55 protein-coding genes, 1 tRNA gene and 1 pseudogene (2 of these 57 running past the window's edge) are annotated in these 55814 nt (G+C 65.1%); 29 read left to right on the top strand and 28 right to left on the bottom strand.

The window, feature by feature from the left end; genetic code table 11:
* The 3 genes from PCJ21_RS13820 to purH form a co-directional block, all read left to right on the top strand.
* On the top strand, positions 1-1285 hold the 3' portion of the coding sequence (locus tag PCJ21_RS13820) for an RsmB/NOP family class I SAM-dependent RNA methyltransferase (protein WP_442866013.1). 155 nt of this gene lie to the left of the window's left edge; only the last 1285 of its 1440 coding nucleotides appear in the window; its start codon lies beyond the left edge, outside the window; it ends in the stop codon at positions 1283-1285.
* 106 nt (positions 1286-1391) lie between these two features.
* Positions 1392-3122 carry a heparinase II/III family protein gene (locus PCJ21_RS13815; protein WP_269931988.1) on the top strand — a complete coding sequence of 577 codons (1731 nt, stop codon included), beginning with the start codon at positions 1392-1394 and terminating at the stop codon, positions 3120-3122.
* Positions 3123-3354: 232 nt separating this feature from the next.
* Positions 3355-4971 (top strand): bifunctional phosphoribosylaminoimidazolecarboxamide formyltransferase/IMP cyclohydrolase, encoded by a 1617-nt coding sequence (purH, locus tag PCJ21_RS13810; RefSeq protein ID WP_269931987.1) that lies wholly within the window; start codon positions 3355-3357, stop codon positions 4969-4971.
* Positions 4972-5007: 36 nt separating this feature from the next.
* On the opposite strand, the gene PCJ21_RS13805 is transcribed toward purH, so the two are convergent.
* The 6 genes and pseudogenes from PCJ21_RS13805 to PCJ21_RS13780 form a co-directional block, all read right to left on the bottom strand.
* A complete protein-coding gene (locus PCJ21_RS13805; RefSeq protein ID WP_269931986.1) occupies positions 5008-6384 on the bottom strand; it encodes an MFS transporter in 1377 nt (458 codons plus the stop codon).
* Positions 6385-6595: 211 nt separating this feature from the next.
* On the bottom strand, positions 6596-11389 hold the full coding sequence (locus tag PCJ21_RS13800; RefSeq protein WP_269931985.1) for an NAD-glutamate dehydrogenase: 4794 nt from the start codon (positions 11387-11389) through the stop codon (positions 6596-6598).
* 184 nt (positions 11390-11573) lie between these two features.
* Positions 11574-11690, bottom strand: a pseudogene (locus tag PCJ21_RS13795) (LysE family translocator); the annotation flags it as partial.
* Positions 11691-11772: 82 nt separating this feature from the next.
* Positions 11773-13593 (bottom strand): translational GTPase TypA, encoded by a 1821-nt coding sequence (gene typA, locus PCJ21_RS13790; protein WP_269931984.1) that lies wholly within the window; start codon positions 13591-13593, stop codon positions 11773-11775.
* Positions 13594-13724: 131 nt separating this feature from the next.
* The gene (locus PCJ21_RS13785) at positions 13725-14681 is read right to left on the bottom strand and encodes a small ribosomal subunit Rsm22 family protein (protein ID WP_269931983.1); all 957 of its coding nucleotides are present in this window, start codon (positions 14679-14681) and stop codon (positions 13725-13727) included.
* Positions 14682-14771: 90 nt separating this feature from the next.
* Positions 14772-16826, bottom strand: coding sequence for a M3 family metallopeptidase (locus tag PCJ21_RS13780; protein WP_269931982.1), 2055 nt, complete (start codon positions 16824-16826; stop codon positions 14772-14774).
* Positions 16827-16957: 131 nt separating this feature from the next.
* On the opposite strand from PCJ21_RS13780, the gene PCJ21_RS13775 reads away from it, so the two are divergent.
* The gene (locus PCJ21_RS13775) at positions 16958-17431 is read left to right on the top strand and encodes a MarR family winged helix-turn-helix transcriptional regulator (protein WP_269931981.1); all 474 of its coding nucleotides are present in this window, start codon (positions 16958-16960) and stop codon (positions 17429-17431) included.
* Entirely contained in the window at positions 17428-18690 is a 1263-nt protein-coding gene (locus PCJ21_RS13770) for a multidrug effflux MFS transporter (RefSeq protein WP_269931980.1), read from the top strand. The genes PCJ21_RS13775 and PCJ21_RS13770 overlap by 4 nt, the downstream gene beginning before the upstream one ends.
* A 5-nt stretch (positions 18691-18695) precedes the next feature.
* Here the strand turns inward: PCJ21_RS13770 and PCJ21_RS13765 are convergent, their stop codons facing one another.
* The 4 genes from PCJ21_RS13765 to PCJ21_RS13750 are packed head-to-tail and all read right to left on the bottom strand — an operon-like array spanning position 18696 to position 21038.
* Complete coding sequence (locus tag PCJ21_RS13765) at positions 18696-19103, bottom strand: nuclear transport factor 2 family protein (RefSeq protein ID WP_269931979.1); 408 nt, start codon at positions 19101-19103, stop codon at positions 18696-18698.
* Between the two features lie 31 nt (positions 19104-19134).
* Positions 19135-19893: a DUF429 domain-containing protein gene (locus tag PCJ21_RS13760; RefSeq protein ID WP_269931978.1), complete on the bottom strand. Its 759-nt coding sequence runs from the start codon at positions 19891-19893 to the stop codon at positions 19135-19137.
* Positions 19890-20777 carry a pyridoxal kinase PdxY gene (gene pdxY / locus PCJ21_RS13755; RefSeq protein WP_269931977.1) on the bottom strand — a complete coding sequence of 296 codons (888 nt, stop codon included), beginning with the start codon at positions 20775-20777 and terminating at the stop codon, positions 19890-19892. Before pdxY ends, PCJ21_RS13760 begins: the two co-directional genes overlap by 4 nt.
* A gap of 6 nt (positions 20778-20783) precedes the next feature.
* Entirely contained in the window at positions 20784-21038 is a 255-nt protein-coding gene (locus tag PCJ21_RS13750; RefSeq protein ID WP_269931976.1) for a hypothetical protein, read from the bottom strand.
* Between the two features lie 103 nt (positions 21039-21141).
* Here PCJ21_RS13750 and PCJ21_RS13745 point away from each other — a divergent pair, with 103 nt between their 5' ends.
* The 5 genes from PCJ21_RS13745 to ppa all read left to right on the top strand — a co-directional run bounded on the left by PCJ21_RS13745 (position 21142) and on the right by ppa (position 24774).
* Complete coding sequence (locus PCJ21_RS13745; protein ID WP_269931975.1) at positions 21142-21777, top strand: LemA family protein; 636 nt, start codon at positions 21142-21144, stop codon at positions 21775-21777.
* A 24-nt stretch (positions 21778-21801) separates the two neighbouring features.
* On the top strand, positions 21802-22785 hold the full coding sequence (locus PCJ21_RS13740; RefSeq protein ID WP_269931974.1) for a TPM domain-containing protein: 984 nt from the start codon (positions 21802-21804) through the stop codon (positions 22783-22785).
* Positions 22786-23424, top strand: a complete 639-nt coding sequence (locus PCJ21_RS13735) for a TPM domain-containing protein (protein WP_269931973.1) — start codon at positions 22786-22788, stop codon at positions 23422-23424.
* Positions 23425-23625: 201 nt separating this feature from the next.
* Positions 23626-24132: a GNAT family N-acetyltransferase gene (locus PCJ21_RS13730; protein WP_269931972.1), complete on the top strand. Its 507-nt coding sequence runs from the start codon at positions 23626-23628 to the stop codon at positions 24130-24132.
* 105 nt (positions 24133-24237) lie between these two features.
* Positions 24238-24774 (top strand): inorganic diphosphatase, encoded by a 537-nt coding sequence (ppa, locus tag PCJ21_RS13725; protein ID WP_067956472.1) that lies wholly within the window; start codon positions 24238-24240, stop codon positions 24772-24774.
* Positions 24775-24833: 59 nt separating this feature from the next.
* Here the strand turns inward: ppa and PCJ21_RS13720 are convergent, their stop codons facing one another.
* The 3 genes from PCJ21_RS13720 to PCJ21_RS13710 all read right to left on the bottom strand — a co-directional run bounded on the left by PCJ21_RS13720 (position 24834) and on the right by PCJ21_RS13710 (position 26156).
* A complete protein-coding gene (locus PCJ21_RS13720; RefSeq protein ID WP_269931971.1) occupies positions 24834-25442 on the bottom strand; it encodes a hypothetical protein in 609 nt (202 codons plus the stop codon).
* Between the two features lie 101 nt (positions 25443-25543).
* Positions 25544-25858 (bottom strand): DUF167 family protein, encoded by a 315-nt coding sequence (locus PCJ21_RS13715; protein ID WP_269931970.1) that lies wholly within the window; start codon positions 25856-25858, stop codon positions 25544-25546.
* 7 nt (positions 25859-25865) lie between these two features.
* Positions 25866-26156, bottom strand: a complete 291-nt coding sequence (locus PCJ21_RS13710; RefSeq protein ID WP_269931969.1) for a YggT family protein — start codon at positions 26154-26156, stop codon at positions 25866-25868.
* A 303-nt stretch (positions 26157-26459) separates the two neighbouring features.
* On the opposite strand from PCJ21_RS13710, the gene PCJ21_RS13705 reads away from it, so the two are divergent.
* Both PCJ21_RS13705 and PCJ21_RS13700 read left to right on the top strand, forming a co-directional pair.
* Positions 26460-26535 (top strand) — tRNA-Ala (locus tag PCJ21_RS13705).
* 520 nt (positions 26536-27055) lie between these two features.
* A complete protein-coding gene (locus PCJ21_RS13700; RefSeq protein ID WP_442866012.1) occupies positions 27056-27337 on the top strand; it encodes an SCO4225 family membrane protein in 282 nt (93 codons plus the stop codon).
* A gap of 393 nt (positions 27338-27730) precedes the next feature.
* On the opposite strand, the gene PCJ21_RS13695 is transcribed toward PCJ21_RS13700, so the two are convergent.
* The 4 genes from PCJ21_RS13695 to PCJ21_RS13680 all read right to left on the bottom strand — a co-directional run bounded on the left by PCJ21_RS13695 (position 27731) and on the right by PCJ21_RS13680 (position 29576).
* Positions 27731-28066 carry a hypothetical protein gene (locus tag PCJ21_RS13695; protein ID WP_269931967.1) on the bottom strand — a complete coding sequence of 112 codons (336 nt, stop codon included), beginning with the start codon at positions 28064-28066 and terminating at the stop codon, positions 27731-27733.
* Positions 28067-28111: 45 nt separating this feature from the next.
* Positions 28112-28537, bottom strand: a complete 426-nt coding sequence (locus PCJ21_RS13690) for a hypothetical protein (RefSeq protein ID WP_269931966.1) — start codon at positions 28535-28537, stop codon at positions 28112-28114.
* Positions 28538-28551: 14 nt separating this feature from the next.
* On the bottom strand, positions 28552-29178 hold the full coding sequence (locus PCJ21_RS13685) for a hypothetical protein (protein WP_269931965.1): 627 nt from the start codon (positions 29176-29178) through the stop codon (positions 28552-28554).
* A gap of 89 nt (positions 29179-29267) precedes the next feature.
* Positions 29268-29576, bottom strand: coding sequence for a hypothetical protein (locus tag PCJ21_RS13680; protein ID WP_269931964.1), 309 nt, complete (start codon positions 29574-29576; stop codon positions 29268-29270).
* 387 nt (positions 29577-29963) lie between these two features.
* Between PCJ21_RS13680 and PCJ21_RS13675 the strand changes: the two genes are divergently transcribed.
* From PCJ21_RS13675 to PCJ21_RS13640, 8 genes are all read left to right on the top strand, one after another.
* A complete protein-coding gene (locus tag PCJ21_RS13675) occupies positions 29964-30983 on the top strand; it encodes an ABC transporter substrate-binding protein (RefSeq protein ID WP_269931963.1) in 1020 nt (339 codons plus the stop codon).
* Positions 30983-31786 (top strand): ABC transporter ATP-binding protein, encoded by an 804-nt coding sequence (locus tag PCJ21_RS13670; protein WP_269931962.1) that lies wholly within the window; start codon positions 30983-30985, stop codon positions 31784-31786. The genes PCJ21_RS13675 and PCJ21_RS13670 overlap by 1 nt, the downstream gene beginning before the upstream one ends.
* A gap of 1 nt (position 31787) precedes the next feature.
* Positions 31788-32603, top strand: coding sequence for an ABC transporter permease (locus tag PCJ21_RS13665; RefSeq protein ID WP_269931961.1), 816 nt, complete (start codon positions 31788-31790; stop codon positions 32601-32603).
* 22 nt (positions 32604-32625) lie between these two features.
* Positions 32626-33339 (top strand): GntR family transcriptional regulator, encoded by a 714-nt coding sequence (locus PCJ21_RS13660; protein ID WP_269931960.1) that lies wholly within the window; start codon positions 32626-32628, stop codon positions 33337-33339.
* Positions 33336-34250, top strand: a complete 915-nt coding sequence (locus PCJ21_RS13655; protein ID WP_269931959.1) for an Ldh family oxidoreductase — start codon at positions 33336-33338, stop codon at positions 34248-34250. Before PCJ21_RS13660 ends, PCJ21_RS13655 begins: the two co-directional genes overlap by 4 nt.
* Positions 34251-34287: 37 nt before the next feature.
* A complete protein-coding gene (locus PCJ21_RS13650; protein ID WP_269931958.1) occupies positions 34288-35628 on the top strand; it encodes an acyl-CoA thioesterase/BAAT N-terminal domain-containing protein in 1341 nt (446 codons plus the stop codon).
* Between the two features lie 22 nt (positions 35629-35650).
* The gene (locus tag PCJ21_RS13645; RefSeq protein WP_269931957.1) at positions 35651-36541 is read left to right on the top strand and encodes a DUF1684 domain-containing protein; all 891 of its coding nucleotides are present in this window, start codon (positions 35651-35653) and stop codon (positions 36539-36541) included.
* A 433-nt stretch (positions 36542-36974) separates the two neighbouring features.
* Positions 36975-37706 (top strand): DUF1194 domain-containing protein, encoded by a 732-nt coding sequence (locus tag PCJ21_RS13640; RefSeq protein WP_269931956.1) that lies wholly within the window; start codon positions 36975-36977, stop codon positions 37704-37706.
* A gap of 94 nt (positions 37707-37800) precedes the next feature.
* Here the strand turns inward: PCJ21_RS13640 and PCJ21_RS13635 are convergent, their stop codons facing one another.
* Entirely contained in the window at positions 37801-38892 is a 1092-nt protein-coding gene (locus PCJ21_RS13635; RefSeq protein ID WP_269931955.1) for a fatty acid desaturase, read from the bottom strand.
* Positions 38893-39048: 156 nt separating this feature from the next.
* Positions 39049-40221: an acyltransferase family protein gene (locus PCJ21_RS13630; RefSeq protein ID WP_269931954.1), complete on the bottom strand. Its 1173-nt coding sequence runs from the start codon at positions 40219-40221 to the stop codon at positions 39049-39051.
* Positions 40222-40537: 316 nt separating this feature from the next.
* On the opposite strand from PCJ21_RS13630, the gene PCJ21_RS13625 reads away from it, so the two are divergent.
* Entirely contained in the window at positions 40538-41803 is a 1266-nt protein-coding gene (locus PCJ21_RS13625) for an AGE family epimerase/isomerase (protein ID WP_269931953.1), read from the top strand.
* A gap of 94 nt (positions 41804-41897) precedes the next feature.
* Here the strand turns inward: PCJ21_RS13625 and PCJ21_RS13620 are convergent, their stop codons facing one another.
* The 6 genes from PCJ21_RS13620 to hemC all read right to left on the bottom strand — a co-directional run bounded on the left by PCJ21_RS13620 (position 41898) and on the right by hemC (position 47935).
* Positions 41898-42617 carry a glutamine amidotransferase gene (locus PCJ21_RS13620; protein ID WP_269931952.1) on the bottom strand — a complete coding sequence of 240 codons (720 nt, stop codon included), beginning with the start codon at positions 42615-42617 and terminating at the stop codon, positions 41898-41900.
* Between the two features lie 7 nt (positions 42618-42624).
* Positions 42625-43098, bottom strand: coding sequence for a tellurite resistance TerB family protein (locus PCJ21_RS13615; protein WP_269931951.1), 474 nt, complete (start codon positions 43096-43098; stop codon positions 42625-42627).
* Positions 43099-43144: 46 nt separating this feature from the next.
* Positions 43145-44731, bottom strand: a complete 1587-nt coding sequence (locus PCJ21_RS13610; RefSeq protein WP_269931950.1) for a heme biosynthesis protein HemY — start codon at positions 44729-44731, stop codon at positions 43145-43147.
* Positions 44732-44747: 16 nt separating this feature from the next.
* On the bottom strand, positions 44748-46115 hold the full coding sequence (locus tag PCJ21_RS13605; protein WP_269931949.1) for a phage tail protein: 1368 nt from the start codon (positions 46113-46115) through the stop codon (positions 44748-44750).
* A 174-nt stretch (positions 46116-46289) separates the two neighbouring features.
* Positions 46290-47003, bottom strand: a complete 714-nt coding sequence (locus PCJ21_RS13600) for a uroporphyrinogen-III synthase (RefSeq protein WP_269931948.1) — start codon at positions 47001-47003, stop codon at positions 46290-46292.
* Positions 47004-47005: 2 nt separating this feature from the next.
* Positions 47006-47935, bottom strand: a complete 930-nt coding sequence (gene hemC / locus PCJ21_RS13595) for a hydroxymethylbilane synthase (RefSeq protein ID WP_269931947.1) — start codon at positions 47933-47935, stop codon at positions 47006-47008.
* Positions 47936-48033: 98 nt separating this feature from the next.
* On the opposite strand from hemC, the gene tsaD reads away from it, so the two are divergent.
* From tsaD to PCJ21_RS13570, 5 genes are all read left to right on the top strand, one after another.
* On the top strand, positions 48034-49119 hold the full coding sequence (tsaD, locus tag PCJ21_RS13590) for a tRNA (adenosine(37)-N6)-threonylcarbamoyltransferase complex transferase subunit TsaD (protein WP_269932052.1): 1086 nt from the start codon (positions 48034-48036) through the stop codon (positions 49117-49119).
* The gene (locus PCJ21_RS13585; protein ID WP_269931946.1) at positions 49116-50099 is read left to right on the top strand and encodes an NAD(P)H-dependent glycerol-3-phosphate dehydrogenase; all 984 of its coding nucleotides are present in this window, start codon (positions 49116-49118) and stop codon (positions 50097-50099) included. The genes tsaD and PCJ21_RS13585 overlap by 4 nt, the downstream gene beginning before the upstream one ends.
* A 19-nt stretch (positions 50100-50118) precedes the next feature.
* Positions 50119-50415, top strand: a complete 297-nt coding sequence (locus PCJ21_RS13580; protein WP_269931945.1) for a YciI-like protein — start codon at positions 50119-50121, stop codon at positions 50413-50415.
* Between the two features lie 21 nt (positions 50416-50436).
* Positions 50437-50871, top strand: a complete 435-nt coding sequence (locus PCJ21_RS13575; protein WP_269931944.1) for an EVE domain-containing protein — start codon at positions 50437-50439, stop codon at positions 50869-50871.
* Between the two features lie 64 nt (positions 50872-50935).
* The gene (locus PCJ21_RS13570) at positions 50936-51535 is read left to right on the top strand and encodes a class I SAM-dependent methyltransferase (protein ID WP_269932051.1); all 600 of its coding nucleotides are present in this window, start codon (positions 50936-50938) and stop codon (positions 51533-51535) included.
* A gap of 4 nt (positions 51536-51539) precedes the next feature.
* Here PCJ21_RS13570 and gcvA read toward each other — a convergent pair whose 3' ends face one another.
* Positions 51540-52457, bottom strand: a complete 918-nt coding sequence (gene gcvA, locus PCJ21_RS13565) for a transcriptional regulator GcvA (RefSeq protein WP_269931943.1) — start codon at positions 52455-52457, stop codon at positions 51540-51542.
* A 133-nt stretch (positions 52458-52590) separates the two neighbouring features.
* Here gcvA and PCJ21_RS13560 point away from each other — a divergent pair, with 133 nt between their 5' ends.
* A complete protein-coding gene (locus tag PCJ21_RS13560; protein WP_269931942.1) occupies positions 52591-52839 on the top strand; it encodes a hypothetical protein in 249 nt (82 codons plus the stop codon).
* A 75-nt stretch (positions 52840-52914) separates the two neighbouring features.
* Here PCJ21_RS13560 and PCJ21_RS13555 read toward each other — a convergent pair whose 3' ends face one another.
* Positions 52915-53424 (bottom strand): L,D-transpeptidase family protein, encoded by a 510-nt coding sequence (locus PCJ21_RS13555; protein ID WP_269932050.1) that lies wholly within the window; start codon positions 53422-53424, stop codon positions 52915-52917.
* A 168-nt stretch (positions 53425-53592) separates the two neighbouring features.
* Between PCJ21_RS13555 and PCJ21_RS13550 the strand changes: the two genes are divergently transcribed.
* Both PCJ21_RS13550 and PCJ21_RS13545 read left to right on the top strand, forming a co-directional pair.
* Complete coding sequence (locus PCJ21_RS13550; protein ID WP_269931941.1) at positions 53593-54276, top strand: response regulator transcription factor; 684 nt, start codon at positions 53593-53595, stop codon at positions 54274-54276.
* A 174-nt stretch (positions 54277-54450) separates the two neighbouring features.
* Positions 54451-54906, top strand: a complete 456-nt coding sequence (locus PCJ21_RS13545; RefSeq protein WP_269931940.1) for a cyclic nucleotide-binding domain-containing protein — start codon at positions 54451-54453, stop codon at positions 54904-54906.
* 137 nt (positions 54907-55043) lie between these two features.
* Here the strand turns inward: PCJ21_RS13545 and PCJ21_RS13540 are convergent, their stop codons facing one another.
* Positions 55044-55814, bottom strand: partial view of an exodeoxyribonuclease III gene (locus PCJ21_RS13540; protein ID WP_269931939.1) — the 3' portion only. Its footprint extends 36 nt past the window's final position; 771 of the gene's 807 nt are visible here — the last part of the coding sequence; its start codon lies off the right edge, out of view; its stop codon occupies positions 55044-55046.

Raw genomic sequence — 55814 nt, 5'->3', positions numbered from 1 at the left:
CCTGCTTGCCGCCACCATCGACGCGCGCACCCCGCTCGACGGCCTGACCGACCATGAGCACGGCCACCCGCAATTCCGTGCGCTCGACATGCGCGACCGCGGCCTCGTCCGCGCCATTCTTGCAACCGCGCTTCGCCACCGTGTCACCATCGGCAAGCTGCTCTCGCGTCGCCTGGAAAAACCGCTGCCGGCCAACGCCACGGCCCTTTCCCACATCCTGAACGTCGCCGCCGCGCAGATCCTGTTCCTCGACGTCCCAGACAGCGCCGCCGTCGACCTCGCCGTGACACACGCCAAATCCGACCCGCGCACGGTGCGCTTCTCCGGCCTGGTCAACGGCGTGCTGCGCACCCTTGTCCGCGCCAAGGACGCCGAGCTGCCAGCGATGCTTGCCGAAACCGCCGACGCACCCGAATGGTTCGTCGAAAGGCTGACCACAGCCTACGGAGCGGAGCAGGCAGGCAACATCCTCGCCGCGCATCGCCTGGAATCCCCTGTCGACTTCACCGTCAAGTCCGATCCCGAAAAGTGGGCAGGGGAACTGGACGGCATCGTTTTGCCCACCGGCGCCGTGCGCATTGAAAAGCTGTCCGGGCCGGTTGCCGAACTGCCCGGCTACGCCGACGGCGCATGGTGGGTGCAGGACGCAGCCGCCGCATTGCCGGCCAGGCTGTTCGGCGACATCGAGGGCAAGCGCGTCGCCGACCTGTGTGCCGCGCCCGGCGGCAAGACAGCCCAGCTGGTTCTGGCCGGCGCGAATGTCGTTGCAGTGGAAGCGTCGAAGAACCGCCTGGCGCGCCTGTCGGTCAATCTCGAGCGTCTCGGCCTCCAGGCCGAAACGGTCAATGCCGACCTTTTGACCTACGAGCCGGCGGAGCTTTTCGACGCCGTGCTGCTCGATGCGCCGTGCTCGTCGACCGGAACTGTGCGCCGCCATCCGGACGTGCTGTGGACCAAGCAGCCAGCCGACATCTCCAAGCTCGCAGGCGTCCAGCGCAAGCTCCTCGACGGAGCGGTGAAACTGGTCAAGCCGGGCGGCCGGATCGTCTTTTCCAATTGCTCGCTCGACCCGGAGGAAGGCGAAGCGCTCGTCGCAGCCTTCCTGGCCGACCACAAGGGCAAGGTCGAGCTCGATCCTGTTCGCCCTGGCGAGGTCGCAGGGATCGACGAGTTCGTCACGGCCGATGGCTTCCTGCGCACCACGCCGGCCGGCCTCGACCTGGGCAACCCCGCCATCTCCGGCCTCGACGGTTTCTTCGCTGCACGGTTGTGCCGCGTGGCTTGAAAGCCCAGCCTAATTCATCCAGCGGTTGTTAACCCAAAATTCACTCTCGCGCCGGCGTCTGAAACCACTTAGTTTGGCCCCGGGCATGGGTGGTTCAGGAGGAAAATTGTCTCTCGCGGCGGACAGCACGACGCGCCTTTGGGCGCTCGTCGCCAAGGAGTTTTGGCGCAAGACGCGCCGGCGCCTGCGCGCCGGGCCGATCTATCGTTGGCGCTACTCCGGCCGCACGCCCGAACGCGTGCTGATCGCCCCGCCGGATCTGCGCCTCGCCGACCCGCAGATCGCGCTCGAAATCTACTACGGCCGCTTCCCGCTGTCGGGACATCTGGTAGAGACCGGCGGACAATCGCCATTCCTCGTCGACGTGCCCAACCGCGGCTGGCAGCGCAGCCTGCACGGCTTCCGCTGGCTGCGCCATATGCGCGCCGCGGGCACCGAGCTCGCCTCGGCCAATGCCCGCGCGCTGGTGTCCGACTGGATCGCGATGCACGGCAACCGTATCTCGGGTATCGCGTGGGAGCCGGCAACCACTGCCAAGCGCATCATTGCATGGCTGCAGCACTCGTCTGTCGTGCTGCAGGGTGCGGAATTTTCCTTCTACCGCGCCTTCCTGCGCTCGCTGGCGATGCAGATCCGCTACCTCCGCTCGGTCGCCAAGGAGATGCCCGACGGTAAGGACCGTCTGCGCGCGCGCATAGCCTTGTCCTTTGCAGCGTTGTCCTTGCCCGTTCCCGCGACAGCGCTGCGCTCGGCCACGCGCAATCTCGCCGACGAACTCGACCGCCAGATCCTGCCTGACGGCGGCCACATCTCGCGCAACCCGTTGTCGGTTCTGGAAATCCTCGCCGACCTTTTGCCGCTGCGCCACACCTATGCCAACCAGGCCGAGCAGCCGCCTTTGGCGTTGATCAATGCCGTCGAGCGCATGCTGCCGGCGCTGCGCTTCTTCCGCCATCAGGACGGCAGCCTGGCCCGCTTCAACGGCATGGGCGCGACCATCCACGACCGCATCGCCGCCATCCTGCGCCACGACGACACCGGCGGCGCGCCGCCATTGCATGCCACCCATTCCGGCTACGAACGGCTGTCGATGGGCGGCACCACTGTCATCGCCGACACCGGCACGGCGCCGCCCCTCGACGTCTCCTCGAACGCGCATGCCGGCTGCCTGTCGTTCGAGATGTCGTCGGGCCGCCAGCACTACATCGTCAACTCGGGCGTCGACACCTACGGCATCGCTGAACTGCGGCCGCTTGCACGCGCCACCGCCGCGCACTCGACCGTCACCATCAACGACACCTCATCGGCCAGCTTCGCCCATTCGCAGCGCCTGAGAGGCCTGGTCGGCAGTCCGCTCGTCGGCGGCCCGAAAGCGGTGCCGTGCCAGCGCATCGACAAGACGGGTATCCAGGGCTTCGTCGCCCGCCACGACGGCTACGCCCATCGCTTCGGCCTGCACCACGAACGCGAAGTTACGCTCTCGGCGGGCGGCAACATCCTGTCGGGCTTTGACCGCATCCTGAGTGGCTCCAACGGCGCCATCAAGAATGACGGGCGCGACTTCGTCACCGTGCGCTTCCACGTCCACCCCGACGTCCAGCTGTTCCGCGACCAGAAGGACCGGCTGGTGCTGACCGGCCCTGACCTCGACACCTGGGTCTTCGTCTCGCCGGACGTTGCGGCCGAGGTCGAGGAATCGATCTATTTCGCCGGGCTGGGCGGGCCGCGCCGCTCGCACCAGATCGTCCTGTCGTTCAAGGCCTCGGACATATCCGAAGTACATTGGCAGTTCTCGCGCACCCGCATCATCAACCGCCTTGAGGCCGAACGCGGCTGATCGGCGCGACAAGTCCTGCATTTCCAGCGGAAACCTGCGCTTGCTGCGCTCCACAGCTTGATTTCCAAGCCTCATATGCTAGTCCGCGCCCTTGCGTACGGTCGAAGATCGGCAGCGTTTTGCACATCGGGCTCGTGCGCAGACTGAAAGTACGCAGCGTCCCTTGCGCGTCCTGGCAATGGGCAGCGCTGTGGCAGCGTCTCTTATCCAAGCCGTGAAAGGCCCCCTCGCCATGGCCGTCGTGTCCAAGAAGATCCCCGCTCCCGACCTGGTGCCGATCCGGCGCGCATTGCTGTCGGTCTCCGACAAGACCGGCCTGATCGGCTTTGCCCAGAACCTGGCCAATGTCGGTATCGAGCTGGTCTCCACCGGCGGCACCGCGAAGTCCATCGCCGCCGAGGGCATCGCCGTCCGCGACGTGTCCGAGTTGACCGGCTTTCCCGAGATCATGGACGGCCGCGTCAAGACGCTGCACCCTTCGGTCCATGGCGCGCTTTTGGGCGTGCGCGACGATCCCGAGCATGTCGCCGCCATGGCCGAACACGGCATCGCGCCGATCGATCTGGTGGTGGTGAACCTCTACCCCTTCGAGGAGGTCCGCAATTCCGGCGCCCACTACGCCTCGATCGTCGAGAACATCGACATCGGCGGCCCGGCCATGGTCCGCGCCTCGGCCAAGAACCACGCCTATGTCGCCATCGTCACCGACCCTGCCGACTACAAGAACGTGCTCGACTCGATCGTCGCCAACAATGGCTGCCTGACCTACGAATTCCGCAAGAAGCTCGCGGCCAAGGCCTTTGCCCGCACCGCCGCCTACGATGCGGCGATTTCCGGCTGGTTCGCGGAAGCGCTCGAGATCGAGACGCCGGACTGGCGCGCCTTCGGCGGCAAGCTTGAGAGCGTCATGCGCTATGGCGAAAACCCGCACCAGTCTGCCGGTTTCTACCTGACCGGCGACAAGCGCCCGGGCGTCGCCACCGCAACCCAGCTGCAGGGCAAGCAGCTCTCCTACAACAACATCAACGACACCGACGCCGCCTTCGAGCTCGTCGCCGAGTTCGATCCGGTCCGCACCGCCGCCGTCGCCATCATCAAGCACGCCAACCCCTGCGGCGTCGCCGAGGGCGAGACGCTCAAGGCGGCCTATGAAAAGGCGCTGGCCTGCGATCCGGTTTCGGCATTCGGCGGCATCGTCGCGCTCAACCGCACGCTTGACGCCGAGGCGGCCGAGGAGATCGTCAAGATCTTCACCGAGGTCATCATCGCCCCCGACGCCACGCCCGAAGCCCAGGCCATCGTCGCCGCCAAGAAGAACCTGCGCCTGCTCGTCACCGGCGGCCTGCCCGATCCGGATCGCGCCGGCGTGGCGGTGAAGTCGGTTGCCGGCGGCCTGCTCGTCCAGTCGCGCGACAACGCCGTTATCGACAATCTCGAGCTTCAGGTCGTGACCAAGCGCCAGCCGACGCAGCGCGAGTTGGAAGACCTGAAGTTTGCCTTCCGCGTCGCCAAGCATGTCAAGTCGAACGCCATTGTCTACGCCCGTGACCTGTCGACCGTCGGCGTCGGCGCCGGCCAGATGAGCCGCGTCGATTCGGCCCGCATCGCCGCCCGCAAGGCGATCGATGCGGCTGAAGCCGCCGGTCTGGCGGAACCGCTGACGAAGGGCTCGGTCGTCGCCTCCGATGCCTTCTTCCCCTTCGCCGACGGCCTGCTGTCAGCCGTCGAAGCCGGCGCCACCGCGGTCATCCAGCCGGGCGGCTCGATGCGCGACGACGACGTCATTGCCGCTGCCGACGCCCATGGCATCGCCATGGTCTTCACCGGCGTCAGGCACTTCAGGCACTGAAGTGGTCTTCTCCTTCTCCCCCCAGGGGAGAAGGCTCTACTTCGTCTCGTCCGCCGGATAGGGCGTCGGCAGCAACACCAGCAGCCCGCCCAGCAAGAACAGCACGATCATCGCCATGCCGAGGCGTGGCGATCCGCTGGCCGCAGTCACCGTCGCCACCAGGAACGGCGCGAGGAAGCTCGTCGCCCGCCCTGACAGCGCATAGATGCCGAAATAGCGCCCCGCCTCGTCGGCCGACACCGAGCGTGCCATGTAGGAGCGCGACGACGCCTGCACGGGACCGAAGGCAATGCCGACCAGCATGCCGAATGCGACATAGGCTTTCTCCGCCGGCGTGCCGAACAGCCCGCCGGTATCGACGCCTGGCATCTGCCACAGGCCGAAGATCGTGTACCCGGGTCCGGTTGAGACGATGCCGATGGTGGCGAGCGTCAGCAGCACCAGCGCGATCAGCACCACTGTCTTCGAGCCAAAGCTGGTGTCCAGGCGGCTCGCCACGAGGCAGCCGAAGATGGCAACGACGTTCAGGATGATGCCGTAGATGCCGATCTCGGTGATCGACCAGCCGAACATCGCCGCAGCAAACGCGCCGCCCAGTCCGAGCAGCGCATTGACCCCGTCCTGGTAGATCATGCGGGCGACAAGAAAGCGGAAGATGCCTGACCGCTTGCGCACGTCGCCCAAGGTCGACTTCAGCTCGCCCAGGCCCTCGCGCACGGCCGGGCCGATGGCCATGCCCTTGCCGCTGTCGGGCGTGAAGAAGAACATCGGCAGGATGAAGATGAAATACCACAGCGCCGAGATCGGGCCGGTGGCGCGTGCATCCTCGCCGGTGGCCGAATTGAGCCCGAACAGCGGCTCGACGCCGATGATCGTCTTTCCCGTCTCCGGCGAGGCCGCGAGAAAGCCGACAACGAAGATCAGCACGATCATGCCGCCGAGATAGCCGAGCCCCCAGGCGATGTTGGAGATCTTGCCGATATCCTCCTTCGCCACCAGCCGCGGCATCATCGAATCGTTGAACACGATCGAGAACTCGGCCGCCACCGATGCCAGCGAGAACAGGAGCACGATCGGCACCAGCGGCGATCCGGGTGCTGCGTACCACAGCAGGCACAGGCTGATGATCTTGATCGTCGCGAAGAAGGCGATCCAAGGCTTGCGCGGGCCCGTCTGGTCGGCGATCGAGCCAAGCACCGGCGACAATATGGCGATGACCAGGCCTGCGGCGGCAATGCCATAGCCCCAGGCCGCTTGCCCCATGGCCGGATCGGTGGCCATGCGCGAAACGAAGTAGGGGCCGAAGATGAACGTGGTCACCACGGTGAAGAAGGGCTGCGCTGCCCAATCGAACAGCATCCAGCCCCAGACGCCGCGCCGCGGCGTTTGCCCGGCAATCACTGTGTCAGCCATCGTCCCTCCCCGCGCCCGCACTGCGCGCCGCCCGAAGCTAGTGCATGGCCCCCAAAACCGAAACCGTTTTTCGGTGGTGGCCAACTCCCGATCCAAAACTGCGCTGCTTGCCGCGCCAGTTCATCAGGATCACGCATCGTCGCGGCCCGACTGGCAATGCGACGCGTGGAAAATGCCTGCCGCGACGGACGCGGCAGGCATCGCGGAAGCGTCAGCGCGCCGACAGGTCGCTCATCAGGCCAGCGGCAACCGTCAGGCGCGAAACGCTGATATCGCCCCCTTCGGTCAGCGCCTGGAGCCGCTCGCGGATGCGGCCGATGCGCTCGCCGCCCGCTTCCAGCCATGCCGCCACCGGATCGGCAGCACTCGCGTGCCCGGTCAGCGCCGCAACCGCGATCCCGCGGCGCGCTGCACCGATGGTGTCGGATGCACGCGACAGCGCCAGCCCCTCGTAATAATCGGAGGTGGTGATGGCATTGGCGGCATCTTCGATGCGCGGAATGCGGAAGGCCTCGCTGACGGCAAAAAACGCCATGGCCGCGGCAACGATGTCAGCCTTGGCCGTCTTCGCCACCAGCGCGATGTCGGGCACCAGCTCGCCGACTTCGAGCAGCGACAGCCGCTCGGCCAGCTTTTCCGGCGCGCCGGCGGCGACGAACCCCGCCTTGCGCTTCTGGATGCGGTCCTGGGTGAACGCCGGCACCATGCCGGCGAACTTCTGCTCGAGGGCCGAGCGCGCCTCGTGCAGTTCGGCGATCCGGCTCGCCAGCGGCGCTTCGTCATGATCGTTGCGCAGATACCAGCCGCTGGTCGCGAAGATCAGGCGGCTGACCGCCTGATAGAGGTCGAGCTGCGTCATGCCGTCGACGACGTTGTCGAGCGCGTCGATCTCGGCATAGAGCGCCGGCAGCGAAAAGCCATCGCGCACGACGGCAAAGACGCGCGCGACATCGGCAGCCGACCTGCCGCTCGATTCCTGCAGGCGGTTGACGAAGGACGGGCCGCCGCGATTGACCAGGTCGTTGACCAGCACGCGCGTGATGATCTCGCGGCGCAGCCGGTGGCCGTTGATCTCGGCTTCGTATTTCTTCGACATCCGGTCGGGGAAATAGCCCATCAGGTCGCGTGTGAACTGCGCGTCGTCAGGCAGGTCGCTGGCGACGATGTCGGAGAACAGCACGATCTTGGCATAGGCCAGCAGCACGCCGAGCTCGGCCCGCGTCAGCGGCTCGCCGCGCGTCTGGCGCTCGGCAAGGGCAGCGGCGGTCGGCAGGTTTTCGACCGCCCGGTCGAGCAGTCCACGCGCCTCGAGCGCACTCATGAAACGGCCCTGGTGTGCGATGTCCTGCAGCCCGCGCCGCGCCGCCAGCGACAGCGCCAGCGTCTGCTCGTAGTTGTTGGCAAGTACCAGGCCGGCCACTTCCTCTGTCATCTCGGCCAGCAGCTTGTTGCGCGCCGGACGCTGCAGTGCGCCGGAGCGCATTGCCGACGCCAGCGCGATCTTGATGTTGACCTCGACGTCGGAGGAGTTGACGCCGCCCGAATTGTCGATGGCGTCGGAGTTGCAGCGGCCGCCCTTGAGGCCGAACTCGATGCGCGCCCGCTGGGTGGCGCCGAGATTGGCGCCCTCGCCGATGACCTTGGCGCGGACCTCGCTGGCGGTGGCGCGGATCGCGTCATTGGCGCGGTCGCCAACCTCCTGGTTGGTCTCGCCGCTGCCGCGCACATAGGTGCCGATGCCGCCGAACCACAGCAGGTCGACAGGCGCGCGCAGGATGGCGCCCATGATCTCGGTCGGCGAGGCGGTCGCCTTGTCGAGCCCGATTGCGGCAGCCGCCGCAGCCGGCAGCGTGACCGATTTCTGCGCCCGCGAGACGATGACGCCACCGGCCGACAGCTTCGACTTGTCGTAGTCCTGCCAGCTCGAACGCGGCAGGGCGAACATGCGCGCACGTTCGGCAAACGACGCCGCCATGTCCGGATCGGGATCGATGAAGATGTCGCGGTGGTCGAAGGCGGCGATCAGCCTGGTCTGCTCGGACAGCAGCATGCCGTTGCCGAACACGTCGCCCGACATGTCGCCGACGCCGACGACGGTGAAGGGCGACGTCTGGATGTCGCGGTTCATCTCGCGGAAGTGCCGCTTCACCGCTTCCCAGGCACCGCGCGCGGTGATGCCCATCTTCTTGTGGTCGTAGCCGGCCGAGCCGCCCGAAGCGAACGCATCGTCGAGCCAGAAGCCGTGCTTCTCGCTGATGCCGTTGGCCGTGTCGGAGAAGGTTGCGGTGCCCTTGTCGGCGGCAACGACGAAATACGGGTCATCGACGTCGCGCCGCACCACGCCGACAGGCGGAACCACCTTGTCTCCGTCGAGATTGTCGGTGATCGACAGCATCGACGAGACGAAGTTGACATAGGCCGCCTTGCCGGCCTCGAAGATGGCGTCACGGCTGCCGCCCACCGGCAGCAGCTTCGGGAAGAATCCGCCCTTGGCGCCGACCGGCACGATGACGGCGTTCTTGACCTGCTGCGCCTTGACCAGGCCGAGCACCTCGGTGCGATAGTCCTGGGCGCGGTCCGACCAGCGCAGGCCGCCACGCGCGACAGAGCCGAAGCGCAGATGCACGCCCTCGACTTCAGAGCCATAGACGAAGATTTCGCGCCATGGCCGCGGCTCGGGCAGTCCCTCGACGCTGCGCGAATCGAGCTTGATCGCCAGCGACTGGCCCCTGTCCTTCTTGCCGGCGACGAAGTGGTTGGTGCGCAGTGACGCCTCGATCAGGTTGACGTAGCGCCGGATGATCGTATCGTCGTCGATGTTCGGAACCGCTTCGAGCGCATCCTTGATCTTGGCCTTGAGGTGCTTGGCCGTGACCAGTCCGTCCTTTTCCTGCGTCGGATCGAGCCGGGCAAGGAACAGCGCATGCAGGCCGCGCGCGATATCGGGATAACGGTTCAGCGCTGCCGCGATGAAATCCTGGCTCTGCGGAATACCGGCCTGCTGCAGGTAGCGGCCATAGGCACGCAGGATGACGATCTCGTTGGAGCCGAGCCCGGCCGTCTGTGCCAGCGCGTTGTAGCCGTCATTGTCGGCTTCGCCGGTCCACACCGACAGGAACACCTCTTCGAACAGCGCACCGCCGTCGCTGAGATCGATCGGCTGGCCGTAGGCGTTTTCCAGCTCCATGTCGTGGATGAAGATCTGGTCCTCGCCCTTTTCGCCGAGCTCGAAGGTGCGCTCGCTGATGACACGGAAGCCCATGTTCTCGAGCAGCGGCACGCGCCGCGACAGCGCCACCGGCGCGCCGTGGTGATAGATTTTCAGCGACGCCTGTTCCGGTGCCTGGCCGGCATCGCGATAGCAATCGATGACGATCGGGTTGGACGCACCGACGCTGGCGATCCGCTCGGCGTCGAGCAGGGCGGCGGCCGGCGTGAAGCTGTTCTGGTAGTCCTGCGGGAAATGGCTGGCGAGGCTGACCAGCGACGCCGACGAGCCGGCCTCGGCCGAGGCTTCGCGAAGGCCGTCTTCCCAGGTGCGCACCATGTCGCGGATGGCGGCCTCGATCGTTGCCTGCTCGACCTTCGGGGTCTTGCCGCCGGAGCGCCCGATGATGAAGTGCACCCGCGCCAGCCCGCCCTCGGGGAAGGCCGGGTAATAGGCCGACAGCCTGCCTTCGAAGACAGTCTTGAGATAGGCGCCGATCTTTTCGCGCACCGCCGAATCGTAGCGGTCGCGCGGCACGAAGGTCAGAACCGAGACGAAGCGGTCGAACTGGTCGACCCGCACCAGCGCCCGCACCCTTGGCCGCTCGATGAGGCCGAGGATTGCCTCGGCATGCTTGCGCAGCGTCGGCACCGCGATCTGGAACAGCTCGTCACGCGGATACGATTCGAGCACGTTGATCAGCGCCTTGCCGGAATGGTCGGCAGGATCGAAGCCCGATTTCTGGATCACCGTCTCGGCCTTGGAGCGCAGATAGGGGATCTTCATCACCGAGCGCGTGTAGGCGGTCGAGGTGAACAGGCCGACGATGCGCAGTTCGCCCGACAGCTGGCCCTTGGCGTCGTAGGTCTTGATGCCGATGTAGTCGAGATAGGCGCGGCGATGCACTGCCGACTTGGCATTGGCCTTGGTGACGATCAGCGGGTCCGGACCATGCAGGAAGACGCGGATCTCAGGTGTCGTCGACGTCGCGTCGATGGTGTCGCGGCGCAGCACCAGCACGTCGGGATCAGCGAGGATGCCCAGGCCCGGCCTGTCGGCGCGTTCCAGCGTGCCGCTCTTTTCGCCGCCCGAATACTTGAACTCGCGCATGCCGAGGAAGGTGAAGTTGTCGTCGCGCAGCCATTCTAGGAAGGCGATGGCTTCCGTCACCAGGTGCTTGTCAAGAGGGATCGGCGCGTAGCGGAACTCCGAGATGGCCTGGTCGAGCCTGGCCAGCATGCGCTTCCAGTCGGTCACCGCGGCGCGCACCTGGCCGAGCAGCTTCTTCAGCCGCTCGCGCAGCGCCTCGGCCGCTTCCTTGCCCTGCGGCGGAATGTGGACATGAATGACGCTGACCTTGTCGGCGGCGTCTTCGCCCTTGTGCGAACCGCCATCGCTGACGATCTCGTCGACACCGGTGCGGCCATGGCGGACCATGATGACAGGGTGGGTCACCAGCACCGGTTCTCCCGCCGCGTCGGTGATCTCGCCGAGCACCGAATCGAACAGGAATGGCATGTTGTCGTTGACCACGGTCACGACCGTTACCGGACGACCGTGGCGGATCACGCCGGCGTCCGTTTCGATGTCGATCACCGACGAACCCTTGCGGTGCTTGTGCACCGCCTTTTCCGCCAGCTCCGCCGCCCGTTCGAGCATGCCGGGCTCATAGTCGGCGGCGTCCTCGGCCGGCGCGCGCGCGAGCAGAAGTTCGAGCAGTTGCGGCGGTTTGGCTGAGGTTTTCGTGGAGGGGGTTGCCTTGGCGGAACTTGCCTTGGACTTCGTGGATGCGGCCATGACGTCAGTATCTCCCGTCCCGTCATATGCTTTCGGGCTATGGTAGCAGAAGGCCTGTCTTTAGCGACAAAGGTTTGACGGAAGGTTGGCAAAAATGCCTGTACGGTGGGCAGAAATTGCCTGCAAAACAGGCTGACGCAGCGTCCTCAAGGACTGCCGCATCGCCCACGTGCAACGAAAAGTATCACCCTCGCGCGGCAATCGCCGCCGCCGCGCCCGCCATCGTCGTTGCGCTCACCCGATTCGCGATGCGCATTGCCCGCCTGCTCTTCAGGAGTTTGCGCGCCTGGGCCGCAACCACGGCCAGCCCGAACACCGCCAGCGACAAACGAAAAAGGGCGCCTCCAGCGGAGACGCCCTTTCGACAATCCTGGAGCCGAGGCTTACGCCGCGCCCTTCGACTTTTCGAAGCGCTTGCGCTCGTTCGGGTCGAGATAGAGCTTGCGCAGGCGGATGGTCTTCGGCGTCACTTCGACCAGCTCGTCGTCCTGGATCCAGGCCAGCGCGCGTTCCAGCGTCATGCGGATCGGCGGCGTAAGGCGAACTGCTTCATCCTTGCCGGCGGCGCGGATGTTGGTCAGCTTCTTGCCCTTGAGCACGTTGACTTCCAGATCGTTGTCGCGGCTGTGGATGCCGATGATCATGCCCTGGTAGACCTTGACGCCGGCGTCGATGACCATCGGGCCGCGATCTTCAAGGTTCCACATGGCGAAAGCGACCGACTCGCCCTGATCGTTGGAAATCAGAACGCCGTTGGTACGGCCCGGCAGCTCGCCCTTGTAGGGCTGGTAGGAGTGGAACAGACGGTTCATGACAGCGGTGCCGCGCGTATCGGTGAGAAGTTCCGACTGGTAGCCGATCAGGCCGCGCGTCGGCGCATGGAACACCAGGCGCTGGCGGTTGCCACCCGAAGGACGCAGCTCGACCATCTCGGCCTTGCGCTCCGACATCTTCTGCACGACGACGCCGGCATGCTCTTCATCGACGTCGACGACGACTTCTTCGACCGGCTCGAGCAGTTCGCCGTTTTCGTCCTTCTGCATGACGACGCGCGGACGCGACACGGCGAGTTCGAAGCCTTCACGACGCATCGTCTCGATCAGAACGGCCAGCTGCAATTCGCCGCGACCCGACACGAAGAACGAATCCTTGTCGGCCGATTCTTCGATCTTCAGCGCAACGTTGCCTTCAGCTTCCTTGAGCAGGCGGTCGCGGATGACGCGGCTGGTGACCTTGTCGCCCTCGGTGCCGGCCAGCGGCGAGTCGTTGACGATGAAGGACATGGTGACGGTCGGCGGATCGATCGGCTGGGCGGCCATCGGCGCGTTCACCGACGGATCGCAGAAGGTGTCGGCGACGGTGCCCTTCGAAAGGCCGGCAATGGCGACGATGTCGCCCGCATGGGCTTCTTCGATCGGCTGGCGCTCGATGCCGCGGAAGGCGAGGATCTTGGTGACGCGGCCGTTTTCCAGCAGCGTGCCGTCATGGTGCAACACCTTGACCGCCTGGTTGGGCTTCAGCGTGCCTGCCTCGATGCGGCCGGTGATGATGCGGCCGAGGAACGGGTTGGCCTCAAGGATGGTGCCGATCATGCGGAACGGGCCGGGGTTAACGGTCGGCGCGGGAACATGCTTGAGCACGAGGTCGAACAGCGGGGCAAGGCCCTGGTCCTTCGGGCCTTCCGGATTCTCGGAAACCCAGCCGTCGCGGCCCGAACCATAGAGGATCGGGAAGTCGAGCTGCTCGTCGGTCGCGTCGAGTGCCGCGAAAAGGTCGAACACCTCGTTGATGACTTCCTGATGGCGCGCGTCGGGGCGGTCGATCTTGTTGATGACCACGATCGGCTTGAGGCCGACCTTGAGCGCCTTGCCGACCACGAACTTGGTCTGCGGCATCGGGCCTTCGGCAGCGTCGACCAGAACGATGGCGCTGTCGACCATCGACAGGATGCGCTCGACTTCACCGCCGAAATCGGCGTGGCCCGGCGTGTCGACGATGTTGATGCGGGTATCCTTCCAGTCGACCGAGGTCGCCTTGGCCAGGATGGTGATGCCGCGTTCTTTTTCGATGTCGCCCGAGTCCATCGCGCGTTCTGCGACGCGCTGATTTTCACGGAACGAGCCGGACTGCTTGAGGAGCGCATCGACGAGCGTGGTCTTGCCATGGTCGACGTGCGCGATGATCGCGATATTGCGGAGGTTCATATGATACTCGGGAGCGTTGCCGGCACAGCCTGTCGACGCGCCGCGTTTTTGGTTGGCGCGCTCTTACAGGTTTTTTCGCACGTGCGAAAGGGGGGCGGGAAAATCATGTGATTTTCTGGCCTGCCGCAAGACTACAAAATGTCGCCCCAGTCAGCGCGCCTTGCTGCTTTGAACAGGCCGCCATCGCGCTTGGTCAGAAGCTTTTCTTCAACGGAACCATCGCCTTGGCAGAGCTTAAGCTGGATTTTGCCCGATCCGCCGCGCGCTGGGGCAAGCACCCTGGCGGCAAAATTCGTCGCAGGCGTCCGTGACACCGCCAGATAGATGTATTTTTCATCTTCCCAGGGCACCTCGGCGCGTTTTGTCAGCCGATGCAGCCGCGAGCGCGCCACCCGCCGTGAAAAATGGCACCAGTCCGGTTCGGCGACGGGACAGGCCTGGCTGTGCGGACAAGGTGCCGCGAGATGCGCGCCCACCTCGATCAGGCGCGCACGGGCGCCAAGAATGCGCCGCCAGCCTGCCGGCGTGCCCGGCTCGACGATCACCAGCAGGCCCGACGCCGCCGCCCACAACCGCTCGACGAGCGAAAGCCCCTCGGCCGGCGACAGCTCGTCCAGCACATAGGCAAGCGTCACGAGATCGGCTTTTTGGACCTCGAAGCTCTTGGCCGCATCCGCCGCGCGCCATTCGACGTCCACGCCGGAATGCACCGCAAGCTCGCTGCCGACCTTGCGGATCGACGGGCTCGCTTCCAGCATCGTCGCCGACCCGAGGGTCTGCCAGCAATCCGCTGCGGCCCACAGCGCCGTGCCGGGGCCGGCGCCGACATCGAGTAGGCTTTGCGGCGCAAAGCCGGGCATCAGTTCTGCTACGCTTTCAAAGCTTGCGCGCACGGCGGCAAACGTCGCCGGAAGCCGCGTCGCCAGATAGGCGTTGGCGAACATCTCGTCGGACAAATGCAGCCGGCCGTCGCGCACCTCGGCGCGATAGCGGCTCGACAAGGTGTCGGCAGCACGCTGCAACTCGCCAAGCGGCACGCCTTCCAGCGCCCGGTCAACTGCCGCCCGCAATGCTGCCGGTAGTTCCATTCTTCTCCGCCTCCTGGCCAATACTCTGGTGGCGTTGATACGCCCATCACTGGTGGGGGTAATTTCCCACCGCCCCCACCAAGCCAAAAATCAGTTCAACCCGCGCTTTTCCATCATCGCCTCGGGCGATGGCATCTTGCCGCGGAAGGCCTTGTACAGCTCCTCCGGATCGGCCGAGCCGCCGGCCGAATAGATGTGCTTGCGCAGCTTCTCTGCCATTGCGGGGTTGAACGCATCGCCAGTCTCCTCGAAGGCGGCGAAGGCATCGGCGTCGAGCACTTCGGACCACATGTAGGAGTAATATCCGGCCGAATAGCCCTCGCCCGAGAAGACGTGCAGGAAGTGCGGCGTACGGTGGCGCATGACGATCGCCTCGGGCATGCCGAGATCGTCCAGCGTCTTCGCCTCGAAGGCGACGGGGTCGGCAGGCGCGTCCGGCCGGGCGTGGTAAGCCATGTCGACCAGCGCCGACGAGGTGAACTCGACGGTGGCGAAACCGGCGCCGAAGGTCTTGGCCGCCAGCATCTTGTCGAGCAACTCCTTCGGCATCGCCTTGCCGGTCTTGTAGTGCAGCGCGTGCTTCTCCAGCACCGCCGGCACCGTCAGCCAGTGTTCATAGAGCTGCGACGGCAGCTCGACGAAGTCGCGGCTGACCGAAGTGCCGGCCACCGAAGGCCAGGTGACGTCGGTCAGCATGCCGTGCAGCGCGTGGCCGAATTCATGGAACAGCGTCTTTGCCTCGTCGAGCGACAGAAGCGCCGGTTCGCCCGCCGCAGGCTTGGCGAAATTCATGATGTTGTAGATGATCGGCGTGGCCCCGTGGCCGAGCCTGTAGCCGGACTGCAGCGCGCTCATCCACGCGCCCGAACGCTTCGACTGCCGCGCGAAATAGTCGGCCAAGAACAGGCCGCGCTTGCTGCCGTCGGCATTGAACACCTCGAACACCCTCGCATCCGGATGCCAGGCGGCAATGCCCTTCTTTTCCTCGAAGGTGATGCCGAACAGACGGGTGGCCACATCGAAGCAGGCGTCGATGATTTTCTCGAGCTGCAGGTATGGCTTCAGCTCGGCCTCATCGAAGGCGTATTTTTCGGCCCGCAGCTTCTCCTGATAGAAGCGCCAGTCCCAGGCGGCGAGCTTGTCGTTGCTGCCGGCCGCAGCCGCCAGGCGCTGCAAGTCGGCCTCGTCGGCGGCGGCCTTCTCGCGCGCCTTGTTCCACACCGGCTCGAGCAGCTCCATCACCGCCTTGGGTGTCTTGGCCATGGTGTCGTCGAGCTTCAGCGCTGCATAGCTGTCATAGCCAAGGAGCCTGGCCTTTTCGGCACGCAGGCTCAGCGTATCGCGAACGACCGAGGCGTTGTCGGTGGCGCCGCCGGTTTCGCCGCGACCGGCAAAAGCCTTGAACGCCTTCTCGCGCAGGTCGCGACGCTCGGAGAAGGTGGTGAAGGGCTCGTAGATCGAGCGCGACAGGGTGACGGCATACTTGCCCTGCTGCCCCCGCGTCTCGGCGGCCTGGGCCATTGCCCCGCGCACGAATTCCGGCAGGCCGCCAAGGTCGTTTTCGTCGAGGAAGAGAACCCATTCCTTTTCGTCCGCCAGCACGTTCTGGCCGAATTTCGCGCCGAGCGAGGCAAGCTCTTCCTGGATCGCGGCAAGCCGCTTCTTGCCTTCGGGAGCGAGCTTGGCGCCCGACCGGACAAAACCCTTCCACGTCTTTTCCAGAACGCGCAGCGTCTCGGCGTCGAGGCCGAGCGAGGCACGGCGGGCATAGAGATCGTCGATTCGGGCGAACAGCTTCTCATTCATCGAAATGGCCGAGAAATGCCTGGCCATCTTCGGCGAGATCTCGCGTTCCATTGCCTGGATCGCGTCGTTGGTGTCCGCGCCCGCGCGGCACCAGAAGATCGACGAGACATGGTCGAGCGGCTCGCCGGCCAGCTCCAGCGCGGCCAGCGTGTTGGCGATCGTCGCCGGTTCGGAATTGCCGGCTATCGCATCGATCTCGGCGGCATGGGCGGCAAGCGCTGCATCGAACATCGGGCCAAAATCGCCGTCTTCGAACCTGGCGAAATCGGGTAGCCCGAGCGGACCGTTCCAATGGGTCAGCGCATGGCGCGCAAGATCGATCTTTTGGCTGGCGGACATGAGACGGCTTCCTCGATTGGCGTTCGGTTCGGACAGCCTCGATGTAGGGCCGGACCCGAGGCCGCGCAACCATGTTGACTCGCTCCGACATTTTAAATAAGCAAGCCATATAATAAGGATCACTTACTAAAATGACCGCGCCCGATACAGATACGTTTGGCTTCATCGTCAACGACCTCGCCCGCATCATTCGCGCAGAGATGGACCGCCGCGCCACCGACGCCGGCCTCGGCCTGACCACCGGCGAGGGCCGCGTGCTGCTCAACGTTCGCCGCACCGGCGCGATCCGCCAGAACCTGCTCGCAGAGCGACTTGGCATCGAGGCGATGACGCTGAGCGGCGTACTCGACCGTCTCGAAGGCAAGGGATACGTCGAACGCCAGGCCGACCCGGCCGACCGCCGCGCCAAGCTGATCACATTGACCGAAGCCGGCAATGCAGTCGTCACGGGGATCGAACCGATAACCGCCGCCATTCGCGCCGACGCGGCAAGCGGCATCGATGCCGACGATTGGCAAAGGCTTCTGGCAGCCTTGAGAACTGCCCGCGACAACCTGATCGCGGTGCGTTCGGAGGCTCTTTCCAGCGAAGGAGCCGCGGCATGAACATGCGTTCCGACATCACTGCGGTCGAAACCGCCGGCACACCCTCCCCTACGCCCGCGCCGATCATGAGCGAACGCCGCGTCTCGCTGATCGGCGGCTTGATGGTCGCCATCGGCCCTATCTCGCTGGCGCTGTTCACGCCGGCCATGCCCGAAATCGTCCAGGCCTTCGGCACCACCGAGGCAGCGGTCAAGATGACGCTGTCGCTCTACTTCGGCGGCTTCGCTTTCGCACAGCTGATCTGCGGCCCGCTTTCCGATGGCTTCGGCCGCCGGCCCATCACCCTTGCCTTCATGACGATCTATCTTGCCGCATCGGTGCTGGCGTTGCTCGCCCCCAACATCGAAACGCTCGTCGCCGCGCGCTTCCTGCAGGGAGTCGGCGCCGCCGTCGGCGTTTCGGTAGCGCGCGCCGTCGTCCGCGATGTCTTTTCAGGCGATCGTTCGGCCCGCATCATGAACATGATCGGCATCCTGCTTGCGCTCGGACCGGCAATCGCGCCGACTCTCGGCGGTCTGACGATGGAGTTCTTCGGCTGGCATGCGATCTTCATCGTCATGGTCCTGCTCGGCGTCGTCGTCATGCTGGTCACCGTCTTTGCCCTGCGCGAGACCGTCCAGCGCGACCTGAGCCGCATCCGCCCCGCGGCATTGCTGCAATCTTACGCCTCGCTGTTTCGCAGCCCATATTTCGTACTCTGCTGCCTCGTCATCGCCGGCACCTCGGGTGCGATCTACACCCAGGCAACGGTGCTCGCCTTCATCCTGATGGAGCGTGTCGGGCTGACGCCGACGCAGTTCGGACTTGGCATGCTGATGCAGACGGCCAATTTCATGGCCGGCGCGTTGCTCATGCGCATGCTGATGCCGCGCTATGGCGCCGCCAGGATGGTTCCGTTCGGCCTGAGCTTCATCGCGCTCGGCTCGATCAGCATGGCGGTGGTGCTTCGAACGTATGACCCGACGTTCCTGCTGGTCATGATCCCCGTCGGCATCTATGCCTTCGGCATCGCCCTGGTCATGCCGGCCATGATGACGGCGGCGCTGGCTCCTTTTTCCAAGAACGCCGGGGCGGCTTCCGCAATGATGGGCTTTTTCCAGATGGGCGCCGGCATGGTCGGCGGCGCGGCAGCGGCGTTGATGGGCGATCCGGTGGTGGCGATTGCAACAGTCATTCCGCTGATGGGCCTGACCGCCATTGTCTCATGGCTGCTCTGGCGCCGGCTGCCCGAGCCGTCGTTGCTGACGTGGCTGAAGTAATCGCGTCATGGCGCTTCGCAGCCGTCGCCAACCGTTGATTGCGTGTTGGCGACGATGCGCCCGCCCCTGGTCGTGAACATCTCGCGCATCGTCATGTCGTTGCCGGGAAAGTCGTAGCAGGCCAGCACCATCGTGGTGTCGCCGACTTCGCTCTCGATCTTGTGGCGGATGGTGGCGCCCTTGGCTGCGGTTTCCCATTCATCCATCGAGGCGATGAACTCGGCCTTGCTCTGGGTCACGTCGAGATCGTCGAGCCTGATCGTCGCGTCATCGGCAAGCAGCACGGAAAGCGCAGCCCGATCGGCCCTGAGCAAGGCATCATACCAGCGGTCGATGATGCTTTGCTGGGCGAGCACGGGATAGGCATGAAGGACCACGCCCAGCACTACGCACACCACGATTGGCCTGATCATCGCCGCTCCTCCGCAATGAACTGTCCAGCCATTAAGCCCAGATAGCGACCGGAATGCCATAGCCATCCTTGCCGGGCGGCGCAGGAAAGCTTCTGGTTTCACCGTGTCGGTGACGGTCAGCGATCAACATCATTGCACAGGCATCGAGGAAATCGTCGGTCGCAGCTCCGCGCGGCGGCGGCTGGTCGAGAAAGCCGCGGTCATGTCCGACGCGCGCAAGCAAGGCCTTGCGCTGCTCCATGCCGGCAGGGTTGACGCTGCCCTTGATCTTCTTCGGCAGGCCCATCGCCTGTCCGCCGTTCAGCCGCCAGAACGCCACCTCTGGGTGCGATTCGACGACACGCTCACGCAATTCGGGCCGCGCGATCATCAGCGCGTCGATCTCTCGAATCTTGGAGAAGATGCCGAAAGCCTGGATCGAAACGCCCCGCGGCGGATCGGAAGTGGCCATCGCGACAGCGCTCGCCCGCCGATGTGCCGCAGACCAGTCCTGAATGCTGGTGAAGTCCGCAGTCTCGGCATGGACAGCCGCCCGCGACGGGATCGAAAACACGCTCGACTGGCGCTGGCCGAGCAATGGCCGCACCAGAGCCTCGGGCCCGCGCCCGCCCTTGCCGCTGAGCTCCGGCAAGCCGATCGGCATGTCGACCGCCACCACCGCATCGCCTGGCAACGCCGCCAGCAACTGTTCAAAACGGCTGAAAACCTCCGCTTCCGGCGGCTCGCCCGGGTCGCGCCGGATCACCGCGATCCAGCCACCCTTGCAGCCGTCGACGCCGGCAATGGTCAAGCCTTGCGGCTCCGGTTCGGGTGCATCAGCGTGCGCAGCTCGACCATCGCCATCGGATGCGACAGGCTCTGGGAATCCGTTTCCAGCTGCAGCTCGTCACCGCCGCGTTTCGAGGTGCGAGCGAGGATTTCGTATACGGAGGCCGTGGTCGATTGCAGCGCCTTGGCCATCGGCTGGCCGGCAAGCAATCGCGCCAGGAACACCGCGGCGCTGAGGTCGCCGAGCCCGTTGGGCGGCCGTTCGACCGTGCGGTGCTCGGCCAGCAGCGCCTGCGTCTCGGTGACCAAGAGGTTGCCGGTGCCGTTCGCCATCATCGCCGGGGCCGAGGTCACCAGCATCGTCGCCGGCGGTGCGGCAAGTGCGGCAGCTACGGTCGCGCGCAGGTCGTCGAGCTTGGCGCCGACAAGCCATTCCAGCTCGAAACGGTTCGGCGTGGCGATATCGGCGAGCGGCAGCAGCCGGTCGCGGATGCCCTGCGCCAATGCTTCCGGGACATACAGCCCGCCGGAATCGCCGATCACCGGATCGCAGACATAGAGTGCTGCGGGCGTCCGCGCCTTGACCGTCTCGACCAGCGAAGCCACCGCTTCGACCTGGCCCGGTTCGCCGAGATAACCGGAAAGCACGGCGGTCACCTCGCCCAGCCACGGCGCGCGCTCGAGATCGGCCATCAGTGCCGAGAATTGCTCGGTCGGCGGCACGATTCGGGTAGCGCGGCCATGGCCCGGATGCCAGGGCAGCACCACCGTCGGCACCGCCCACACCGGATGGCCGAGCGTCTCCAGCGCGAACACCGCCGCGCGGTTGCCCACCGATCCGCGCGCCACATGGCTCGACACGACGATGACCGCGCGCGACCCGGCACTACCCGCTTGTGATGTCATGAATGGTCAGCCCCGAACGAAATATTGAATCAGCCACAGCAGCATGCCGACGGTCAGGATGAACCCAAGCGTGCGCCCGATGCGCGTTCCGATGTGCTCGATGCGGTCGGCCTTGTCGACGTCCGCCGCCGTCAGGTGACCGTGCATCTGCTCGGACTTGCGCGCCACATAGGACTTGCCGCCGCCTTCGCTCTCGCGCGCGATACGGTCGAGGATACGGCGCGATTCCTTCTCGCCGTCGCTGTCTCTTGGCGATGCCATCGTCAAAAACTCTCCCGGCGCCATCGCCGCGCGCAACCGGTTTTCTCCCGGCGCGTTTGTGATAATGCTGTCTTGTCAGTTGCTTTGTCGAGGGGACATTCCGATGCACATCCAAGCTTCGCCGGCACTTCCCACCCTGCGCCTGCTTCCGGCGTTCCTGCTTCTGGCGCTTGTCGTGCCGTTCCTGTCGGCCTGCGGCTACAACACAATCCCGACCCAGGAAGAACAGGCCAAGGCCGCGTGGAGCGAAGTGCTGAACCAATATCAGCGACGCGCCGACCTGATCCCCAACCTCGTCGAAACCGTGAAGGGTTACGCCTCGCATGAAAAAGACGTGCTCGAAGGCGTGGTCGAGGCGCGCGCCAAGGCGACCCAGGTGACGGTGACGCCGGAAACGCTGACCGACCCCAACGCCTTCAAGGCCTTCCAGGACAACCAGGCCGGCCTGACCAGCGCGCTGTCGCGCCTGCTCGCGGTGGTCGAAAACTACCCCGACCTCAAGGCCAACCAGAACTTCCTCGCCTTGCAGGCGCAGCTCGAAGGCACCGAAAACCGCATCGCGGTTGCCCGCCGCGACTACATCGAGGCCGTCCGCGTCTACAACACCTCGCTCAAGACCTTCCCCGCGATGATCTGGAACACGCTGTGGTTCCGCAACGAGCCGTTCCAGAACTTCACCGTCGCCGAAGACAAGCTCGAGGCGCCGAAGGTCAATTTCGGCACCAAGCAGGGCGGGTAACAGTCGCGGTCAGGCGCCAAAGCAGTGCTTTTCTCGCGGATGGATATGCCATGCCCCTCACCCTTACCCACTCCCCGTAAACGGGGCGAGGGCGGCGGCGCAGCCGCTTGTCCCTTCTCCCCGTTCACGGGGAGAAGGTGCCGGCAGGCGGATGAGGGGCGGCGCAAGCATCTCTTTGTAGCCCTACTGCCCCTGTTCGCACTGCTGACGACCGCCTGGCTCCTCGCCGCCCCCGCCTTCGCCGCCGAGCTTCCCGCCCTCACCGGCCGTGTCGTCGACAACGCCGGCATCATCGATGCCGCCACCGAAGCCGACCTCGTCGGCAAGCTCGCCGCCTTCGAGCAGAAGTCGTCCGACCAGATCGTCGTCGTCACGATCCCCAGCCTCGACGGCGAGGAGATCGAGCCCTATGCCAACCGGCTGTACCGCGCCTGGAAGCTCGGCCAGGCCGGCGAGGACAACGGCGCACTGCTGATCGTTGCGCCCAATGACCGGCGCATGCGCATCGAGGTCGGCTACGGCCTCGAAGGCGTGCTGACCGACCTGCACACCAAGCTGATCATCGAAAACACCATGGTGCCAGCCTTCCGCGCCGGCGACTTTTCGGGCGGTATCTCCAAGGCTGTCGACGACGTCATCATGGTGGTCGAGGGCGACGGCGCCGAACTCGAAGCCCGCGCCAGGCGCAACGAACAGAGCCAGTTCTCGGGCCTCAGCGAAGACGACATCATCTTCTTCATCTTCGTCGCCATCTGGATCACCATCTTCTTCGGCGGCATAGCCATGGCCATCCTGCCGCGCATGTATGGCCGCAAGCTCGGCCCCGGCCGCTACACCTGGCTCGGCATGACCTTCAACTACAACCAGCGTTCGGGCTCGTCGGGCGGCGGCTGGAGCTCCGGCGGCGGCGGCTTCTCTGGTGGCGGCGGCGGCTGGTCGTCAGGGGGCGGCGGCTTCTCCGGCGGCGGCGGCTCGTCCGGCGGCGGCGGTTCTTCGGGGAGCTGGTAGATGAGCGAAACGACCTTGAGCCCATCGGATCACGAGCGCATCGCCGCGGCCATCCGGACAGGCGAGTCGCGAACTTCAGGCGAAATCTACTGCGTCGTTGCCAGGCGCAGCGACGGCTATTTCTTTGCCGCGGTCTTCGCCGTCACGCTCGGCATCCTGATCGTCAGTCTCGGCGTGTCGCTGGCGCTCGACCACTTGTGGATCGAGGTGCAGGTGCCGCATTTCGTGCTGATCCAGCTGCTCGCGGTCGCCGCGGCCTCGGCGCTGCTGTGGTGGACGCCGGGCCTTCGCCTGTGGTTCGTGCCGCGCCGCCTGTTGTGGCGCGCGGCCCATGCCAATGCGCTCAGGCAGTTTTATGCCCGCAACGTCCACCTGACCTCGGCGCGCACCGGCGTGCTTGTCTTCGTCTCGCTTGCCGAACGTTATGCCGCCGTCATCGCCGACGCCGGCATCAACGACAAGGTCGAGCAAGCCCAGTGGGATGGCATCGTCGCAGATCTCATCGGCCATGCCCGCGACAACAGGCTCGCCGACGGCTTCGTCGTGGCGATCGGCGCCGTCGCTGCCTTGCTGTCGCTCCATGTTCCGCCGCAGGCAGGCGACGCCAACGAACTCTACGACCACCTGGTCGAAATCTGAACCTCCAGGGCGTCTTGCAATTCTTGTACTGGGCGGTCCGTCGCCCGCCTCCATGAGGCCAGGCGCCACGCTGGCGCAGGGCCAGGGTGAGTCCATTCTGACACACCCGCCGCGTTCTCGTTCCCAATCGCGTGAAAGACAGTTTCACCGGGCCGGCGGACTCTTTGCAACCGCCGCAACGCGGTTTATGGTTAAGAAACCATGAACACGCTGACCATCGACATCAGACGAGCCGAGCCCCGCGACGCAGATGCGATCGCCGAAGTCCATCACGAGGCTTGGCGCGGCGCCTATTCGGGCATCATCCCGCACAAGGCACTGACGGCGATGATCAACCGCCGCGGCGGCGAGTGGTGGGCCAACGCCATCCGCCGCGCCGCAACCGTTCTGGTGATCGAAATCGGCGGCAAGATCGCCGGCTACGCCACGCTCGGCCGCAACCGCGCCCGCGAACTGAAGCAGCAGGGCGAGATCTACGAGCTCTACATGCGCCCCGAATGCCAGGGCATCGGCCTCGGCAGCCGCCTGTTTGCCGCCGCGCGCCAGCGCCTTGCCGACCACGGCCTCAAGGGCATGGTTGTCTGGGCGCTCGAGGAAAACGACAACGCGCTCGCCTTCTATTCAGGCGCCGGCGGCCGCGATATCGCCGAAGGCGTCGAGGTCTTCGACCAAAAGGCGCTCAAGAAGGTCGCCTTCGTCTGGGAATGATCCGAAAGGCCCCGCCTTTCGTCGCAACGCCTGGACATCAATATTGCATTGCACGCGCGGCCCAAGGCGTTTATCGGGAGGCACCTTTAATTCTGGAGCCTCCCCATGCGCATCGATGCTATCTCGATCGGCAAGAATCCGCCTGAAGACGTCAACGTGATCGTCGAAGTGCCCGTCGGCGGCCAGCCGATCAAGTACGAGATGGACAAGGAAGCCGGCACGCTCGTCGTCGACCGTTTCCTCTACACGCCGATGCATTATCCGGGTAACTACGGCTTCGTCCCGCACACGCTGTCGGGCGACGGCGACCCGATCGACGTTCTGGTCTGCAATACCCGCCAGTTGATCCCCGGCTGCGTCATCAACGTGCGCCCGATCGGCGTGCTGGTCATGGAAGACAATGCCGGCCAGGACGAGAAGGTCATCGCCGTGCCGTCGCCCAAGCTGACGCGCCGCTACGAGAACGTCTTCAACCACACCGACCTGCCCGAGATCACGCTGCAGCAGATCGAGCACTTCTTTGGCCACTACAAGGATCTCGAGCCCGGCAAGTGGGTCAAGATCGGTGGCTGGCACGATGCGGCCTACGCCAAGAAGATGATCGTCGAGGCCATCGAGCGCGCCAAGGCCCTGAAGGCCTGACACGCCGCCCCCTGAGGGTCGACAGGAAATAGGGCGCGGTCGGCCTTGCTGGCCGCGCCCTAGTTTTGTGTCTTGCCTTCCGAATAAAACACCGGCATCGGCTCGCCGACCATCACGCGCTCGTCGGCGCCGCAGGCGAAATCCCGCACCTGTTCGTCGGCGATCTTGCGCGCCATCTCGTTGGCGTTGGGCTTGCCCGTCGCCAGCACCAGGGCGACCACGCAGCCATCCGCCTTGCCGGGCTGGCCGACCTTCGATACCACCAGCACCTCGATTTCCTTGTCTTCCTCAGCGGGTTCCGCCTGCACATACCAGCGCCGGATGGTGGCGAACGGGATCGCCTTGCCGTCATGGCTCGAAATGCGCCATTCGGCCTTGCCGGCGGCTCTGTTGAACGTCTCGAAGCTCTGCCATGGGACATCGATGAAATCGGCGGGCGGAAAACCGTAGAACACGGATTCCCGGAGATCGGCGGCAAAGACCAGCACCGGATAGCCGCGATACCCCGGACAGACGCCGTTGGCATAGTCGCCGTCGTCGCTGCCGGCCTTGTCGAAGACGACGCAGTCCCGATCGGCATCGGTCTCGACATAGGCGCTGGAAATCTCTTCCCCAGCCGCCTGCTGCCACGGCATGGCCAACGCCAGTGCCACCAAGAGCTTCCGCATTCCAGCCTCCCCTCGTCGCAATGGCAGGCCGCATATCTAGCGCGAGCGCGCGGCGCAGTCCACACGCCAGGGATGCAGGAAGGGAAAGCGGCGATGCGCAGTCAGGCCTGCGCGATGGCCGCCATTGACCGGCTCAACTCTGTCGGATCGCCGGCGATCCGCACCGTCTTCAGCCGTGACGTGCCGCCGGCGACGACCGACACCGAGCTTCTGGAAACGCCGAGCGCCTTGGCCAGCAGCCGTTCCAGCGCCGCATTGGCCGCGCCCTTTTCGGGCACGGCCCGCACGCGTGCCGCCAGATGGCCGCGCCCGTCGGCGGCGCTCTCGACACCTCCGACCGCATCCTTCGACGCTTTCGGCGTCAGCCGCACGAACAGCTCTATCCCGTCGTCGCGAAGACGGAAGAAGCCAACCACAGCGCCGTCAGATGACCATCGGCAGAATGGTGGTGAGGATGAACTGCCGCACGAAGAACAGCGCCAGCAAGAGGATGATCGGCGAAATGTCGATGCCGCCGAGGTCGGGCATCAGCCGCCTGATCGGGCGCAGCGCCGGCTCGGTCAGGCGAAACAGCATGTTGCCGATCGTGCCGACGAACTGGTTGCGCGGGTTGACCACGTTGAAGGCGTAGAGCCAGGAAAAGATCGCCGAAGCGATGATGATCCACCAGTAGAGGTCGAGGGCCAGGACGATCGTCTGAATGAGGGCGAGCATGCCGTTCTCCAATGAGTTGCCGACATTTAGCGATTGCATGCTTTTGCGGCAAGCCCCGCCGCCGGTCGCGCAATGTCGCTCAAGCCGGCGCGATAGTCGGCCTGGTCGAGCGACAGGACCCGTTGCCAACAAGCCACCGGCCCCACCGCGCCGCAACAAAAAAGGCCAAGGACCAAAGCCACGCGCTTGGTCCGCGCCATCCGCAACCGACCGGCGTCACCGGCGATGCGGCGCCGCGCCTGAACGCCATGGCGGCGCTTGACAGACGCTGCGTCACGCCAATAAATGCCTCATCCGCTGGACGGGGCTGTAGCTCAGCTGGGAGAGCGCGTCGTTCGCAATGACGAGGTCAGGAGTTCGATCCTCCTCAGCTCCACCAGCGGATAAATCTAGCCAATTTTTCCAAATAAAATCAATAGCATATGGCGGACACCAGACTTCCTGCGGACCCAGCCAAGTACCCAGTCTGCGTACCCACCAAGACGAAAATGTGGGAGCGGACGGACGCACCGGTTCCTTCACGCACGCCTGAGGATGCGCAAGGCGCTTGACCGGCTCACCTGAAGTGCCCCGGCGATGGCGTCGGCAGTCTTCCCTTGCACCTTGAGAGTCAGAACGTCCCTGCCTTCCGTTGTGCTGTGGGCGCTCTGTCCTTGTACTTGCCACAAGCCTTGGCCTTGGGAGATGGCTTGGCGGGAGCCGCCCCAGAGACCGGCCGGTCATTAGAGCGCCGTACGTCCGAATGGACGCACAAAGGACGCTCTAACTTACTGAGTTGACGCATCGTGCTTTCCGAAGAAAGGGTCCGATTTTCGGGCCGATGCGCCAGGGTGATGCTTCCGCGTGTCGCTTGACCTACTGTCTTTGTGCAGCCACGGGAACGTGACAGGAGTTCGTGCATGCGACGAATCTGTTTCAGCTTTCTGACGGCATACGCAGCTCTGTGCGCATTGGCGCTGGTCGTGGTCCCATTGAACGCAATCGGCGCGTTCGGCATGGAGCCGGACCCGCTGTCGGGTATCTTCGCGCTCCTGCTGGCTGCGCCCTGGAGCTTTTTCATGGATGCCTTGGCGAGCGAGGCCAGCGTTGTCTGGAACCTGCTGCTTCTCGCAGCCGGTATGGTTCTGAACGGCGTGATCCTGGCGTTCCTTTGCAGGCGCGTGCATCGAACCACGTCGTAGCACTGGCATCGCCTCCGGCGATTCTCTCGCTATGGGCAGTCGCTGTCGCGCACGAACCGGGCCTTCACCCAGCCATGTGTTGTCCTGTCCCCGCTGTAGTGCGTGATTGGGCACCATCGGCTGCCCCACGCGGCCGACGCCGGAACGCAGGTCCCGTCGAGATGGACGATGCCGTGCCGACCGGGCATCAGCCGATCCACGATTGCCGACGCGGCAGAAGCCTGGGAGCGCACGTTGAGAACGTCATCCGCCGCAACGTTGACAACTACCAGGCAACCGGGGCCCGACGTCGCCATTGCTGCCGGGATCGGCAATGCGATCCCGACAGCGGCAGCCACGCACGCGAGCGTTGGTACCGACACGCGTAGCCTGGCGGCGTGCAGATCGGGCAATTCAGCAGTCCGGATAGAGGTACCGGTTCGCTTCGGACACATCGGCTGGACATCCTTTGGGTGAATCGTGCACCCAACGCACGACGCGCTTGCCATCCGCGCGGAAGGAGCATTGGAACGTCATCGGAGGCGACGTTTCGGTGTCGCCGTTGACGGCATGTGTGCCGTCGGTTCTCTGCCCCTCATATTTCACGTTGATGATGCTCGCATCTACGTGAAGGTGTTTCGAGGCATAGGCGCGGCAAGCGTCGAGCATATGGTTCTGGTCGGCCGCGAGCGCGGCGGTCGCCGAAGCGACGAGTGCCACGACCCCGATGGCCAGCACGAATTTTTTCATTGCGATCCTCTCCCTTTGTGAGGTCCCGGTGATACCAGGCTCTTTTCAGTTCACCGAAACGCGCAGCGAAAACTCGACCCGCTTGCCGGTGTCCTGGTCATTGCCCATCAGGTAGACCCGGATCCGGTAGTCGCCATCTCGGGGCAGTACCAAATTCGCGCGTCCATCGGTGGACATCGAGCCGATGAAGATGGCCTCGTTCTGGCTGCCCGGCGGAAGGATGTTGAAGTAGATCGTCCCGTCGCCATTGGTTTTTTCGACCTGGATCGAGGCGGACGCCGTCTGTTCGGCACGCGCTCCAAGCAAATAGTCGAAGTAGTCGTGACCGACTATCGCGCCACTCACTGTCGTGCCGCTGGCCCCTGCCGGGAAATGGATCTTCGTACTTTCCTGGGCCGATGCCGATCCCGCAAGAGTGCTCGCAAGAAGAAGCGCCAGCGCTGCGAACTTTGATCTGAACGTCCTGGCCATGGCGTGACTTTCGATCACTTGATGCCGATGTCGATCTGGAAGGATGCCGTCTGACGTCCGCGATTGATGACCTCGACGACGTGGTTTCCCGTCTGCCACAGCTGGCCGGTGTAGGCCTTGTCGGGGCTCATCATGTCCAGCAGGAACGACCGGTCGGGATTGAAGATCTGGTATGAGATGCCGGACCCGCCAGGCACAACCTGGACCGTGAGGAATTGTCCATTTCGCGCACCGAGCACATAGCGTCTACTGCTCCCGGGCGTCAGCGAAGATTTGTATGATGCTTCGCTCCTGCCCCTCGCGAACTTGACGTTTACAGTATCCGTGACGCCTTCGGCGCTTCCGGCCATGGCGCCATTTCCGTCGTCGGCAGCCTCGGAAACGCTGAGTTCCTCAACGGTCCCGTCATTTGCGGCCAGGCAGCGCCAGACCGTGCCTCCGGCATCTCGTAGCATCACCAGCGTACCGGCTTGCGAGAAGTCGGAACTGATGATCTGGCCGCCATTGGCGGCATCGGGGCCACCAACCTGCCGCACGCGATCGATGCAGCCGTCGATGGCCGCCTGCTCGTCGGCAAGAGTCGGGATAGCGACAACCATTACGCCAGCCAGAACCAGCGCAATTCTTGCGACGTTTGCCATATCACCTCCGAGGGTTGGACCAAGAGACTTCGGCAATGCCGTTGAAGGCTCCGGTTGGAGCCTCGGTTTACTCGTCCTGTCTACTGGATCTATAGTGCGCCTTCGTCCGTCATCGACGTGACCTCGGCCACCTTGCCGCCCGAGACAAGGCAGCGCCACTTCGCGCGATTCTGCCCGACGCCGACGATCACCTCGGTGTTGTCTTGCGACATATCGGAGCTCAGGGTCACAACGTCCGGATTGTTGCTCTGACGGGTCACCGCACGCTCGCACGCTTGCTCGTCCGGGGCGCTCCCGGTACGCATTGCCGTAGCAGGCGCTTGCGCCGTCGTCTCGGAACATGCTGCGAGCGCAAGTGCTCCCCAAAGCAAGAATGCACCGTTGCAGAAATAGTTCATGGCCACTTCCTTTCCCCAGACTGCCAGCTGCGGAGACGAATGCGGCCACGGTACCCGTCTTCTTCAAGACATGATGCCAAAGTCGCATCCCGAAGGTCCAGCTTCTTTGTACCTCAAAACACGGGCAGAGTCATCCGAGGCTCTGACCGTGAACCGCTCGGCATGTTGGCTCGAAGCGCTGCCATTGCATCGCAATCTGGCGCGATGGTCGGCTGCATTTTCATAAGGTCCGGCCAGCGGACATTTGGAAGACACCCGGCAAGATTCCAGGCGCCGGGCGGCTTCGCAGGCAATAGAAATATCAGATTGCGCAACTGATGCATCAGTTGTAAGCATTCGTCTCCGATCACGCGATCGGCTGCACGCGGTACAGGAGGAGTCTCGCGCATGTCTTCAATCACTCGTCGTGGCCTCATGGCCGTCGCGGTTGCCGCCGCTCTGGCACCCTGCTTGGCGCTGCCTGCATGGGCGCAAACGCAGCCGAAGCTCGAGTTCCTCTACTCGCCCTATGCCGACTACGCACCGTTCTTCGTTGCCAAGGAATTTGGATACTTCGACGAGTTCGGCGTCGACGTGACGCTTTCGCCGAAGGGCGACACGGCCGAGACCATCCAGATGCTCGCCTCCGGCAACATCGAGGCCGGCGGCGCGACCTGGGGCGCCAGCCTCTTCAACGCGCTCGACCGTGGCGCCACCGTTGCGATCATCGCCACCCTGGCCCGGATGCCGGCAACGGTCCCCTCGCCGTCGCCCTTCATGGTTTCGCAGAAGGCCTGGGACGAAGGGATCAAGACTGTCGCGGACCTCAAGGGCAAGCGCGTCGGCATTCCCGGCCCGGGCGGCTTCGGCATGTATTCCACGGCCAAGGCCCTGGAAAAGGGCGGGCTGACCATCGATGACGTCGAGGCGGTCTTCCTGCCGCCCCCCGCGACTGCGGCCGCCTTCGCCAATGGCGCGCTCGAGGCAGGCTGGAGCATCGAACCCTTCGCCCAGCAGCTCGAGAAGCAGGGGCTTGGCCGCCGGCTGGTCGAGGACCACACCTTCGGTACCGAGCTCGGCCTGATCGCCTTCAACCAGGATTTTGTCGCCGCCAACGAGGATTTGGTGGTGCGCTTCATGGCCGGCTATCTCAAGGCTGCCCGCCTGCTCGACAATGGCGGATGGCAGGACGACAAGGTCGTTACGGTGGTTTCGAAATACACCGGAACCGAGCCCGACACGCTGCGCGGCATTCCCTATACCGTCCGTTCCGAGGATGGCGCCATCGACATGGCTTCGGTGCGCGAGCAGGAGGAGTTCTTCCGCAAGCGCGGCACGCTCGAATACGAGGGCCAGGCCAAGATCGACGCCGTCTATCGTCTCGATCTGCTGAAAGCTGCCAACGACCTGCTTGCTAGCAAGAAGTGATGGCAGCCGTGGGGGAGGCAGTGCATCCGTCCGCGGCGAAAGCGGCGCCGCCGGCCATCGAGGTCAGCCATCTGACCAAGGCCTTCTATGACAGCGAAGGCGACCGCGTCACCGTGGCCGTCTCCGATGTCAGCTTCTCGGTGGCGCGCGGCGAGTTCGTCTGCATCGTCGGGCCGAGCGGCTGCGGCAAGACCACGGTCCTGCGCATCCTCGCCGACCTCGAGCAGCAGCTCGGCGGCACGGTGAAGCTGAACAGCGCGACCCCGCCGGCCATGGTCTTCCAGGAAGCCTCCGTGCTGCCATGGCTGACGGTGTCGGAGAACATCGCCTTCCCGCTGAGCCTGAAGGGCGTCTCTCGGGCAAAGCAGGAGGCGCGCGTCAGCGAGCTGTTGGCGCTGACCGGCCTCACCGACTTTGCCAAGGCGCGCCCCCACCAGTTGTCAGGTGGCATGAAGCAGCGCGTGTCCGTGGCGCGCGCCCTGGTCGACGACCGCGAGATCCTCTTGATGGACGAACCCTTCGGCGCGCTCGACGAGCAGACCCGGCTCGTCCTGCAGCAGGAGCTGCTGCGCATCTGGGAGACGACCGGCAAGACCGTCGTCTTCATCACCCACAGTGTCGATGAGGCGCTGACGCTGGCCGACCGCGTGATCGTCATGTCGCCGCGACCCGGCACATTGGTCGCCAATCTGACGGTTCCCTTCGAGCGGCCGCGCGACGTTGTCGAGATGCGGCGCGACAAGCGGTTCTGGGACATGACATACGAGGTCTGGCGTCTGCTGGCCTCTCCAGCGGGAGCCTGAGATGAGTGCCACTCCCTTGACGTTGACGGACGAGCAATGGCGCCGGCTGAAGGCGCCGGCCCGCCGCGAACGGATCTTCCGCCTTGTTTCCTATTTCAGCCCGCTGCTGCTGCTGCTGCTTTGGGAGCTGTGCAGCCAGTTCAATCTGATAGACCGGCGCTTCTTCCCGGCGCCGAGCGCGATTGCCGGCACCGCCTGGCGCATGATCGTAAGCTTCGAACTGTTCGACCATATCGGCGCCACGCTGCGTCGCGTCGGCATCGGTTATGTCATGGGCGCCGTGCCAGGGATCATCATGGGGCTGATCCTCGGCCTGTCGCGGCCGGTGCGCCGGATGCTTGGACCGATCTTCGCGGCGCTCTATCCCGTGCCGAAGATCGCCATCCTGCCGCTGATCCTGCTGATCTTCGGCGTCGGCGACGCATCGAAGTTCGTCGTCATCGCCATCGGCGTGTTCTTCCTCATGTTCTACAACACCATGGGCGGGGTGATGCAGACGCCTCAGATCTACATGGACGTCGCCAAGAATGCCGGCGCGACCAGGCTGCAGATCTTCCGGCGCATCGCTTTCCCAGCAGCGCTGCCGAGCATCTTCACCGGACTGAAGCTCGCCGCCGGCTCGTCCTATATCATCATCGCGGCCGCCGAGTTCCTCGGCGCGCGCAGTGGCGTCGGCTTCTTCATCTGGGCATCGTGGCAGACCTTCGCGGTGTCGCGCATGTTCGTCGGCATCGTCGCCATTTCGGCCATGGGCTATCTCACCATCCTTGCGCTCGAGGCGCTGGAGCGACGTTTCGTGCCCTGGGCGAAGCACTGAGTGGGCTGAGGAACACAAGCTCATGACCGTTGAGGCCGACCCCACCGCCCATGCACCGGTTTCGGAGCGCATCTACCTGGCTCTGCGCCAGGAGATCATGCGCTGCGAGATCGTGCCGGGGACGACGCTCGATGCTGCCTCCATCGCCAGCCAGTACGAGGTCTCGAAGACGCCGGTGCGCGATGCCATGCAGAGGCTCGCCGCTGACGGGCTGGTCACGATCCTGCCGCGCAGCGGCTATCGCGTCGCGCCGATCACCTTCCAGGCCGTGCACGATATCCTCGACATGCGCTCGGCGATCGGGCCGCATGCGGCCCGCCAGGCGGCGCGCTACGCCACACCGGCGGAAATAGCCCTGCTGCGCCAGATCGTCAGGGAATATTCCGAGCCGATGGATATCGGCACCATGCAGCAGGTGGCGCGGCGCTTTCACCTCACTATTGCCCGCTGCAGCCGCAACAAGCGCTTCGTCGCGCTCTCGGAGAGCCTGTTCGACGAGCTCGAGCGCCTGCTGCGCTTCGCCATCGATTTCACGGTCAAGACGGGCGAGCATTCCGATGAGCACACGGCACTCGTCGATGCGATCGAAGCCGGCGATGGCGAGCGGGCCGCGACGATCGAGTTCGATCATATCAAGCACTCCCGGGAGTTCCTGATCGAGCGCCTGATGACGCTTGGCTACCTGTCGGAAAGCGAGATCCAGCTTGGCGGCACAGCAAGGAGCCCAGCCGAATGATCGCGATCCCTGATGCGGTAGACCGGCTGTCGGCTGCGCTCGGCGGCAGCCCGGCTGCCAGGCTCGCGGCCTCGGCGCTGGTCGAGGCCGATGCGCTCGGCCAGCCACGCTTCGGCATCGCCATGCTCGACGAATGGTCGGCGGACGCTGCCCCGGTGCCGGCACGCGAGGGCTCGCAGGCCATAAGTTGGCTCGACAGTTCTTCCTGCTTTGCGCCCCTGGCGGTCGCCAGCGCCACGCTCGACCTGGTCGAAGCCGCCCGACGGTTCGGCATCGCCGCCGTCTTCCTGCGCGGCGTCAGGGGCTTTGGCCGGCTCGCCCCCTTCGTCCGCCATCTCGCCGATGCGGGTCTCCTTGCTATCGCCGGTGCCGAGGGCCCGCCTTTCGTCGCGCCACATGGCGGCAGCCGTCCGGTGATCGGCACCAATCCGCTGGCGCTTGCCATCGGGCAAGGCGCGAACCGCATCGTCATCGACGTCGCCACCAGCACCACCACCATGGCCGACATCCGCAATGCCCGCGCTTCCGGCGCTCCATTGCCTGAAGGAATTGCTCTCGACGGCGAAGGTCGGCCGACCAGCATTGCATCAGAGGTTGCGGCGTTGCTGCCGCGCGGCGGCCAGATCGGCTCGCTGCTCGGGCTCGTGGTCGAGCTCATGGCCGGCGTCGCCGGCGGCGGCAGGGATGATCCGAAGGGCCGCGGCGTGTTCATCCTCGCCTTCGATCCGGCCCGTGCCGAAAAGGGCATCGACTGGCAAGCCAGGCTTGCCGGGTTGAAGAGCGATTGGGTGGATGGCGGCGGGCACTGGCCGCGCGGCGGCAGCCTGTCGATCGACGCCGAACTTGACGGCGATTTCGCACAGCGTCTCGACACCTATCTCGCCAGCATGACCGGCCCGGCAGGCCGATGACCACGCCGGCCACCCACCTGCAGAGATAATGATCCAGATGACGACAAAGCCTGTGTCCGCGCCTGTCCTTTTTATCGATCCTGTCGATGGCCTCATCGACGAGCCGCGCCGCATCGTCGTCTCCGGCCTCGCTGCCGACGAGCTTGTCGCCATCTCCGCCCGCACCGAGCGGGCGCGCGGCGTCGTCTGGATGAGCCAGGCGACCTTCATGGCCGACGCGCAGGGCGTCGTCGACCTGACCCGTGACGCTCCGGTCGGCGGCGACTATGCGGAAGTCTCGGCAATGGGCCTGATCTGGAGCCAGCAGCCTGTCGACAGCACGAGCGCCGAGCTCTTCGCCGACGATGTCATGCAGCCGCTAGAGACGACGCTGTCAGCCGAAACCGCCGCTGGCGCCCGGGCCGAGGCGAAGCTCTTTCAGGGTTTTGCCGCACCTGGAGTGGAGCGGCAGGAGATCCGCGCCGACGGGCTGGTCGGCACGCTGTTCACGCCGGCGGGACCTGGCCCTCATCCGGTCGTGATGGTGCTCAACGGCTCCGGCGGCGGCATCAACGAACCGCGCGCCGCACTGCTCGCATCCCGCGGCTACCAGGCCTTTGCGCTCGGCTATTTCAAGGCGCCGGGCCTGTCGCCCTTCATCACCGAAACGCCGCTCGAGTATCTTGAGACCGGCCTGCGCTGGGCGCGTCGGGAACTCCAGCCAAAGGACGGCTTCGTTGCGGTCAGCGGTCAGTCGCGCGGCGGCGAGCTCGCGCTCCTGCTGGGCGCCACCTTCCCGGACCTGGTCTCCGCCGTGATCGCGTTCGTGCCCGGCGCCATGGTCCATGGCGCCCAGGGCGCCGGTGATCCGGCGCGTGGTGGCTGGCAAGGCACCACCTGGACAAGGGGCGGCGCACCACTGGCGCATCTATGGCAAGACAATGCCGCCGTGCATTGGCACCCCTGGGCCGGCGATCCGCCGCCCAGCCGGCACCACTCGGTCTTCTTCGAGGGCTTGAAGGATACTGCGCTTGTGGCGCGGGCGCGCATTCCGGTCGAGAACATTGCAGGCCCGGTCCTGCTGATCTCGGGACGCGACGACCGCGCCTGGCCATCCAGCCTCTATTCCCGCATGGTCGTCTCGACCCTGCAAAAGCACGACCATCCGCATCTGGTCCGCCATCTCGACTTCGACGATGCCGGCCACGCCATCAACCTGCCGATCGTGCCGTCGACGCAACTGAGCCGCCTGCATCCGGTCTCGAAGGTGCCCTACACCAACGGCGGCACACCCTCCGGCAACTCCAGGGCCGACGACGGCTCCTGGCGCGGCATGCTCGCCTTCCTCGGCGAGGTCGCCGGCTCCGCAGGCCGCCAGAATGCCCAAGCAAACAGCTGAATTCTTCGAAAGGGAGACGAACATGCCCACAAGAGAACATTTGGAAGGCCAGTGGCGCGAATGGCGCTACGCCCATGTCGCCACGATGTTCCGCCCCTATGGCTGGACCTCGCTGGTTGCCCAGTATTGGCTGGAAGCGGACGACAAGGACGTCACTTTCGACCTGCTTCCCGGCACCTGGTCGGTTGAAGACGGCCGGGTCATGTTCACCCCGCCCGCTTCGGGGCCTAACCTTTCCGTCAATGGCGCGTATCCCGCGGGGCCAGTCGAAATCGTCCCGGGGCGCAACCAGACCTACGGCCACGGCAAGAGCGAGCCGGTCTACTTTGGCGTGAACGAGGTCGAGACCATCCTGCGCAGCAAGAATGACGGCCAGTCCCTCTACGGCGTGCGCGTGCGCGACCCCAGGGTGGCAACGTCCGTGGAAGAGGCAGGCGTCAGCGCGTTCGACTACGACCCGGCATGGCGTATCCGCGGCGTCTACCAGCCGACCGTAACAACCGAGTACGAGGCGGAGACGGTGGAAGCCGGCGTGCGTGAATCGACGCCGCGCATCGGCACCTTCACCTTCGAGCACAACGGCAAGAGCTACACCATCGAACTGATCGGCAAGGACACGGCATCTGGCGTGCAGCCAGTGGCGCATGTTCGCGACAAGACCAGCGGTCCCGTCACCTATGGTGCTGGCCGCGTCATCGAACTGCAGTTCACCGACGAGACGAACAGCCGTATCGACTGGATCGATTTCAACTACGCGGTCGCGCTGCCATGCGCCTTCACAAACTTCGTTACCTGCCCGCTGGTTCCTCGCGAGAACCAGCTCGATTTCGAGGTGCTCGCGGGCGAGAAGCGCCCCGCGCAGGATGTGGCGAGGACAATGACCTATCAGCCCGCAAGATCCGTCGCTTCCTGATTGCTCACCCCGGGTGCCCGTCAACAGCTGATGGGCACCCGCGCTTCAACGTGAACAGGCGACAGTCGGGAACCACCTGCTGAAATCAACCCGCCCGAGATTCTTCGCCGACTGGACTTAGCCCATCGGTGACAAACCCTTGAGAGGGTCCCCAGTCAAAGGCCGGCCGCTCGTCCAAAAGCCGCCGGCCTGCTGTTGGGCAATGGAGCAGTCACTCGGCTGTTTGCACCCAAGCCGACATGCATGTGGCCAGTGCTCGCGCTACTGCGAGCACGTTTGCCGCTGGCACAGTCGCTAGGACGACGACACCGAAAGCTTTAGCTCCTTTGGTCATCTGTTGGCGGGCACAGGTGAGGCGTAGCATCACAGCCGAGGGAAATGCTGACGCCCTTCCGAGAGGCCCAGCCATGGGGTGACGTCCCCTGCCGAACGATTGCTGATCCTGGCCGCATTGGTCTGTTGCCCCTCACAGGCCCGTGCCGATGAGGTCGACACCGCGATCGTGTTTGCGGTGGATGTGTCTGGTTCCGTCGATCCGGCCACTGCCTACCTGCAACGCGAGGGGCATGCCGCAGCGCTTTCTTCGCAAGCGGTGCTTTCCGCCATCGCCCGCACTCTCACGGGCTGCATCGCGGTCACCTATGTCGAGTGGTCCAGCTACGGCCAGATGCGCACTGTGGTGCCATGGACCAACATCTGCGGCGCAGAAGATGCAAACATTGTGGCGTCGGCCATCCGCAACGAAGGGGACAAAGGCCTTGGCTGCGAATCCATGTGCAGGACCTCCATTTCCTTTGCCATCGACCTGAGCATAAGGCTCTTGAACACCTACAATGGAAATCCGGCCAACAAGATCATCGACATCTCCGCCAACGGCACCAACAATGATGGACTGCCTGTTGCGGACAGTCGCTCGAGGGCGATCAAGGCCGGGTTTACGATCAATGCGATCGCAGTCCCGGAGTCCATGCCGGGGGTTCGAATCGATCTTGCTCAATACTTCGCCGACAACGTCATTGGCGGCCCAAATTCCTTTGTCATGCCGCTGTCGACGACCTCGCTCTATGCATCGGCACTGCGGCTGAAGATCGTAAGGGAGATCAGTGAGACCACGCCAAATCATGAAGTCGGGTCGGCGTCGACAGGTGCCAGCCTTCTCGAATGACGCGGAAGACGCGCGAACGGACTGACACCGATGTCAGAGACAAGAGCACCCGCGCCCCGGACGCAAGCTGCCGGGCTTGCGCCGAAACTCCGGCCTAGATCCCGGCCTGGGCGAAGGTCACCAGCCTGCGGCGATTTTCGCACCACAGCGCCAGGTTGATGCAGCGCAGGCTTTTCAGGAAGGTCAGCTTGACGCTGGCGCTTGCGGCGCGGAGCTCGCCAGAGGCGTCGAAACATGCCTGCAGGCGATAGAACGGCACACGGCTGCACAGATGATGGATGTGATGCAGGCCGATCGAACCGGTGAACCACTGCGCCACGCCCGGCAAGGCGTACCACGAGCTGCCACCGAACGCCGCGACATGCAGGTCCCAGGCGTCACCCGCATCCCAGCGCGTTTCCTCGAACTGGTGCTGGATGTAGAACAGCCAGCCGCCGGCCCAGGCGCCCATCACGACCACCGGCACGACAGCCGCAAGCACCATCCAGCCGGCCAGGTAGACCAGCGTGCCATAGACCGCCAGCAGCGCGAGGTTGAGGCCGCCGGCGCTGCGCCATGCTTCAAGCCGCGGGATTGCGTCATTATAGGGCAGGCGGTGAGCGATCAGGAAATAGATCGGCACGCCGATGACGATCAGCACCACCGGATTGCGGTAGACGCGGTAGGCCAGTCGCTGGCTGAACGTCATGGCGCGGTATTCGGCGACCGTGCGGGTGTCGATGTCGCCGATGCCGCGCTTGTCGAGATTGCCCGACGAGCCATGGTGAACGGCATGGGCCTTTTGCCACAGCGTGTAGGGCGTGAAGGTGAACACGCTGAGCACCCGCCCGATCAGCCGGTTTGCTGCGCGCGAACTGGTGAACGAGCCGTGGCCGCAATCATGCTGGATGGCGAACAGCCGGACCAGAAATGCCGCGCCGATGGGCGCCAGCACAGCCATCAGGCCGAAACGCCAGCCGCCGAGCAGCGGCCCGGCATAGGCGGAGAGCCACACCAGCAGCGCGCCGACCGCCAGGAACGGCACAAGCGTCACCGCAAGCTCGAAGGCGGCGCGGCGGTCGTCAGGATCGCGAAAGCGGTTGCAGTGCGAGGCGAGACGGCGAACCAGCGCCTTCTCGTCCGCATGATCGGCGGCGGCGGCCCCGGAAGGCAGGTCGTCCGTCCTGGACGACATCAGCATGGTCATACAGTCCCCGAAATCTCGCTGCCTACGTAAACCAGCGCGCACATGTCATTAGAGCCCGGCAGATGCCATGGCTAGTGGAACAAAGCGTGGCAAATTGGCAGGATACGGGCGCTCCACCGCTAAATTTTCGGGAATCAGCCGGCTAACCTTGCCGCATCAGGCCGTGCGACCGCTCAGATAGCGCGTCATCGGGGCTTCGACAAACGCGAAGACGCCGATGGAAACTGTCGTTACGACCACCGGCGTCAGCACCAGAATGGCAACTGGCACGTAAGACGAAGCGCCGGCGTGGGTCGAAATCTTTTCGGACACACCATTGACGAACTGGTGGCAGAGATAGATCGAGTAAGTGCATTTCGCGATGAAATTCGCAGGAAGCCAGGTCAGCGACCACCCTGCCCGCTCCAGAAGCACCGCGCCGAACAAGAGGCCGGTCGCGGGCACTCCCAACCCGACCAATCGTGGCAGCGCAGGCCAAAGGTAGGGCCGCAGAAGAACTGCGCTCACGCTGATGACAATCATGGCCAGGGCGGGCGATGTCGCAGCCTGGAAGTTCGACGTTCCGAACTTCTCGCCCGAGACCAGCCTGTAGACGACAACGCCGAGCGCGAAGTCGATCAGAATGGGGTTGGTGTAGGCAACGAGCGCCGGATTGTCCGGCGGGAACAACCAGCCAAGCGAGGTGATCAGCACCACGAAGGCAGCCGCAAGATACACTCCGTTCCTGACGCTCAGGAGCTGAAAGGCAGCGATGATCAGGCTAAACTCGACGATGACCACCAGCGTCCAGGTTGGATGAAGTATCGGATACGGGCCATAGGGGATGAAAGCCAGCGACATGACGAGCTCACGAACAGTGAGACTGCCGTAGCCTGAGGCGACGTTCTTGGCGGCAAAGGCAAGCATTGTGAAAATGAAATACAGCGGCAGGATGCGGATTGCCCGGTCGCGCAAATAGACGCCGGCCGGCTTGCCGGACCTGCCGAGCACATGGGCGGATAGAAACCCGGCGACGACGAGGAAAAGATCCGTTCCGAAGCGCAGTGTTTCCACCACCTCGGCCCCTGCGTTGACGGCATTGAAAACCGGCTCGAGGTGAACATAGACGATGGCAAAGGCGGCCAGCAGCCTCAGCAACTGGATATTGTTCCAGAACTGACGTGTTCCGTTCAGCGCGGACCGGCTTATCGTATTGTGATATTCGGCAGTGACCCTGGTTTTGACGGGCTGGACAAGGCCCGTCACCGCGAAACGATATGCGTACAGCGTCAACATGCTCGCGACGAACGCCGCCAAGCCGATAACGCCATACAACGCAACAGCCATCATGGCCCAGGCCTACCCATGCTTGAGGCTTTGGCCGTGGCCACGGCCGACAGGCGGCGCCTGCTGGCCCGCTGGCTTGCAGCCGCACATCCAAGCATACCGCTGCTCTACCGGGCCTTGAACCGGTGCAAATGGCTGTCGCACGCTACCCCTTACCTCTTTTGAGGCATCAGTCGAGGAGGCTGAAAGGCCCGGGCGCTATTTTCCCCGTCCGGCAGCGCCGCGGCCGCGTTTTCCTGTTGAGCGATTGCACCGTTACGGCTTAGGTCCACCAGATCGATATCGATGACGCCGCAAGGCGCACGGAGAACGCGTATCCATGGCTTCACTGGAATTCACCGCCGGCTCGGCGAAATGGGCGTCGCTCGCCAGCCACCGCATGTGGCTGCTGCAACAGGCGGACGCGCTGTTTTCCTTCTTCGAGCGCCAAAGCCTCAATCCGCTCGGCGGGTTCCACGAGCTCGACGACCAGGGGCGGCCGCAGGCACCCGGCTCCGTGCCGGGCAAGTTTGCCGGACGCCAGATCCATGTCACCACGCGCATGGTCCACTGCTTCGCGATCGCCCACCTACTCGGGCGCCCCGGCGCCGACGTTATGGTCGACCACGGCATGGACTTTCTCTGGAACTGCCACCGCGACAGCGCCAATGGCGGCTATTTCTGGGGCGTCGGCTACGAGGGGCCAACCAACGACACCAAGCAGGCCTACGGCCATGCCTTCGTCCTTCTTGCGGCCTCCAGCGCCAGGGTCGCCGGCCACCCCGACGCCGACCGCCTGCTGACCGACATCTCCACCGTCCTGCACGACAGGTTCTGGGAAGACGCCCATGGCGCGGTTGCCGAGGAATTCACCGCCGACTGGAAGCCTTTCGACACCTATCGCGGCCAGAACTCGAACATGCACCTGACGGAAGCTCTGATGGCGGCGTTCGAGGCCACCGGCGACAGCACCTATCTGCGCATGGCCGAGCGCATCGCCGACCTGGTCATCCGCCGCCATTCGGCCGCCGCCGGCTGGCGCCTGCCCGAGCATTTCAGCGCCGACTGGCAGGTCGACCGCGATTACTCCGGCGATCCGATGTTCCGCCCCTACGGCACGACGCCGGGTCATTCGCTGGAATGGGCGCGCCTGTTGCTGCAGCTGTGGGAACTCGGCGGCCGCAAGCTCGCCTGGCTGCCGGACGCGGCCAGGAACCTGTTCGGCCAGGCGGCAGCGGACGGCTGGGACAAGGCCATGGGCGGCTTCTACTACACGCTTGAATGGGACGGTTCGGCCCGGATCAAGGACCGCTACTGGTGGCCGTGCTGCGAGGCCATCGGCGCGGCGAGCTTCCTCAACGTCATCGACGGCGACAGTGCCTACGAGGAATGGTATCGCCGCATCTGGAGCTTCTGCGCCGCGCGCTTCATCGACCGTTCAAATGGCGGCTGGCACGCACAGCTCGACGACGATCTCAAGCCCAATGCCGGCCCGTTCTACGGCAAGCCCGATATCTACCACGCCCTGCAAGCGTGTCTGATCCCGCTGCTGCCAACCACCGGCAGCATCACCCGCGGACTGACGCAGACGGGCATCAAGCTGTAGGAGCAGGTCCGGAAAAAGCGTGCGGCGCGGTTTGCCGTTCGGAACTGCGTCAAGGGAGAGGCGAACAAGCTGCGATGCAGCTGGTATCCGCCTACTACTTCACTATCCGCCTGCTCGCCTCGCCAAAAATCTTCTTCAGGAACTCGTCGAGCCAGCGCTTGAGGTGCATGTCCCAGATCAGCCGGCCGCCGAGATGATCGCGCCCCGGCTGCGCGCCCGGCAGAACGAAACGCTCGGCTCCACGCACCACCCAGCGCTGCATCATGACGCGCGTCAACTCGGCATGGAACTGGATGCCCCAGGCGTTGTCGCCATAGCGGAAGGCCTGGTTCGGGTAGGTGTCGGATGAGGCCAGCAGCACCGCATCGCTGGGCAGCGAAAAGCCCTCGCGGTGGAACTGGTAGACCATTTCGGGCCAGTGCAGCAGCTTGCGGCCTTCCTCGGTCGCCTTGATCGGATACCAGCCGATCTCGACAAGCCCGTCGCCATGGCCCTCGACCTTGCCGCCGAGATGGTTGACCAGCATCTGCGCGCCGAGGCAGATGCCGAGAAACGGCCGGTTTTCGGCAAGCGGCACTGACAGCCACTCGGTCTCGCGACGCACGAATTCGTCATGGTCGTTGGCGCTCATCGGCCCGCCGAACACCACAGCCCCGGCATGTCCGTCCAGCGTGTCGGGAAGCTGGTCGCCCAATGGCGGCCGCCGGATATCGAGATCGAAGCCGTTTTCGATCAGCCCGTGGCCGACGCGTCCGGCGCTGGAGTGCTCCTGGTGCAGAACCACCAGTATCTTGGGCTTGGCCGTCCCCCGCATCGAAAGCCTATTCGTCCGTATCGGCCAGGCGTGGCGCCTTCTTCGCGGCTTTCAGCTTTTCGTCGATGCGGTCGCGTCGTTCGACGCCGATCAGCTCGGCGATGCGCCACAAGGTGTTGTCTTCGAGCTCATGCAACTCGCCATCGGCATAGACGATCTCCCAAAGGATGCCGATGAAGTCCTTGCGCGCTTCCTCGTCCAGGCTGCGCTTCAAGACGCTGGTGAAGGCATAGAGATCGACGGCCTCGTTGTCGGCCTGCTCGCCTGCCTTGACGATCTGGTCGAGCTCATCGCCGACGACGTCGTAGTACTCGCTGAGCAGTTTCTTGAGCAGTTCCCACTCGACGTCCTGGCGGTCGCCGTCGGCGTCCATGACATGGTACATCAGTGCCGCTGCCGCTATGCGCGGATCGTCGGCATGCGGCCGCCTCGCGCCCGAGGCAGGCAAATCCTTCAGAAACGAGATCATGCGTTCGAACATCGGAAAATCCTGCTGCGTCTTGGCCCTTATCTAGGCAGGGCGGCGCTCAAAACAATCGGAACCGGCTTTGCGAGGCATTGTCGCGCGCTTCATCGGGGTCGACGCCCGGATCGTCGGGCAACCGAATGGGTTCGGCCTCGTCCTCATCCTTGATGGGCGCCGCGTCATCGGCGGGCGGTGCGGCAACGATCACCTCCTCGGGCGCCTTGGCATGGCCGGTCTTGGCGTCCCCATCGCCATCGACCGCCACATCGACGATATCGTCTCCGGCGGGCTGCGCCGCCCGGATGGCCGGGATCGCCACGCGCTCTTGCGGCTCGTCATGCTGCTCGATCAGGCTGCCAAGGCGCTCTTCCGGCGCCTTCCACGCGAAGGCGTCGAGCCTGCCCGTCACCGGCGAGAACGGCGCCCACCGCTCCGACACCACACCGTCGGCGACCCAGGCCGGATCGCGCGGCGCGCGCACGGCCTTGGCCAGCCATTGCCGCACCTTGCCCTGGTTGCCGGTTTCGGCTTCCTCGATGTCGGCGAGCAGCAGATAGGCGCCCTCGCGTGGCTGCATCCGCGCCGCGGCCTCTGCCTCGCTGCGCGCCAGCCTGTAGTCCTGCGCCTCCAGTGCCGCCCGCGCCACGGCGAGCGAAGAGTCCGGGTGATTCTGCCGCAAGGACTGCAGCTTCTTGGCGCGCACCAGCCGGTCGAGAACAGCGTCGCCCGGCCGTCCATGCACGTAGAGGTCGGCGATCTCGGGCTGCGGTTCGGCTTTCCAGGCGCCTTCCAGCGCCTTCGAACCCTTGCGCACGTCGTTCTGGCGAAACAGCGCCTTGGCAGCGACGATCGCCGCCGGACCGAAGTCGGGCCGCAGCCGGTTGGCTTCGAGCGCCGCGACCCGCGCCGTGTTGAAGTCGCTGTCGAACATCGACATAGCCTTCGCCGTCAAAAGCACCGAACGCTTGTTGTTGGCGACATCCCGCTCGATCTGGCGCGACGCTTTTTGCGCATCGATCAGCGCCAGCGCGCCATCCCAGTCGCCACGCTCGGCCTTTTCTTCCAGCGTCGAGTCGGCCGCCCAGCCAAGCTGCGGCGCAAGCCCGGCGGCGCGCCCGGCATAGTGACGCGCAGCGGCACGGTCGCCCAGCCTTTCGGCTTCGAGATAGAGCCCGCGCAGGCCGAGCAGCCGCATCTCGGGATCGTCGAGCATGGCCTCGAACTTCTGGCGCGCGCCGTCATGGTCGCCTTCCAGCAGCGCCGCCTGCGCGTCGAGCAGATGGATCAGCGGTTCCTGGTCGGAGCGGATCAGCTTGGCCGCTTCCTTGTTCTTCTTGCGCGCCAGGGCCGCGTCACCGGCGCCGGCGGCGATCATGCCGGTCGACAGCGCCTGGTAGCCACGATCACGCCGACGGGCGCGGAAATGCCGGGCGATGGCATAGGGGCTGTTCCAGATCGACTTGGTCAGCCACCACAGCAGCATCACCGTCGCCACGATCGCGGTGACGGCCACGGCCGCAACCATCAGGCTGACCTGGTACTGATAGCCGCTGAAGGTCACCACCATGTCGCCCGGCCGGTCGGCCAGCCAGGCAAAGCCCAGCCCGAGCAGGAAGACGACGGCGAGGAAAAACAGGATGCGGATCATCTGATAGTCCTTCGCCTCATGCCTTCATCGCGTTGGCGACAAGCTGGTCGACCTGTTTTTCGACCTCGAGCCGCGCCTTGAGCTTGGCGGCGAAGTCCGCGCCGGCGGCCTTGGCGGCCTCGGGCAGCGTGTCGTATTCGGCCAGCGCCCTGGCGAAATCGCCCTGCGTGACGGCTACCTCGATGCGCGCCACGGTCTCCGGCACGCCCGGCCCCTCGACGGCGCCGATGGGGCGGACCTTGACCAGCGATTCTGCGCTCGACACCAGCCTTTCGATGACGCCCGCGTCCGGATTGACGGGTTTTGCCGCCGCGATCATCACGTTGGCGGCGGCATCGGTCTCGGCGATGAGGTCGGCGCGCGGTGCAACGCCCTTGTCGGCGAAGCCACGCAGCGCGGCAACTTCCGGCGCATCGGGCGAGATGGCGGCGAAGGTTTCGAGTTCGGCAGTGAATGCGCCTCCCCGGTCGACCGCTTGCTTCAGCGCCGACGCCGCGATGGCCAGCGCGATCTTCGGCTGCGACGCCTGCGCCTCGACCTTGGAGGTCAAGGTCGCGATGGACTGCTGCAACGTCGCGATCTGCCCGTCTTCGCTGCTGGCCGCCTCGCCGGCAGCCTTCACCGCCGCATCGAGGCCGGAGATCTTGTCGTTCAGCGCGGTGATCTCCGACGACGTCGCGCCGCCCTGGTTGAGCGCGGTCACCGTCGTCTCGATCTGCTTGAGGCGTTCGTCGAGCGCTGCCAGGCCGTCGGACGAACCGGCCTGGCCGGCAGGCGATTTCAGCGTCTCCACCTCGGCCTTGACCAGGTCGATCTCGGACCTGAGGCCGGCCGACGCCGCGCTCGATGCGCCAAGATCGGCGACCTGCGACTTCAGCGACGCCAGTTCCGCCTGCATCTGGCCGCCGTCTGCCGTGGCATCGCCGCTGCCGGGAGTGCCCAGCACGCCAGCATATTGCAGCCCGCCAGCAACCAACAGCGCAATCAGGCCACCGGCAAGACCCGGCAACAGGCCGGACGTCGGCTGGCGTGCCGGGGCACCGGATGCCTTCGCCGCTGCCCCAGCGGCGCCGTTGGATGACGACACTTTTGGCGATTCACTTGCCGCAGCAGGCTCGGCCTTCGGCTTTTCAGCCGGCTTGGCATCGTCGAAATTGTAGTCATAGGACGAGTAGCCGCTGGCGGCCGTCGCCGCACCTGTCTCCGACGGAGCTTCGGCCTTTGCCGCGACCGCCTCGTCGTCGATGGTCGCCGCAACGGGGTCGGCCGCTGCCTTGTTGGACGTCTCACCGTCTTTGACGCGCGAGACCGCGCCGGGTTCAAGCTCGATGGTCACCGGCTCGCGATGCGACTTCGAATGGCGCGTCTTCGGCGTCTTGACCATGCTTGGGGCTCCGCAATTTGATTGGCACAGGTCCCGCTGGAGGCGCGGGGTCGACGTTCAAAAATCAGTAACACCCACCGTCCCGCGAAAAAAGGCCGCGTGATGGCCATGCGGCCCGACACTGAAGACTGCGCCTCGTTTCTCAGAGGCCGCAAACAAAACGGCAAGGCCGCCTCAATCCGGGTCCCCGAGGAGCGCCAGAAGGGCGTCTTCGTTGGGATCGAGCGCCACCTCCACATTCAGTCCCCCGCCAAATGCCGCGGCGATCCGTGCCGACATGCAGCAACATCTGGCGTTGCGCAGGAGCAAGTCGGCCTCCGCATGCACCTCCATGAGCACGCCGAGGGCCGCCGCCGCCCGGGCCGAGTAAACCAGCACCGCGTCGATTGGTTGCCCCGACAGCGCCTGGCTGACGGCGGAACGCGGCGGCGCAAGCGCCACCGTGTCGTAGGTTTCGATCGGCACGACCTTGATGCCGTAGGCGAAAAGCCGCTTCTCGAACTCGGGCATCCGGACGCGGCCGCACAGATAGGCAAGCGTCGTCTCGCCCAGTTCGGTCGCGATCATCTCGGCGAGACCCGCGGCGTCGCCGGGGCCTTCACTGACGGAGAAGAAGCCAGCCCTGCGCGCGCTTTCGGCGGTGCGCGCGCCGACCGCGTGGCAGGGCAGGCCGCTCAGACGCTCGACCAGCCCGCTCGGAGCATGGCGCAGGGCATTTGCGCTGGTGACGGCAACCGCCTTCGCCTTGAGCGGAACGCTATCGCGCGCCACTGGTAGCGGCCGAGTTTCGGAAAGCGGCAGGATAACCGGCTCGAAGCCGAGCGTCTCGAGACGCCGCGCGGTGCGGGTGGCGCCGGGATCCGGCCTCGTCACCAGCACTCGCGCCATTGTCAGCCCCACCCCTCGAAGAACTTCTCGCCGGCACGTGCCCGGACCTCTTCGCCCGCTTTGCGGCCGATCGCCGCCGCGTCGGCTGCAGCACCTTCCGACTTGGCATCATACGACAATGTGCCGTCGGGCGTCAGGATCAAGCCTGAAAACGAAAGCCTGTCGCCATCGATTTCGGCATAACCGGCAATCGGCGTACGGCAAGAGCCGTCCAGCGCCGCGAGAAATGCCCGCTCGCAGGCCAGCGCCTGGCCTGTCGGCCTGTGATCGATTGCCGCAAGCATGTCGGCCACCGCTTTGTCGCCGATGCGGCTTTCGATGCAGATCGCGCCCTGTCCAGGCGCCGGCGGAAACACATCCAGCGCCATCAGGTCGGTGATGATCTCGGCGAGCCCGAGCCGGCGCAGACCGGCGTTGGCGAGGATGGTGCCCTCGGCCACGCCCTCGTCGAGCTTGCGCAGGCGCGTCTGCACGTTGCCACGGAACATCACCACCTCGAGATCGGGGCGCATGCGGCGGATCAGCGCCTGCCGCCGCAGCGACGACGAACCGACGACAGCGCCCTCCGGCAGGCCCATGATGGTCGGCGCCGAGCGGCCGATGAAGGCATCACGCGGGTCTTCGCGTGGCAAGAACGCCGACAGTTCGAGCCCCTCGGGCAGCTGCGTCGGCATGTCCTTCGACGAGTGCACGGCGATGTCGATCTCGCCGGCATACATCGCCTCTTCCAGTTCCTTGGTGAACAGCCCCTTGCCGCCGGCCAGCGACAGCGGCCGGTCCTGGATGCGGTCGCCGCTGGTCGAAATCGCCACGATCTCGAACGCTTCTTCCGGCAATCCGTGCGCCGTCATCAGGCGCGCACGCGTCTCATGCGCTTGCGCAAGGGCGAGCAGGCTGCCGCGGGTTCCGATTCTCAAGGCTTTGGTTTGCATAGCGCCTGGTCCGTGATAACCCCGCGCTGGCGGGGCGGTCCCGTACCTCCTATCTAGGAAATTACCACCGGGCAATCATGCAGGGTAGCGACCAATTGATCCGCGTTCTGGGAATTGAGACGAGCTGCGACGAAACCGCAGCCAGCGTCGTGGCACTCCAGGAGGGCCGCGAACCGCTTATCCTGTCGAGTGCGGTGTTCAGCCAGATCGAGGAACATGCCGCCTTTGGCGGCGTCGTTCCGGAGATCGCCGCGCGCGCCCATGTCGAGGCGCTCGACGGCATTGTCGAGGCGGCCCTGGAAGATTCGGGCCTGTCGCTCGACGACATCGACGCTGTCGCCGCCACCGCCGGTCCCGGCCTCGTCGGCGGGCTGATCGTCGGCCTGATGACGGCCAAGGCGATCGCGGCCTCGGTAGGCAAGCCGCTGATCGCCATCAACCATCTCGAAGGCCACGCGCTGACCGCTCGGCTGACCGACGGGCTCGATTTTCCCTATCTCTTGCTGCTCGTTTCCGGCGGCCACACCCAGATCGTCCTGGTCAAGGGCGTCGGCGACTACCAGCGCTGGGCGACGACCATCGACGACGCGCTCGGCGAAGCCTTCGACAAGACCGCCAAGATGCTGGCCCTGCCCTATCCCGGCGGACCGAACGTCGAGACGGCGGCCCAGTCGGGCGATGCCACGCGCTTCGTCTTCCCGCGTCCGATGAAGGGCTCGGCCCAGCCCGATTTCTCCTTCTCCGGCCTCAAGACGGCGGTGCGCCAGGCGGCAACGGCAGTGGCGCCATTGAGCGATCAGGACGTCGCCGACATCTGCGCCTCGTTCCAGGCGGCCGTCGCCGACGCACTTGGCGACCGCGTCAAGCGCGCGCTGGCCCGCTTCCGCCAGGAGTTTCCCGACTGCGCCACGCCTGCGCTGGTCGTCGCCGGTGGCGTCGCCGCCAACAAGCAGATCCGCGCCCTCCTGGAAAGGCTCTGCGCCGACAACGGCTTCGGCTTTGTCGCGCCGCCGATGGCACTGTGCACCGACAATGCCGCGATGATCGCCTGGGCCGGTATCGAGCGGCTGCGCGCCGATCTCGTCGAGCCCGACGCATTCGATTTCGTGCCGCGCTCGCGCTGGCCGCTCGACAGCGTGTCGGCGCCGGTGGTGGGTTCCGGCAGGCGGGGAGCCAAGGCATGAGCGCATACAAGGTCACGGTTCTCGGCGGCGGCGCCTGGGGCACGGCGCTTGCGCTTGCCATGCTGCGCGCCGGCCATGCCGTCACGCTGTGGGCCCGCGACAGCGAAAGCGTCGCGGCGATCCGTTCTGGAACCAACCCGCGCTATCTCGCCGGCATCAGCTTCGAAACCGGCATCGCCGCCACCACCGACCTTGCCCAGGCACTTGCCGGCACCGATTGCGTGCTGGTCGTCACCCCGGCGCAGGCGCTGCGCGCGGTACTGACCGAGGTCAAACCGCACCTCGCCGCGCATGTGCCGCTGGTGCTCTGCGCCAAGGGCATCGAGCGCGACACCGGTAGGCTGCTGTCCGATATCTCCGGCGAGATCCTGCCCGGCAATCCGGTCGCCGCGCTGTCCGGCCCGAGCTTCGCCACCGACGTCTCGCGCGGCCTGCCCACCGCCGTCGTCGTCGCCGCCAAGGACGAAGTGGTCGCTTCGGCCCTCGCCTTGCGCTTCTCGGCTGCCAACCTGCGCTGCTATTCCAGCGACGACCTGATCGGCGTCGAGATCGGCGGCGCGCTGAAGAACGTTTTCGCCATCGCCGCCGGAGCGGTCACCGGCGCTGGTCTGGGTGCGTCCGCGCAGGCAGCGCTCGTCACCCGCGGCTTCGTCGAGTTGCGCCGCATCGGCGCTGCCTTCGGCGCCCGCCCGGAAACCCTGATGGGCCTGTCCGGCCTCGGCGACCTGATGCTGACCTGCTCGTCGGTGCAATCGCGCAACTTCGCCTATGGCGTGGCGCTCGGCAAAGGCGAGGAACTGTCAGGCCGGCCGCTCGCCGAAGGCGTCGCGACCGCCTACATCGCAGCACGACTGACCCGCGAGCGCGGCATCGACGCCCCCATCGTCGCCGCGGTCGCGGCCCTGCTCGACAAGGCCATCACCATCAACGAGGCGGTCGCGGGACTGATGACCCGGCCACTGCGCGCCGAAGCCGACTGACATCGACTAGGAGGACAACATGCTTTTCGCACTGATCTGCAAGGACAAGCCGGGCCATCTCCAGGTGCGCCTCGACACCCGCCCCGACCACGTCGCCTTCCTCAACGAGCTGAACGCCAGGGGCGCGCTGAAATTCGCCGGCCCCTTTCTCGATGCCGACGGCAAGCCTGACGGCACGCTGGCGGTCATCGAAGCCGCCGATGCCGCTGCGGCCCAGGCGCTCGCCGCCACCGATCCCTACGCCAAGGCCGGCCTGTTCGAGAGCGTCGTCATCCGGCCGTGGAACTGGGTGTTCAACAATCCGGCCAACGCCTGAACTGCACCTAGAGGGGACGACATGAGCGAGAAGAAATACTGGCTGTTCAAATCCGAGCCGTTCAAGTTCTCCTTCGAGATGCTGAAGGCCAAGGGCAAGGACGGCACGCAGTGGGATGGCGTGCGCAACTACCTCGCCCGCAACAACATGCGCGCCATGCAGATCGGCGATCTTGGCTTCTTCTACCACTCCAACGAGGGACTGGAGGTCGTCGGCATCGCCGAGGTCTGCGCGCTCGCCCACCACGACAGCACAACCGAGGATCCGCGTTGGGAGTGCGTCGACATCCGCTATCACAGCGAGATTCCCAGGCCCGTCACACTTGCCGACGTCAAGGCCAACCCGGCGCTCGAAAAGATGGCGCTGGTCACCTCGATGCGCCTGTCGGTCCAGCCGGTAACCCCTGACGAATGGCAGGAGGTCTGCCGCATGGCCGGTCTCGACAAGGCGCCCTGAAGACACCGTGAAGACGCTATCGCCAGAGACGGCCGCCGGCTTCATCCGCGCCAACACGGCGCTGATGCGACCGCCGCATGTGCCCGAGGTCGCACTCTACCTGGCCGACGAGGCGCACGACCTGTGGCACCGCACCGAGGAACAGCTGGCCGAGATCGGGCTGCCGCCGCCGTTCTGGGCCTTTGCCTGGGCCGGCGGACAGGGTCTGGCGCGCTACGTGCTCGACCACCCCGATGCTGTCGCTGGCAAGCGCGTGCTTGATTTCGCCTCGGGTTCCGGCCTGGTCGCGGTCGCCGCCATGCAGGCGGGCGCTGCTGCCGTCGTCGGCGCCGACATCGACCCGTTCTGCGAGGCGGCGATCCGGCTCAACGCCGAAGCCAACGAGGTGCCGGTCGCTTTCACCGGCGTCGATCTCGTCGGTCTCGACCACGGCTGGGACGTCGTGCTCGCCGGCGACGTGTTCTACGAAAAACCCTTCGCCGACAGGCTCGTGCCGTGGTTCGACGCTTTGCGCCGGCGCGGCGCCGACGTCCTCGTCGGCGATCCCGGCCGCTCCTATTTGCCCAGGGCGCGCCTGGAGAAGCTCGCCACCTACCAAGTGCCGGTCACCCGCGCGCTCGAGGACGCCGAGGTCAAGCGCACCACGGTCTGGCGCTTCGCCTGAGCGATCAGGTCAATGTCTGGCCTGCTTCCTCGACGATCCACGCCCTGAACGCCTCGATGCGCGGATCGCCCTCCGAGCTCTTCGGATAGACGAGGAAATAGGCGAACTCGCGCGCCACCCGGATGCCGAGGTCGAACGGCCGCACCAGCCGCCCTTCCGACAGGTCGTTGGCGACCATGGCGAAATCGGCCAGCGCCACCACGCTGCCGTCGATCGCCGCCTGCACCGCGTCGGAGGAGTTGCTGAACACGATCGAGCGGCTGTCGTCGAAATCGTCGACCCCGGCGGCTGCCATCCACATCCGCCAGTTCGGCCAGGTCACGCCCTGCTGCGACCATTCGATATGCACCAGCGTATGATTGAACAGGTCGCGCGGCACGTTCAGCGGCGGGCCGGATTGCAGCAACTTCGGGCTGCACACTGGAATGATGATGTTGTCGAACAGGCGCTCCGCGTGCAGCCCCGGATATTTGCCGGTGCCGAAACGGATGCCGACATCGACGTCGTCCAGGTCGAAGTCGCGCACGTCATAGCTGATGTCGAACCTGAGCTCGATGTCGGGGTGCAGTTTGCGGAAACCGTCGACGCGCCGCATCAGCCATTTGGCGGCAAACTGCGCATCGAGCGTCACCTTGAGGAGGGCTGTCCCACGCGTCAGCTTGCGAGCCTTGGAGACGGCCCTGTTGAGCACGTCGATGGCGTCAGCGGAGGCATCGCAAAGCGCCGCTCCCGCCTCGGTCAAGCGGATGCTGCGGCTGGTGCGGATGAACAGCACCACGCCGAGCTGATCTTCGATTTCCTTGATCTGGTGGCTGACTGCCGCCGGAGTCAGGCCGAGTTCGTCGGCGGCGCGCGTGAAGTTGAGATGGCGGCCAGCGGCCACCAATGTCCTCAGCGCACGTGTCCCAGGCATCGAACGCATCGCGGGATCTTCAAACCGGATTTGATGATCGAGAAAGAACTGTTCGTTTCTCTTTTGTCTTGCAACGACCCATCATGAGACCAGTTGAAACAATGTCAAACCGGATTTGATGTCCGGGCGAACGGAACAGACCATGTCCACCGATGTCTTCAAGGCTCTCTATGTCCAGCCGAACCGGCTGCAGCCGATCATGGAATGGTTCAGGCAGATGCACGCTGCTCTCCACGTCCCCGCGGCGGACGGCTGCGATCTGAGCGCGCGCTATCGCCGCGACACAGGCATTGACTGCAAGGATGTCAGCCGCGCCGTCGACGCCGAGCTTGGCCGCCTTGGTCTCCTCGACATCGGCTGGCAGCAGCCACGCCGGCAAAGCCGCCGTTGACCCCATCTCCCAAGCTCACTCTGGGAGCACGCTCGACCCGAAGATCACGTCTCCCGATCTTCGGGTCGCTTTTCTTCAGCGAACCACCTTCATGACCGTCCGGCTCGACAGCAGCGGCAGCAGCCGGGCCATGACCTTCGCGGTCACCGCGACGCAGCCCTGCGTCGGCGTGAAACCCGGTCGCGCCAGGTGGAAGAAGATCGCGCTGCCACGTCCGCGCCGGCGCGGACGGATGTTCCAGTCGAGCACGATGCAGGCATCATAGAGGCGGTCCTCCCGCTTCATCCGCTCATGACTGGCGCCATAGGGTATCTTCACCGGCCTGTTGTAGTTGCGGTCGTCCGGCACCTCGCACCAGCCGAGGTCGCCGCCGATCGCGGCCATCGCGAGATCCGTGCCGCCCGGCGTAAAGCGGTCGCGGCGAAAGTATCCCGACAACAGGCGCATCGCCCCGAGCGGCGTACCGCCGTCACCCTCGCGCTTGTTCGAGGTGATCCCGCCGCGCCCGAGCGCGCAGGGAAACACCGTGCCTCCGACCTGGAGCAGGCCCTTCGTCCGGTCGCCTGGTTTCGTCCTGACCACGATGGTTGAAATACCCGTCCGCAAAAAATCACTCGCCCCAATTACGCCTTTGATTTTTCTTGTATGATCGCATTGCGGAACAAATCACCACCGCCGCAAGTTGTGGCGATCAGGTTCCGCATAAGATTGCCGCGGTCAACAGAATACTGACTTCAAACAACGGATTGATCCATGACCTCACGCACCATCCTCATCGTCGATGATGACGACGATCTGCGCAGCACTCTGGTCGAGCAGCTGGCGCTCTACGAGGAGTTCGAAGTCCTTGAGGAAGCGACGGCCGCCAAGGGCGTCAATGTTGCGCGCGGCGGCCTTGTCGACCTGCTCATCATGGATGTCGGCCTGCCCGACATGGATGGCCGCGAGGCGGTCAAGATCCTGCGCAAGGGCGGCTACAAGGCCCCCATCATCATGCTGACCGGCCACGACACCGATTCGGACACCATCCTGGGTCTCGAGGCCGGGGCCAACGACTACGTCACCAAGCCGTTCCGCTTCGCCGTCCTGCTCGCCCGCATCCGCGCCCAGTTGCGCCAGCACGAGCAGAGCGAGGATGCCACCTTCTCGGTCGGCCCCTACACCTTCAAGCCGAGCCAGAAACTTCTCATCGACGCCCGCGGCGGCAAGGTCAGGCTTACCGAAAAGGAAGCCTCGATCATCAAATATCTCTATCGCGCCGACCAGAAGGTGGTTACCCGCGACGTGCTTCTCGAAGAGGTATGGGGTTACAATTCGGGTGTGACGACCCATACGCTCGAAACCCACGTCTACCGGCTACGCCAGAAGATCGAGCGCGATCCTTCCAATGCCGAAATTCTTGTGACAGAAAGCGGCGGCTACAAACTGGTCCCCTGACCGAATTTCGCATCGACCTGAAATCATGTTCGATTTTCGGTAAGGGAGATGTGTAAAATTAAACTGTTATGGTGTCCCTTGCACGTGCAAGAAGATACAGGCGGCGCTCCGCGGCGGGATGGAGCAGCCGGCAAACGACAGCAATGGGGAGCGGTCTGAGAAGTCGGGGACATCATGGCGCTGGATGACGACATCCGCATCCTGTCCGGCGTGAGGCTTTTCGAGGGCTTCAGCCAGGAACAGCTGCGTTTGCTGGCGTTTGGCGCCGAGAACGTGCACCTGCCTGCCGACCGCAAGCTCTACCGCGAGGATGACGAGGCCGATTCGGCCTACGTCGTCATCTCGGGCCGCATCGCCCTCTATCGCGAAGGCGACGGCGAGCGGATCGAGATGGGATCTGCCGGCCCCGGCTCCATGCTCGGCGAACTGGCGCTCATCGCCGACACCAGGCGGCTGACCAGTGCTGCGGCCGAGGTCGATTCGGAAATCATCCGGCTCAACCGAAAAATGTTCCATCGCATCCTCGAGGAATATCCCGAGGCCGCCGAGCGGCTGCATGCGCATATCCTCGAAGACCTCCAGGACATGATCGCGCGGATCGAGAGCATGGCGCCGAGATTCGGGAAGTAGCTTCGCGCGGCGCTCGAAAACGCGGTCCGGTGAGACAGCTGGTGCGGCTTTCGAGAACCGGAGCGGAGCGGACATTCAGGTCCGTGAGCACCGGAAGCGCAGAAAGCTGCGGCAGATGTCCGCCGGGGCGGGTTTTCTCAGTCCAGATCAAACCGCGCAATGACAGGCACATGATCCGACGGTCGTTCCCAGCCGCGCGCCGCGCTGAGGATGTCGATGCCGGCAAGCTGCGGCGCCAGGTTGGCCGAGGACCAGACGTGGTCGAGCCTGCGACCACGGTTGGAGATCTCCCAGTCCTTCGCCCGGTAGCTCCACCACGTGTAGATTTTCTGGTCGTCCGGTACGTTGAGCCGCATCAGGTCGACCCATCCGCCGGCCTTGCGCATGGCTTCGAAATTTTCGGTCTCGACGGGCGTGTGGCTGACGACGTTCAGCAGTTGCTTGTGCGACCAGACATCGTGCTCGAGCGGCGCGATGTTGAGGTCGCCGACCAGCACCGAAGCGGATGCCCCGTCATTCAGGGCGCGGATTTCGTTCATCTCGGCGACGAAATCGAGCTTGTGGCGGAATTTCGGATTGATCTCGACGTCGGGCTCGTCACCCCCCGCCGGCACATAGAAATTATGCAGCACGACCTTCTTGCCGCCGGCATCGAAGCGCACCGAAAGGTGACGGCTGTCGTCGATCTCGCAGAAGCGGCGCTTCTCCACGATCTCGAGCGGCCGCCGGGCGACGGTGGCGACGCCGTGGTAGCCCTTCTGGCCATGGATGGCGATGTGTTCGTAGCCGAGCTTGCGAAACGCCGCCGACGGGAACTGGTCGTCCGGGCACTTGGTTTCCTGCAGGCACAGGACGTCGGGCGCCTTTTCGAGCAACAGGCGCTCGACCAGCGGCATGCGCAGGCGCAC

It is taken from the genome of Aminobacter sp. HY435, from assembly GCF_027568395.1.
Classification (GTDB): domain Bacteria; phylum Pseudomonadota; class Alphaproteobacteria; order Rhizobiales; family Rhizobiaceae; genus Aminobacter.
This window is presented reverse-complemented; position numbering and strand designations above follow the sequence as displayed.

Coding starts and splice junctions, on each gene's coding strand:
- PCJ21_RS13615 (WP_269931951.1), bottom strand. CDS start 43,098: ATGTTCGAACGCATGATCTCGTTTCTGAAGGATTTGCCTGCCTCGGGC.
- PCJ21_RS13775 (WP_269931981.1), top strand. CDS start 16,958: ATGACCGCGCCCGATACAGATACGTTTGGCTTCATCGTCAACGACCTC.
- PCJ21_RS13585 (WP_269931946.1), top strand. CDS start 49,116: ATGAGCGCATACAAGGTCACGGTTCTCGGCGGCGGCGCCTGGGGCACG.
- PCJ21_RS13675 (WP_269931963.1), top strand. CDS start 29,964: ATGTCTTCAATCACTCGTCGTGGCCTCATGGCCGTCGCGGTTGCCGCC.
- PCJ21_RS13635 (WP_269931955.1), bottom strand. CDS start 38,892: ATGACCATGCTGATGTCGTCCAGGACGGACGACCTGCCTTCCGGGGCC.
- purH (WP_269931987.1), top strand. CDS start 3,355: ATGGCCGTCGTGTCCAAGAAGATCCCCGCTCCCGACCTGGTGCCGATC.
- PCJ21_RS13780 (WP_269931982.1), bottom strand. CDS start 16,826: ATGTCCGCCAGCCAAAAGATCGATCTTGCGCGCCATGCGCTGACCCAT.
- PCJ21_RS13660 (WP_269931960.1), top strand. CDS start 32,626: ATGACCGTTGAGGCCGACCCCACCGCCCATGCACCGGTTTCGGAGCGC.
- PCJ21_RS13745 (WP_269931975.1), top strand. CDS start 21,142: ATGCACATCCAAGCTTCGCCGGCACTTCCCACCCTGCGCCTGCTTCCG.
- PCJ21_RS13560 (WP_269931942.1), top strand. CDS start 52,591: ATGTCCACCGATGTCTTCAAGGCTCTCTATGTCCAGCCGAACCGGCTG.
- PCJ21_RS13695 (WP_269931967.1), bottom strand. CDS start 28,066: ATGAAAAAATTCGTGCTGGCCATCGGGGTCGTGGCACTCGTCGCTTCG.
- PCJ21_RS13650 (WP_269931958.1), top strand. CDS start 34,288: ATGACGACAAAGCCTGTGTCCGCGCCTGTCCTTTTTATCGATCCTGTC.
- PCJ21_RS13785 (WP_269931983.1), bottom strand. CDS start 14,681: ATGGAACTACCGGCAGCATTGCGGGCGGCAGTTGACCGGGCGCTGGAA.
- PCJ21_RS13570 (WP_269932051.1), top strand. CDS start 50,936: ATGCGACCGCCGCATGTGCCCGAGGTCGCACTCTACCTGGCCGACGAG.
- hemC (WP_269931947.1), bottom strand. CDS start 47,935: ATGCAAACCAAAGCCTTGAGAATCGGAACCCGCGGCAGCCTGCTCGCC.
- PCJ21_RS13690 (WP_269931966.1), bottom strand. CDS start 28,537: ATGGCCAGGACGTTCAGATCAAAGTTCGCAGCGCTGGCGCTTCTTCTT.
- PCJ21_RS13770 (WP_269931980.1), top strand. CDS start 17,428: ATGAACATGCGTTCCGACATCACTGCGGTCGAAACCGCCGGCACACCC.
- PCJ21_RS13750 (WP_269931976.1), bottom strand. CDS start 21,038: ATGGCATCGCCAAGAGACAGCGACGGCGAGAAGGAATCGCGCCGTATC.
- PCJ21_RS13575 (WP_269931944.1), top strand. CDS start 50,437: ATGAGCGAGAAGAAATACTGGCTGTTCAAATCCGAGCCGTTCAAGTTC.
- ppa (WP_067956472.1), top strand. CDS start 24,238: ATGCGCATCGATGCTATCTCGATCGGCAAGAATCCGCCTGAAGACGTC.
- PCJ21_RS13720 (WP_269931971.1), bottom strand. CDS start 25,442: ATGCGGAAGCTCTTGGTGGCACTGGCGTTGGCCATGCCGTGGCAGCAG.
- typA (WP_269931984.1), bottom strand. CDS start 13,593: ATGAACCTCCGCAATATCGCGATCATCGCGCACGTCGACCATGGCAAG.
- PCJ21_RS13550 (WP_269931941.1), top strand. CDS start 53,593: ATGACCTCACGCACCATCCTCATCGTCGATGATGACGACGATCTGCGC.
- PCJ21_RS13765 (WP_269931979.1), bottom strand. CDS start 19,103: ATGATCAGGCCAATCGTGGTGTGCGTAGTGCTGGGCGTGGTCCTTCAT.
- PCJ21_RS13730 (WP_269931972.1), top strand. CDS start 23,626: ATGAACACGCTGACCATCGACATCAGACGAGCCGAGCCCCGCGACGCA.
- PCJ21_RS13645 (WP_269931957.1), top strand. CDS start 35,651: ATGCCCACAAGAGAACATTTGGAAGGCCAGTGGCGCGAATGGCGCTAC.
- PCJ21_RS13680 (WP_269931964.1), bottom strand. CDS start 29,576: ATGAACTATTTCTGCAACGGTGCATTCTTGCTTTGGGGAGCACTTGCG.
- PCJ21_RS13625 (WP_269931953.1), top strand. CDS start 40,538: ATGGCTTCACTGGAATTCACCGCCGGCTCGGCGAAATGGGCGTCGCTC.
- PCJ21_RS13600 (WP_269931948.1), bottom strand. CDS start 47,003: ATGGCGCGAGTGCTGGTGACGAGGCCGGATCCCGGCGCCACCCGCACC.
- PCJ21_RS13610 (WP_269931950.1), bottom strand. CDS start 44,731: ATGATCCGCATCCTGTTTTTCCTCGCCGTCGTCTTCCTGCTCGGGCTG.
- PCJ21_RS13800 (WP_269931985.1), bottom strand. CDS start 11,389: ATGGCCGCATCCACGAAGTCCAAGGCAAGTTCCGCCAAGGCAACCCCC.
- PCJ21_RS13685 (WP_269931965.1), bottom strand. CDS start 29,178: ATGGCAAACGTCGCAAGAATTGCGCTGGTTCTGGCTGGCGTAATGGTT.
- PCJ21_RS13665 (WP_269931961.1), top strand. CDS start 31,788: ATGAGTGCCACTCCCTTGACGTTGACGGACGAGCAATGGCGCCGGCTG.
- PCJ21_RS13735 (WP_269931973.1), top strand. CDS start 22,786: ATGAGCGAAACGACCTTGAGCCCATCGGATCACGAGCGCATCGCCGCG.
- pdxY (WP_269931977.1), bottom strand. CDS start 20,777: ATGACATCACAAGCGGGTAGTGCCGGGTCGCGCGCGGTCATCGTCGTG.
- PCJ21_RS13805 (WP_269931986.1), bottom strand. CDS start 6,384: ATGGCTGACACAGTGATTGCCGGGCAAACGCCGCGGCGCGGCGTCTGG.
- PCJ21_RS13655 (WP_269931959.1), top strand. CDS start 33,336: ATGATCGCGATCCCTGATGCGGTAGACCGGCTGTCGGCTGCGCTCGGC.
- PCJ21_RS13630 (WP_269931954.1), bottom strand. CDS start 40,221: ATGATGGCTGTTGCGTTGTATGGCGTTATCGGCTTGGCGGCGTTCGTC.
- PCJ21_RS13670 (WP_269931962.1), top strand. CDS start 30,983: ATGGCAGCCGTGGGGGAGGCAGTGCATCCGTCCGCGGCGAAAGCGGCG.
- PCJ21_RS13620 (WP_269931952.1), bottom strand. CDS start 42,617: ATGCGGGGGACGGCCAAGCCCAAGATACTGGTGGTTCTGCACCAGGAG.
- PCJ21_RS13605 (WP_269931949.1), bottom strand. CDS start 46,115: ATGGTCAAGACGCCGAAGACGCGCCATTCGAAGTCGCATCGCGAGCCG.
- PCJ21_RS13700 (WP_442866012.1), top strand. CDS start 27,056: ATGCGACGAATCTGTTTCAGCTTTCTGACGGCATACGCAGCTCTGTGC.
- PCJ21_RS13580 (WP_269931945.1), top strand. CDS start 50,119: ATGCTTTTCGCACTGATCTGCAAGGACAAGCCGGGCCATCTCCAGGTG.
- gcvA (WP_269931943.1), bottom strand. CDS start 52,457: ATGCGTTCGATGCCTGGGACACGTGCGCTGAGGACATTGGTGGCCGCT.
- PCJ21_RS13545 (WP_269931940.1), top strand. CDS start 54,451: ATGGCGCTGGATGACGACATCCGCATCCTGTCCGGCGTGAGGCTTTTC.
- PCJ21_RS13710 (WP_269931969.1), bottom strand. CDS start 26,156: ATGCTCGCCCTCATTCAGACGATCGTCCTGGCCCTCGACCTCTACTGG.